The sequence below is a fragment of the Nonlabens sp. genome (assembly GCF_965660805.1).
Taxonomy (GTDB): domain Bacteria; phylum Bacteroidota; class Bacteroidia; order Flavobacteriales; family Flavobacteriaceae; genus Nonlabens.
Genome location: NZ_CBFIBE010000019.1, coordinates 1 through 45,514 on the forward strand (window position 1 = coordinate 1; position 45,514 = coordinate 45,514).

38 protein-coding genes are annotated in these 45,514 nt (G+C 35.4%); 19 read left to right on the forward strand and 19 right to left on the reverse strand.

Translation table 11 applies throughout. From position 1 onward, the window contains the following. Window positions 1-875 precede the first annotated feature (875 nt). Entirely contained in the window at window positions 876-1,277 is a 402-nt protein-coding gene (locus tag ACTF48_RS06355) for a helix-turn-helix domain-containing protein (RefSeq protein WP_438962311.1), read from the forward strand. A 93-nt stretch (window positions 1,278-1,370) separates the two neighbouring features. Here the strand turns inward: ACTF48_RS06355 and ACTF48_RS06360 are convergent, their stop codons facing one another. The 3 genes from ACTF48_RS06360 to ACTF48_RS06370 all read right to left on the reverse strand — a co-directional run bounded on the left by ACTF48_RS06360 (window position 1,371) and on the right by ACTF48_RS06370 (window position 3,252). Next, window positions 1,371-2,633 carry a type II toxin-antitoxin system HipA family toxin gene (locus ACTF48_RS06360; protein WP_438962312.1) on the reverse strand — a complete coding sequence of 421 codons (1,263 nt, stop codon included), beginning with the start codon at window positions 2,631-2,633 and terminating at the stop codon, window positions 1,371-1,373. A 3-nt stretch (window positions 2,634-2,636) separates the two neighbouring features. After that, window positions 2,637-2,900, reverse strand: coding sequence for a helix-turn-helix transcriptional regulator (locus ACTF48_RS06365; protein ID WP_438962313.1), 264 nt, complete (start codon window positions 2,898-2,900; stop codon window positions 2,637-2,639). Between the two features lie 172 nt (window positions 2,901-3,072). After that, entirely contained in the window at window positions 3,073-3,252 is a 180-nt protein-coding gene (locus ACTF48_RS06370) for a hypothetical protein (RefSeq protein ID WP_438962314.1), read from the reverse strand. Between the two features lie 300 nt (window positions 3,253-3,552). Here ACTF48_RS06370 and ACTF48_RS06375 point away from each other — a divergent pair, with 300 nt between their 5' ends. The 7 genes from ACTF48_RS06375 to ACTF48_RS06405 all read left to right on the forward strand — a co-directional run bounded on the left by ACTF48_RS06375 (window position 3,553) and on the right by ACTF48_RS06405 (window position 9,299). Beyond that, window positions 3,553-4,617 (forward strand): hypothetical protein, encoded by a 1,065-nt coding sequence (locus ACTF48_RS06375; protein WP_438962315.1) that lies wholly within the window; start codon window positions 3,553-3,555, stop codon window positions 4,615-4,617. Window positions 4,618-5,009: 392 nt separating this feature from the next. Beyond that, window positions 5,010-5,426, forward strand: a complete 417-nt coding sequence (locus ACTF48_RS06380; RefSeq protein ID WP_438962316.1) for an HYC_CC_PP family protein — start codon at window positions 5,010-5,012, stop codon at window positions 5,424-5,426. A gap of 82 nt (window positions 5,427-5,508) precedes the next feature. Continuing rightward, entirely contained in the window at window positions 5,509-6,273 is a 765-nt protein-coding gene (locus tag ACTF48_RS06385; protein ID WP_438962317.1) for a hypothetical protein, read from the forward strand. Between the two features lie 87 nt (window positions 6,274-6,360). Continuing rightward, window positions 6,361-6,990 (forward strand): heavy-metal-associated domain-containing protein, encoded by a 630-nt coding sequence (locus tag ACTF48_RS06390; protein WP_438962318.1) that lies wholly within the window; start codon window positions 6,361-6,363, stop codon window positions 6,988-6,990. Further along, the gene (locus tag ACTF48_RS06395) at window positions 6,990-7,874 is read left to right on the forward strand and encodes an NHL repeat-containing protein (RefSeq protein WP_438962319.1); all 885 of its coding nucleotides are present in this window, start codon (window positions 6,990-6,992) and stop codon (window positions 7,872-7,874) included. The genes ACTF48_RS06390 and ACTF48_RS06395 overlap by 1 nt, the downstream gene beginning before the upstream one ends. Continuing rightward, window positions 7,861-8,580: an acetolactate decarboxylase gene (locus ACTF48_RS06400; RefSeq protein ID WP_438962320.1), complete on the forward strand. Its 720-nt coding sequence runs from the start codon at window positions 7,861-7,863 to the stop codon at window positions 8,578-8,580. The genes ACTF48_RS06395 and ACTF48_RS06400 overlap by 14 nt, the downstream gene beginning before the upstream one ends. Then, complete coding sequence (locus tag ACTF48_RS06405) at window positions 8,580-9,299, forward strand: heavy-metal-associated domain-containing protein (protein WP_438962321.1); 720 nt, start codon at window positions 8,580-8,582, stop codon at window positions 9,297-9,299. The genes ACTF48_RS06400 and ACTF48_RS06405 overlap by 1 nt, the downstream gene beginning before the upstream one ends. Window positions 9,300-9,375: 76 nt before the next feature. On the opposite strand, the gene hppD is transcribed toward ACTF48_RS06405, so the two are convergent. The 3 genes from hppD to ACTF48_RS06420 form a co-directional block, all read right to left on the reverse strand. Continuing rightward, window positions 9,376-10,539 (reverse strand): 4-hydroxyphenylpyruvate dioxygenase, encoded by a 1,164-nt coding sequence (gene hppD / locus ACTF48_RS06410; RefSeq protein WP_438962322.1) that lies wholly within the window; start codon window positions 10,537-10,539, stop codon window positions 9,376-9,378. 312 nt (window positions 10,540-10,851) lie between these two features. Continuing rightward, a complete protein-coding gene (locus ACTF48_RS06415; protein ID WP_438962323.1) occupies window positions 10,852-11,340 on the reverse strand; it encodes an OmpH family outer membrane protein in 489 nt (162 codons plus the stop codon). Between the two features lie 94 nt (window positions 11,341-11,434). Continuing rightward, complete coding sequence (locus tag ACTF48_RS06420; RefSeq protein WP_438962324.1) at window positions 11,435-14,056, reverse strand: T9SS type B sorting domain-containing protein; 2,622 nt, start codon at window positions 14,054-14,056, stop codon at window positions 11,435-11,437. Window positions 14,057-14,233: 177 nt separating this feature from the next. Between ACTF48_RS06420 and ACTF48_RS06425 the strand changes: the two genes are divergently transcribed. Further along, complete coding sequence (locus ACTF48_RS06425) at window positions 14,234-15,088, forward strand: DUF6263 family protein (RefSeq protein ID WP_438962325.1); 855 nt, start codon at window positions 14,234-14,236, stop codon at window positions 15,086-15,088. A 57-nt stretch (window positions 15,089-15,145) separates the two neighbouring features. Here the strand turns inward: ACTF48_RS06425 and ACTF48_RS06430 are convergent, their stop codons facing one another. Further along, entirely contained in the window at window positions 15,146-16,495 is a 1,350-nt protein-coding gene (locus ACTF48_RS06430; RefSeq protein WP_438962326.1) for a DEAD/DEAH box helicase, read from the reverse strand. Between the two features lie 375 nt (window positions 16,496-16,870). Here ACTF48_RS06430 and rlmF point away from each other — a divergent pair, with 375 nt between their 5' ends. Next, window positions 16,871-17,728: a 23S rRNA (adenine(1618)-N(6))-methyltransferase RlmF gene (gene rlmF, locus ACTF48_RS06435; protein ID WP_438962327.1), complete on the forward strand. Its 858-nt coding sequence runs from the start codon at window positions 16,871-16,873 to the stop codon at window positions 17,726-17,728. 108 nt (window positions 17,729-17,836) lie between these two features. Here the strand turns inward: rlmF and ACTF48_RS06440 are convergent, their stop codons facing one another. Further along, a complete protein-coding gene (locus ACTF48_RS06440) occupies window positions 17,837-19,252 on the reverse strand; it encodes an MBL fold metallo-hydrolase (RefSeq protein WP_438962328.1) in 1,416 nt (471 codons plus the stop codon). Between the two features lie 29 nt (window positions 19,253-19,281). Further along, window positions 19,282-20,601, reverse strand: a complete 1,320-nt coding sequence (locus tag ACTF48_RS06445) for an aminotransferase class I/II-fold pyridoxal phosphate-dependent enzyme (RefSeq protein ID WP_438962329.1) — start codon at window positions 20,599-20,601, stop codon at window positions 19,282-19,284. 409 nt (window positions 20,602-21,010) lie between these two features. Here ACTF48_RS06445 and ACTF48_RS06450 point away from each other — a divergent pair, with 409 nt between their 5' ends. Continuing rightward, window positions 21,011-21,181: a Lacal_2735 family protein gene (locus tag ACTF48_RS06450; RefSeq protein ID WP_438962330.1), complete on the forward strand. Its 171-nt coding sequence runs from the start codon at window positions 21,011-21,013 to the stop codon at window positions 21,179-21,181. Window positions 21,182-21,833: 652 nt separating this feature from the next. Here the strand turns inward: ACTF48_RS06450 and argS are convergent. Continuing rightward, window positions 21,834-23,615: an arginine--tRNA ligase gene (argS, locus tag ACTF48_RS06455; RefSeq protein WP_438962331.1), complete on the reverse strand. Its 1,782-nt coding sequence runs from the start codon at window positions 23,613-23,615 to the stop codon at window positions 21,834-21,836. A gap of 81 nt (window positions 23,616-23,696) precedes the next feature. On the opposite strand from argS, the gene ACTF48_RS06460 reads away from it, so the two are divergent. Further along, entirely contained in the window at window positions 23,697-24,125 is a 429-nt protein-coding gene (locus ACTF48_RS06460) for a hypothetical protein (protein ID WP_438962332.1), read from the forward strand. Between the two features lie 32 nt (window positions 24,126-24,157). Here the strand turns inward: ACTF48_RS06460 and ACTF48_RS06465 are convergent, their stop codons facing one another. Then, window positions 24,158-24,841: a hypothetical protein gene (locus ACTF48_RS06465; protein ID WP_438962333.1), complete on the reverse strand. Its 684-nt coding sequence runs from the start codon at window positions 24,839-24,841 to the stop codon at window positions 24,158-24,160. A gap of 99 nt (window positions 24,842-24,940) precedes the next feature. Beyond that, window positions 24,941-25,717, reverse strand: a complete 777-nt coding sequence (gene mazG / locus ACTF48_RS06470; RefSeq protein WP_438962334.1) for a nucleoside triphosphate pyrophosphohydrolase — start codon at window positions 25,715-25,717, stop codon at window positions 24,941-24,943. Between the two features lie 168 nt (window positions 25,718-25,885). Here mazG and ACTF48_RS06475 point away from each other — a divergent pair, with 168 nt between their 5' ends. Then, a complete protein-coding gene (locus ACTF48_RS06475) occupies window positions 25,886-26,635 on the forward strand; it encodes a thioredoxin domain-containing protein (RefSeq protein ID WP_438962335.1) in 750 nt (249 codons plus the stop codon). 46 nt (window positions 26,636-26,681) lie between these two features. Here ACTF48_RS06475 and ACTF48_RS06480 read toward each other — a convergent pair whose 3' ends face one another. The 3 genes from ACTF48_RS06480 to ACTF48_RS06490 form a co-directional block, all read right to left on the reverse strand. Next, complete coding sequence (locus ACTF48_RS06480; protein ID WP_438962336.1) at window positions 26,682-28,145, reverse strand: AAA family ATPase; 1,464 nt, start codon at window positions 28,143-28,145, stop codon at window positions 26,682-26,684. Window positions 28,146-28,358: 213 nt separating this feature from the next. Further along, window positions 28,359-29,864 (reverse strand): histidine ammonia-lyase, encoded by a 1,506-nt coding sequence (gene hutH / locus ACTF48_RS06485; protein ID WP_438962337.1) that lies wholly within the window; start codon window positions 29,862-29,864, stop codon window positions 28,359-28,361. Window positions 29,865-29,910: 46 nt separating this feature from the next. Next, a complete protein-coding gene (locus tag ACTF48_RS06490; RefSeq protein ID WP_438962338.1) occupies window positions 29,911-31,455 on the reverse strand; it encodes an NAD(P)H-hydrate dehydratase in 1,545 nt (514 codons plus the stop codon). 207 nt (window positions 31,456-31,662) lie between these two features. On the opposite strand from ACTF48_RS06490, the gene gcvT reads away from it, so the two are divergent. The 6 genes from gcvT to ACTF48_RS06520 all read left to right on the forward strand — a co-directional run bounded on the left by gcvT (window position 31,663) and on the right by ACTF48_RS06520 (window position 38,883). Continuing rightward, the gene (gene gcvT, locus ACTF48_RS06495; RefSeq protein WP_438962339.1) at window positions 31,663-32,745 is read left to right on the forward strand and encodes a glycine cleavage system aminomethyltransferase GcvT; all 1,083 of its coding nucleotides are present in this window, start codon (window positions 31,663-31,665) and stop codon (window positions 32,743-32,745) included. A gap of 111 nt (window positions 32,746-32,856) precedes the next feature. Next, entirely contained in the window at window positions 32,857-33,672 is an 816-nt protein-coding gene (locus ACTF48_RS06500; RefSeq protein ID WP_438962340.1) for an NAD-dependent epimerase/dehydratase family protein, read from the forward strand. 117 nt (window positions 33,673-33,789) lie between these two features. Continuing rightward, window positions 33,790-35,484 carry an OstA-like protein gene (locus tag ACTF48_RS06505; RefSeq protein ID WP_438962341.1) on the forward strand — a complete coding sequence of 565 codons (1,695 nt, stop codon included), beginning with the start codon at window positions 33,790-33,792 and terminating at the stop codon, window positions 35,482-35,484. 3 nt (window positions 35,485-35,487) lie between these two features. Then, the gene (locus tag ACTF48_RS06510) at window positions 35,488-36,669 is read left to right on the forward strand and encodes an aspartate aminotransferase family protein (protein WP_438962342.1); all 1,182 of its coding nucleotides are present in this window, start codon (window positions 35,488-35,490) and stop codon (window positions 36,667-36,669) included. Window positions 36,670-36,779: 110 nt separating this feature from the next. Continuing rightward, window positions 36,780-38,159 (forward strand): tetratricopeptide repeat protein, encoded by a 1,380-nt coding sequence (locus ACTF48_RS06515; protein ID WP_438962343.1) that lies wholly within the window; start codon window positions 36,780-36,782, stop codon window positions 38,157-38,159. A 4-nt stretch (window positions 38,160-38,163) separates the two neighbouring features. Further along, a complete protein-coding gene (locus ACTF48_RS06520) occupies window positions 38,164-38,883 on the forward strand; it encodes a tyrosine-protein phosphatase (RefSeq protein ID WP_438962344.1) in 720 nt (239 codons plus the stop codon). On the opposite strand, the gene ACTF48_RS06525 is transcribed toward ACTF48_RS06520, so the two are convergent. The 4 genes from ACTF48_RS06525 to ACTF48_RS06540 all read right to left on the reverse strand — a co-directional run. Then, window positions 38,880-41,264 (reverse strand): GumC family protein, encoded by a 2,385-nt coding sequence (locus tag ACTF48_RS06525; RefSeq protein WP_438962345.1) that lies wholly within the window; start codon window positions 41,262-41,264, stop codon window positions 38,880-38,882. The genes ACTF48_RS06520 and ACTF48_RS06525 overlap by 4 nt on opposite strands. A 3-nt stretch (window positions 41,265-41,267) precedes the next feature. Then, window positions 41,268-42,056, reverse strand: a complete 789-nt coding sequence (locus ACTF48_RS06530; protein WP_438962346.1) for a polysaccharide biosynthesis/export family protein — start codon at window positions 42,054-42,056, stop codon at window positions 41,268-41,270. A 16-nt stretch (window positions 42,057-42,072) separates the two neighbouring features. Continuing rightward, window positions 42,073-43,536, reverse strand: coding sequence for a polysaccharide biosynthesis protein (locus ACTF48_RS06535; protein WP_438962347.1), 1,464 nt, complete (start codon window positions 43,534-43,536; stop codon window positions 42,073-42,075). 708 nt (window positions 43,537-44,244) lie between these two features. After that, the coding region (locus ACTF48_RS06540; RefSeq protein ID WP_438962348.1) for a T9SS type A sorting domain-containing protein at window positions 44,245-45,514 on the reverse strand (1,270 nt) is incomplete at its 5' end.

A 45,514-nucleotide genomic window follows, 5' to 3' on the forward strand; every position in this document is an offset into this window, starting at 1 on the left:
TTCTAAGCTGAAGATGTTAATTGTGGTTATATACATTTATTTTTAACTTTTATACAACCTCATTAAACACATATAGATAACCTAAACGTCTATTTTTGAACTTGTACAAATTAACTAAAACTCAAATGGATTTTATAAAAATAATTTACCTAATAACTTCCATTCTTGGTCTTACCATTGTCTTTATTGTAAGTAACCGATATAAGAAAAATATCCACATAAACCTTTATATAATTTTAATCTTTATTTTAGTTTCCTTTCGATTTCTTGTCTACGGAATATTTGACTATTCTAATTTGCAAGCTTTTGTTAAGCAAATTAATATCTTTATTTTTATTAATGTATCACCACTGATTTATTTGTATTTTAAAAAATTATCTGACCCTAAGCCTTTTAATCTAAAAAATGACGCACCTCATATTTTAATGGCTTTTCTCTTATTTATTTTTATAAATTTTGGTCTACAATATTCTGACAATCCCTTTAGCTTGAGATTACGCTTCATCCTATTAATTTTTTACAATTTATTTTATCTTTTTATTTCTTTAAAACAGTTAAAAAGACATGTATGGCACAAAAAATTTAATATTGTAATTTTAAAAAAGCAAAACTCTTATATTAGAAAATGGACCTATATCCTCGTTCTTTTTTACATAATTGTTTTATTGACTTATATTTTTCAATTTCTTTTTCTTAAATTAAATTTATGGCATAATGAGTATAATCCAAAGTTTTTGTGGATTACAGCATTAATATGGATTATTTTATATTTGAAAATTCTTTATTCACCAGAGTTTTTATTTGGTTACGAATTGTTTTTAACGAAAATAAAATAATACAAAAAACAGTCTATTACATTTGAAAACATTTGGAATATGAATAATAATTCTTATATGATCAATGCTCAGGATGCTACCCTAAAAAAGAAAATTGAGATAGATATTGAAAATTATATCAGTAGAATTGAGGAACTTGCATTGAATAATCCATTTTACTTTAATGAATCATTCAAAATTAAAGATTTAGCATTAAAGATAAACACACCTAAAAGCCATGTTGTGTATGTTTTTAAATACCATTCTAAAATTAGTTTTAATGACTTTAAAAAAATAATTCGAATAAAAAATGCACTAAATTTAATTGCACACGGATATTTAAAAATTAATACCATAGAAGCCCTTGCGTCTGAAGTTGGCTTTCTATCCTATAGTGCTTTTTTCAAAAGTTTTAAATCTACCGTAGGAGTCTCACCAAAAGAATATAACGATAAAACATAAATTCTTTATTGTAAAGCTGTTTAAATGTGTAGCTGCATAAGGAAGCTGTACGCTTTTAATTGTTTATGGTTAAATGATGTTTATTTTACACTCTCATTTTAAAATTTGAAAATCATTATAAATACGACTTTTAATCTCTTGTTCTACAGCTAATTCACTTGCTATCTCCATCCATCTAGGTATTAGTTCTTGAACCTCTTTAATAATCCCTTTAGGGTTTTTAATCGCAAATTGCTCTGCAATGGTCAGGATATCTTTTAAAGTTATCTCTGTACGTTTATTATTAACAGATAGCGCTCTTGAAGCTTTTTTAAAAGTAAATAATGGGTTGAGTGCATAAGTTAAATCATAGGCTGGTGCTAAATTCCAAGAGTCATTTCCTTCATCATAAATAAAACTATGGTTCTTTAAGTGATCATCTACATTTTTAAAGATAATGTTAAACACCATACGCTTAAAAAGTTGCTGTAAATCCTTATGAGGCACTTTTAAGCCTAAAGCGACTTTGAACACATTCTCATAACTAGAATTTTCAGGTTGGCTTTTAAAATCCCATCCTGTTAATCCAGTTACGGTGAGGACATGTTGTTTTTCTCCGTGCTGCCGGTCATAACGCAGTGTAGCAAAATGTTTATCTTCTATTAATTTAGATGGCATCATATTGATACCAGCTTCTTGTGCAAGTAAGTAGTATACATATTCTACTTTTTCTTTATTGTAGCCATCACTATCGTCTAGATGCAGTTTTACGAGGTAGTGGTTATAGTCTTCACTTATTTCTCTATCACCAGCTATAATAACACCAGTCTCTTTGTGTTCTGAAATCAGTATTTTAGGTCTGGCACCACCTGCCGAAGTACCTATTTTAAATACGTTGAGTAGAGACATCTCGTCTAATGAAGCACCTGAAGTATTATCTTTAAGTTTAAGTACTTTTTCAAGAATTGTAATTACTTCATCCATATTGATAGTAGATGTTTCTGGTAACTCTTTTACAGGTTTGTACTCCATAGCTCCCATACCACGATCTGCCACATAAGCTAATTGTTCTAGTGGAGTCACTTTATGAATACCTCTTGCTGTTAACCATTCTTGAAAAATAATGTTTCCAAAGGTGTCTGGCAGTGAATCTGCAATCATAGGTGGTAGACCCTGAAAAGTGTCTTGCTGGTATTCTGTAAATACCTGTACGGGTTTAGTGCGTTTAAAGATAAACGGGAATAGGTTTTTGTATTTATTACTATCTAGATATATTGGGTTGTATTGAAAAAATGATTTCCTTTGATCTATATCATATCCTATCTTACCTATTTCAAGGCCAAACATAATAACATCTATATTCTTATCTCTCGCCATATCTTAGTATAATGAAATATCGTTTTGATCTGTACTTGCATTATCAATCTGTTTTGAAATAGATGATAACAAGCCAAAGTGATTGGCGATTTTTAAAATATTATCTAAGGTCGCATTTTTACCATTTTCAATGTTTTGAATGGTTGCTCTGGAGATATCAAGTATCTCTGCCAGCTCCTCGCGTGATAAATCATTAGATTTACGTAACCGTTTGCAAGCTTCGCCAATTTTCAGTTTCACCTCTTTTATTGTTAAAACATCAATCATAAACAACTATTATATTAGTCAAATATAGTATTTTAACCTATAAAAAACTAATATAACTGACTTTATATTATAGGTATGAGATGACATACTCACCTATTTTAAGAACTAAGGAACATAAACTTTGAGGTTTCTATCAGAATATTTATGATCTACAATCATATAAATATATAACCTAGTTAGTTTTTATCACCTCTAAAACTTCTCTTACTGTGTGCATGCTAACGTAGGATAAATCAAATACATCGGCAAAAGTGATGAGATAGTTTTTTAATTCATCATCTAACTCTTGCTCTAGGTTATAGCCTTCAGAATCATATAATTTATATGCTAATTCCCTACCGAATTCAGACAAGAATGCCTTGTAAGATTGAGGATCATTCTTGAGTTTTTAAAAAATCACCCTATGAACTCTAAAAGTCCGACTTCAGATTCTGGAGCACTATCTCCACTATCATAGCTCAACGCTGCAAGGAGATTAGTTAGGGTTTTAGGTTTTTTAAAAGGTTTTACTTCATCAAACGCAAATTGCCTTAACAGCTTTTTTTTAAGCCATAAATTTAAAGTATCTTCGTCACTATAAATTTTATTTATTAAGCTTTAAATCAAATCTTTAAAAACACCTACTTCTCTAGTAGTCTATTAAAATCAAATAATGAAAACGATACAATCCATTTTTATAGTATTAGGAATAGTAACCTTATTAGTCTCTTGTAATAATGAAGAGGACCTAACTGCGAGCCCTAGTGCTCAAGAAAGAATTACTGCAAACTCAGTAATAGCTGACCTCATGAGTAAAACCGCAAGTAATGATGGATCTTTTGATAACATTATAGATAATGCCAGTTGTCTAAGCATTCAACTACCTGTAACTGTTACGGTAAATGGCACCATACTTACCATTAACAATACTAATGGATACCAAGATATTGAAGATATCATTGATCTTTTTGATGATGATGTAGACTCCGTAATTATTTCCTATCCAGTAACTGTAATTCTTCCAGACTTTTCTACAGTAGTCGTTAATGATCATACAGAACTAGCCGCATTAAGTGCAAATTGCAGCGACGATAATGAATTAGATGACGACATAGAATGTATCGATTTTCAATACCCTATCACTGCATCCATTTTTAATGCAAATAATGATCTTATCAACACGATAACCATTAACAATGATAATGAAATGTATCAATTTATCGATGATATAGACGATTATGCAGCGGTTACTATCAACTTCCCGATTACAATCATTTTAGCCGATGGAACGATGCAAACCGTTAATAATATTCAAGAATTAGAAGACGAAATTGAACTAGCCGAAGATTCTTGTGATGAAGATGATGATAACGACTTTGACGATGATGATTGCGAGAATTGTACCACTTCAGACTTAGAAAACTTATTTGCAGATTGTAATGTATGGATGGTAGATGGTCTAGAAATTAATGATACAGATCTCGAAGACAATTATGACAATTATACATTTACATTTAATAACGATGGCACAATTACAGTGACAGATAATACTAATGTATTTAATGGGACTTGGACAGCTAATGGAACAGGCTCCAACATCATATTTACTATAAACATAACTGGACTTCCTGATTTTAATAACGCTTGGAACTTACATGAATTTGAAAGAGAGTCTGACGAAGCTGAAATAGAGTTTAGACTCGGTGATGACGAGCTTGAATTTGAAAGTGACTGCTAAAATCTAATTACACAAAACTAATTTTAAATAGCGGTCTCATGTTTAAAAGAGAGCTTTTCTACCACAAGTTTACCTGAACAGCTCTCATATTGATCACTTAGCGGTGTCCATAACTATGATTTGGTTTACTAGAGTGACATTCAAATCGTCACTATCGATATAAGTGTAATAATTGAGGAACTCACATGCTCACTTTTGAGAGGAATTAAATCAGTGGATCTAAGCAATTATATGGCCTCTAAGACATAGTTTAATCAAAAGCCAATTACTATAAAGTGATTGGCTTTTTTTTATGATCAGAGTATATAATACCTAATTAAATTTATAAAGTCTTAATAAATAGTATAACTCTCCTATCAACTATTTCAGAACATATTTTGTACCTTTACCACATGATTTTAAAAACGCTTAAAAGCTTTTTTGTGACATTGCTAGCCGCTGTGGTACTTACCTCAACGCTCTCATTTAGTGTTCACAAACATTTTTGTGGGCCGTTTTTAAAAGATGTTTCCATTATACTTCCTTCACATGGTTGTGGTATGGAAACTACTGGCATGGCTGATAATTGCGCTATTTCCCTAGAAAAAAAATGCTGTAACGACATTATAGAAGTCGTTCAAGGACAGGATGACTTAAAAATCACATGGCATAACTTCAGTTTAGAACAGCAGCAGTTTATTACACTTTTCACAAATACGTACTTCTTCACGATTACTGGCGATTATCGTGAAAAACACACTTTTATAGCCTACTCGCCACCTCTGGTCACTCGGGACATACCTGTATTGCACCAGTCTTTTCTTCTCTAGATAAAGTCGTTTTCTCACACTATTTGATTGAACAACATTTTATCTACAGCGCAACCATTGCGCTACTTCTATATTAAACACTATGAAACATATTATTATGGTGGTTTTTGTGGTTTTCGCTTTCGCGAAAGCGTATGCACAAGGTCCACCCATCACAGCAGATAAACCCATCATGCTAGGAGGCAATAGCTTCACCACTAAAACGCTTACAGAAATAAGAAACACAGAACGAGGAACCATAGCCTATATCCCGGTAATGCTGCATTACCTACCTACTAAGAACTCATTAGTAGCACTGCATCTTCCCTACACCACTTATGACTTAAGTGATGTGAGTGGCAGCGGACTTGCAGATGTAAAAATTATGGGAAAGTACCAGTTTTTCCGTAAGGATGGTACCGGTAAAACTTTCCGTATGGTGGCAAAAACACTACAAACCTTACCTACTGGAGATAAAATAGATGTTATGGACATTTCAACAGGTCTGTATTCTGGATATTATGGTGTCGTGGCTGGACTGGAAACACTCAAGTATGGAATATCTGGAGAAATAGGATATAACTCTATGCCTAACGGTACACTAGATGAATTTAGAGCAAAACTAGGTTTTGGGTTGCCCTTATTAAAACCACAATATCCTAATAAACAACTTAATCTTTATTTTGAATACAACAGTGTTTGGTTACATGAACGCGACTGGTATCAACTATTATATTCTCAAGGAGTCCAGTATGCACTCAAGAATATCACCTTTGATCTAGCAGTACAATTACCACTGGTACAAGAAATAGATGCAAATCGTGCTCTGAACTACTCCATATTTCTGGGAACACGATATACTTTTTAACGGTACAAGCATGGCACCGAAACAACACAATAAACCAGTATAAACAAAAATAACAGCGCATTTCCATGCGCTTAAAAACTAAAAACAATGAAACAAATAACTATAATTTTAAGCATAATAGTAGGGCTACTCACTTTTACAACAACATATGCGCAGACTAAAAAAGATAGAGACCAGTATGAAATACAAGTAGATGGACTAGGCTGTCCGTTTTGTGCATACGGATTAGAAAAAAAGTTTAAAGAATTTAAAGGAATTAAAGATATTGCTATAGACATAGAAACGGGAGATTTCTCTTTTACTTATCCAGCAAAACAGCCATTAACTATGGAAACTGTGCTTGCACAAGTAGTTAAGTCTGGTTACACGCCTAATGATTCAAAAATCACACGTTACGACGGCAGTATAGAGACAAATGAAAAAAGTGAAGAAATTGCTCTCCAAGATGTTACCTCAGCAAGACTGTACGTAAACGGTATGTGTGGAATGTGTAAAGCTCGTATAGAAAAAGCAACAACCGCTATAACTGGTGTGGCTAGTGCTGTATGGGATGTAGATACTAAAATGTTAAGCGTGAAATATGACCCTAATAAGACGAGTGAATCAGCTATTGAAAAAGCTGCCGCTCAAGTAGGTCACGATACTAAAGGAACACGTGCAACAGATGAAGCCTATGATAACCTGCACGCTTGCTGTAAATATAAAAGAGCACAATAATGAGAGTTTTAATAGTTATTCTGGCCGTTGCCGCAGCTCTTATTTCTTGTGAAGAAAAAACTGCCGTTCCACAGGAATGGCAGTTTGATAAAACCATAGCACTAGACGGTATCAACCCTATAGGGATTGCTATGGATGGTAATGATATATTTTTAAGTGATGGTGACCATAATCGTGTGGTTAAAGTAAGTGAAATTGGAGACATACTTATTGAAATAGATGGTTTTGAAAGACCTATGCATATCGATTTTGGAGCAGCAAATTTTCAAATAACAGATAAAGTAACTACTTCTATACTTAAAGAACGTGCTCTTTTTGTTCCTGAATATGGACGTGACTCCATTGCAGTGATGCGAGATAACAAAAGAGATTATCTTATAATAAACGACTCACTTGACGCACCTGCAGCAATAAGCGTGTATGAAAATGAAATCGCCATAGCCGATTTTTATAACAATCGTATTCTCTATAATAATGGAAAACAATGGATGAGTATAGGTACTGAAGGTAAAGAACTAGGACAACTCTACTACCCTACTGATGTACAGATCACCGAGGATAAAATATATGTGGCCGATGCTTATAATCATAGAGGGCAAGTGTTTGATAAGACAGGAAATGGTTTAGCTCTTATAGGAACAAATCAAAATATGAATGCTACAACTGGTATATTTGTAACTAAAACCGAAGTCTATCTAACTGATTTTGAAAACGGGAGAATCCTTGTTTTTGATATGAATTATGAGTTAAAACAAATTCTAGAAACCAGTATCGATAAACCTACAGATGTTTTTGTTAATGATAAAACACTTTACATAACAAACTATCGTAAAGGCGAACTGGTAAAATATAGTTTAAAAGAGATTAAAAATGAGAAATCATAACTTATACATACTACTTCTAGCCATCACGCTTATAAGCTGTGGTGAGAAGAACCCTATGAACTCCACCGTTAAACATCGTGGTGCTTTAATGAACCTAATGTCTGGGAATCTAGAGGCTACTGCTTCTCTAGATTCTCTAGAGACTTTACCTCATCTTTATGCACTAGGAGCGCTAGAACATCTAGAAGGAGAAATCCAGATTTTTGATGGAACATCTTATGTGAGTAAAACAGGTGCAGATCAACATGTAAACATAATGAGTGATTTTAACCATAAAGCTGCGCTACTGGTTTATGCACAGGTGGAGCAATGGAATAATGAAATTGCACTAGAATCATTTAACGATCATAAAAACTTAGAAAAGCAAATTAAAGATCATGCTATTCAAAAAGGTGTGGATATAACACAACCTTTTCCATTTTTAATCAAAGGAACCGTTTCCAATCTTAACTGGCACGTGATTCAGTGGCCAGCAGGAGATATGGTGCATAGCCATAAAAAGCATAGAGAATCTGGAGCGCATGGTGTACTTGAAAATGAAGAAGTTGAGATTTTAGGCTTTTATTCTGAAAAGCACAAAGCTGTTTTCACGCACCACACCACCTTTCTACACATGCATTTTAAAACAGAAAACAAGAGTATTATTGCTGGGCATGTAGATGGAGTCACTGGTGAGAATTTAACCCTTTATTTACCTCAATTATAATGCAACAAATTTATTCCATAAAAGGAATGACCTGTAACGGCTGCCGCGCTGACGTTGAGAACAGGCTGAATGATTTACAAGAGGTTCAAAAAGCTGTGGTCACCTTGGATCGTGAAGAAGCTGTTATCGAAGTGAGTTCTGATATAGCCTTAGAAAAGCTCCAGAATGCTCTTCCTGACAAGTACACAATTACGGAACACAAAAATGATTTTAAAAATTCCGCTTTCGCGAAAGCGGACTCTGTACCATCTAAACTTCAACAACTCAAACCTTTATTTTTAATACTGGGATACATCACTGTGACTACTGTTTTACTAAATTACAACAGGGAAAACTGGAACGAAGCAATGCTGGATTTTATGGGTATGTTTTATATCGTTTTTAGCTTTTTCAAGATGCTCGATTTGAAAGGGTTCCCTACTTCTTTTAGAATGTACGATCCCTTAGCTAAAATTCTCCCTGCTTATGGATGGGTATATCCTTTTATAGAAACCGCACTGGGATTACTATTTTTAATGCGATTACAAGTAGATATTGCATTAATAGCAACTTTAGTGATTCTAGGGGTTACCACTATAGGTGTTACTAAGACCTTACTGGATAAAAAATCGATCCAGTGCGCTTGTTTAGGAACTGCCTTAAAACTTCCCATGACCGAAGCGACATTTATAGAAAACGCGATTATGATAGTGATGGCTGTTTTTATGCTATTGAGTTAAATCTTAAAATGGTAGAAATCATAAAGCCCGAAATCATGAATGATTTCGGGCTTTATGATTAGTATTCAACAGGGAACTATAAGGTTCCTCTACGTGATTGCTGTCTTTCTATAGCTTCAAATAAGGCTTTAAAGTTACCTACTCCAAAGGATTGAGCTCCTTTGCGCTGGATCACTTCTATAAACATAGTAGGCCTGTCCAGAACATTATTAGTAAATAACTGCAGTAAATAACCTTCATCATCTCTATCTATGAGAATACCGTGCTTTTTAAGCAATTCAATATCCTCATCAATCTCTCCTACTCGTTCTAAGATATCATCATAATAAGTGTCTGGAACATAAAGGAATTCTACTCCACGTTCTCTCATAGCACTTACCGTGGCAACTATATCATCAGTAGCTACAGCGATATGTTGCACTCCAGGACCATTGTAGAAATCCAGGTATTCTTCAATTTGAGATTTTTTCTTTCCTTCGGCTGGCTCGTTGATAGGGAATTTTACTCTACCGTTACCGTTACTCATTACTTTACTCATGAGTGCGGTGTATTCTGTAGCGATATCATCATCTGCAAAGGAGATAATTTGAGCAAACCCCATAACTTCTCCATAGAACTTACACCATGTATTCATTTCATCCCAGCCCACATTTCCTACCATGTGATCTATAAACTTAAGCCCTACAGGTTCCGGATTATAATGTGATTCCCATTTCTCAAATCCTGGTAAAAAGACACCGTTATAATTTTTACGTTCTACAAAAATGTGAACCGTTTCTCCATAAGTGTAAATTCCAGAGCGCACTACTTCTCCATGCTCATCTTTTTCTACGGTAGGCTCCATATAGGGTTTTGCACCACGCTTAGTGGTTTCTTCAAAGGCACTTCTCGCATCTTCTACCCATAGTGCAACTACCTTTACACCATCTCCATGAACATTAATGTGCTCATTAAGATCGCCATCTTTTTGTAAAGGAGAAGTAAGTACTAGTTTAATTTTTCCTTGTTTCAATACATAAGAAACACGGTCTTTAAGGCCGGTTTCTAGACCTGCATAAGCAAAGGACTGAAATCCAAAAGCACTTTTATAATAGTGAGCAGCTTGCTTAGCATTTCCCACATAAAGTTCTACATAATCAGTTCCTAGTAATGGTAAAAAATCCTCGGCTTCACTAAATAGTTTTTTTAGGGAATACTCTGTATTTGCAAGGTTTTTTAAATCTTTAATTTCTTTAGACATAGTTGTATTAATTTGAATTTATTATAAAATATAAGTAATTGAAAAATCACATAAGGTTACCACATCGCTCTTATGTGAGAAGCTATTTTATAATATATAAATCTCATTGAACTCTTATTTATTACTGTTTAAAAAAGCATTTTAAACATCTTAGGTAAAGATACTGATTTGAATAGAAATGTAATAAAATATGAACTTCTTATGCCAAAAGGAATAATTAATTGTTGTTCTTGGTATAAACTACAATGCCTGAACTAGAAGGTATAAAAAAACCGCTCAAAGAGCGGTTTTAAACATGTATAAAGTGATTCCTTACAGTCCTAAATCTGCCTTTACAGCGTCAGTGATGTTTACAGAATCTTCAGCAAACAGAACAGAAGCTACAGAAACGATAAGTTTATATCCTTTCTCTTTTGCAACTTTAGCTATAGATGCATTAAGTTTATCATAGATAGGTTGCATTAACTCGCTTTGCTTTACTTTAAGCTTTAATTCTGCTCCTTGTTTTTCAGTATTTAAACTTCCTTCCAGTTGTTGCGCTTGTTTTACAAGTTCTTGTTTTTGTTCATCTGTAACACCAGGTGCTTGTGCCTGTGCTTGAAGGTCTTGAAAACGTGCATTTGCGTTATTCTCTGCTTTAGTAATATCTGCTTGAAGGTTTGCAGTATAATTTTTCAATTGGGTTTCAGCAGCGCTTACTTCTGGCATTTTAGATAATAAGAACTCAGCATCTACATATCCTGTCTGTGCAAATGAAAACGATGAGGCTACGATAGCTACTAGTAATAATATTTTTTTCATAATTGTTTTTTTAACGGTTCGCAATATAATTAAAAGGAACCCTATTTATTAATTGTTTAAGAAGTTTTCAATACTTGTGCCACTTTTAATGAAATTACCTTTTTACTGCAAAAAAACCACTCAACTCTTGGGGCGTTCCTTGGTACTGGTAACGCAATACATACCAGTAACTGCTAGATGGTAAAGGATTACCATTATAAGTCGCATCCCAGCCTATTCCATCTGCCGCCAGTTGTTTTAATAGCTTACCATGACGGTCAAAAATAAAAATACCGGTTACTATCACATCTGCACTATTAATCTCAATATTCCAGAAATCATGGAATCCATCGTTATTAGGCGTTACATAATCAGGTATTATAAATAAAGGTTCTTCTGGTTCTGGAACCACTATAATTACTTGTGGATCTATGGTTAATTCAAAGCTGATCTCATCTTCACAACCACTAGTATTATTATCATAAACATATAAGGTTACTGGATAAGAGGTAAAATCTGTAATATCTATGACATCACCAGTCACATAAGAAGTTCCTAGTCCACCAGGTTGAGTATAAAAAGCTTCATTTCCACTGAGATTTGTTCCTGCTATAGTAGGTAACATATAACTGCCTATGGCGTTTTGATTTGCGATAGGGTTTATCTCTGGAGTAGTGATAACGTTAATGGATATCACCTCAGTTGCTGTATTATTAACTGTTGCTCCACTATCTGTTGCTATACATTCATAGACAGTACTGGTTAAAGGAGTTAGAGTAAGAACATCACTTGTTCCTAGTACTACTGTCGTTCCTTGTTCACGCCATTCATAACTATAAGCTCCTTGAGCCATAGCAGGATTTACCGTAGCTGATAGCGTTACAGTCTCTCCAGCACAAAAGTTATCATTGCTAGAACTCAGAGTGAGAACCAGCATAGGAACATCTGTTATACCTAGAATAAAGCTTTCTTGATCGCTACAACTGCCGTTATCATCATAAATGTAGAGCGCAATGGGTAACACCGCAAAATCTGCCGTAGTCACAGTATCTCCAGGATTATACATAGTGCCTAAACCATTAGGTTGCGTGTAATATGCCTCGCCACCAGTTAATCCAGTACCGGTAATTGCAGGAAAAGTAAAACTACCGGTTACGTTTTGATTTCCTATTGCATTGATATCCAATACAGGCAATACATTAATATCAGTCATGTCAAATCCCATTCCTGTTCCATTCTCAACACCAGAATCATTTACGGTTACAGTTACTGTTGTAGTTAGATTTGCAGTAACCGTAATACTCGCCGTATTAGGATAAGAGGTTCCTTGAGAATCTGACCAGTTATAAGTATATGCGCCATAAGCTGTAACTGGAGCAGGTGTTGCTGTTAAAGTTACCATGTCTCCAGCACATACATCTTGAATTCCACCAGGAGTTATGGTTACCTGCGCATCTACAAACTCTATGTCAAACTGCTCTGTTAATTCACATCCATTTACATCTACACCATATACATAAATAGTAGCTGGATTAGTAGCAAACGATGCTGGAGTTAGCACATCACCGGTATTCCATGGCGTTCCCGTATAAGCTGGATTATCATAAAAAGCTGTATTTGCAGGAATGTTAGTTCCTGTAATCCCTGGTAAAGTATAAGTAGAATGAGCTATTACATTTGAAATAGGGTTCCAAACCGGTAGTGGATTTACAGTAACCGTTATCGTAGCCGTAGCAATATTATCAGGCGCTACACGACCACTATCTGTAATCGTACATTCATAAATCGTAGTACTTGAAATGTTGATAGGTAGTATGGCGCTAGTTCCTACTACACCAGCTTGCCCTTGAACACGCCATTCATAACTATAAACTCCTAGTGGAGTTAATGGATCAGCAGTAGTACTGAGAATGGTATTTGCATTTTCACAATACTCTGGTGTCGCGCTACCATTTGAATCTTCTATATCTAGAGAAATAGAACATATCACATCTGATGCCACCTCAGCAGCTCCAAAAATATCTGCATTAACTAAATTAGGACAGTTAGCTGTAGTTTGTGCGGTATTTACATTTACAAATCGGGTATCATTTCCACCTGTAGCAACTAGTTCAAAAGTAGGATTTACAGCACATGGATTAGCTGTGATTACAGTAACTACACCAAAAACATTATTAAATCCAGCTACAGAAGGAATAGTACCTACCAGGTTAGAATTACTAGGATTTGTAACGTCTATTTGCACGAGCTCATTAGAATCTGCGCTTAAGTATAAATTTCCATTAAAGTAAGTAAGATCTCCAGCACTTGGGAAATTAGTATTACCTATAAACGTAGCTGTCATAGCTGCTACATCAAGTCTAAAAAGAGCACCTGGAGCATTTGTATGAACACCTAACAGAATACCTGGACTTTCTTTTACAAGTGAATCTACTCTAAAGTTACCCGCAAAACCTATTACATTTAAGGTTCCTAATGAGTTTACTGAACCATTTACAAGATTAATTAAAAATAACTCATCATTACGTATTCCATATAGCGTATCATTAGTATCTCCTTGGGCGATATCAAATAAAGATGAGGAGTGCGTAGCGACTACTTGCGAGGTACAGTTTCCTAGATCTGCCAGTACTATGTCACCATTTGCTAGACATAAGTAGGATGTGTTTACAGATTGCGCTTTCGCGAAAGCGCATACCAAAAAACAGAACAAGCTTAAAATGAGAGTATTCTTCAAAAATATAGTGCATTAATTATAAGGAACAAAAATACCATCTTCTATACTTATCACTTTTGAGCAACGTTAGATTAACGTTAAATATGCAGAAAAGAAAAATTCCTACACTAAATTCGCTCCTTAAATCAACCATACACGAAAAAAAACATACTTTTTATTGCGGCTTTCATAAGCCTAGTGACTGCGGCACAACATGATATTGTTTACCATCTTGAAAAAGGTGGTGTATATCCACAAAACCAGGTGGTAACCAGTGAACAAGCCCAAGTAATTAATGGAATGCCACAGGATATGACTATGGTCATTTCCACTCAATCAGACTTTTTAGTGACTGATATTAAAGATGGTATTTATTACATAGATATCCAGGTTAAAAAGATGAGCAACGAGACTAAAACTTCTATGGGAAGTGATGTTATGTCATCTGATGGACCAGCATCTAACCCCATGAACGTGATGTTTAAAAACATGATTGAAGATCCTAATAAAATCACCATGGATCGATATGGTAAAATCTTAAGTTTTGATAACAGTGCACAGTTAGAAGGTCTTACTGAGGGAATGGAAATGCCTGAAATGCAATTACTTCAAATAGAAGCTGCCATGAAAAAAGAAATAGATGCTGAAAAACAAATCACAAGCTATGAGCAGTTAACCTCTATACTACCTAAAAAAGCAGTTAAAGAAGGTGATACATGGACACAAAACACCACCATTAACTCTATTGCTTCCTTTGAAACCTCTACAACTTATACTCTAGAAAGTGTAACTGCTGATTCTTATATCATAACAGCAGCGGCAGATATTAAGACTCCTCAAGGATCTACTACAGATTTTAGTGGCGTTCAAGCAGCCTACAACCTGGAAGGTCCTAGCAGTGCTACCTATATTATCAATCGTAATACAGGATGGATTACCAAAGCCACTATAGAACAAGAACTAGAAGGTGACATTACAGTCGCAAAGTCTGAAATGATGCCAGAAGAAATGAAAATGACTTTAAAAACTAAAACCCTTACTGTTATTGAGTAAACACAGTAATTACTCTTTAAAAAAGCCTTTTAAGATGAAGTTCTTAAAAGGCTTTTTTTATTTTTTCCTACGTCGGTTTGCGTTTTTATCTCCACGCGTTTTAGGTTTCTTATACTTTTTGGCAATTTCCCTACGATAACTACCTCCTTGATTTGTTTTTTGGTTCTTTTCTTTTTTCTCGTGAAAAGAAGCTCCACGTTCCTCTTCAATGACCTTATGCGGGTTAAATAACTCGCGCACCACGGGTTTCTCTTCAGGAGTTTTTTGTTTAGAGATTTCCACTTCTTCAGGAAAAGGAATTTCTGGAATTTTATAATCCATTAAAGCCTCAATCGCCTCTTTATCTTTTTGTTCTTTATCAGTATAGAAAAGTATGGTTTTACCTTTTTGCTCTGCACGACCACTACGACCTATGCGGTGCATATAGTTTTCTGGAAAGGATGGAACATCTATATTAATGACATGTGAGATCTTCTCGAGATCTAGTCCACGTGCCATCACATCTGTAGCTATTAAAATGCGGCGTTCTCCACTATCAAATAATTCAATGGAACGCAGTCTGTAGTTTTGTGTTTTATTAGAATGAATCACGGCAATCTCATCTCCATAACGCTCCAGCATGACTTCTTGCAGGCGATCTGCGCTCTTTTTATTACCTACAAAAACAAGTACTTTATGAAATTCCTCCTCATCAGTGAGCAAATCCATGAGTAAATTTGCCTTAGTATAGAAATTCTCAACGGGATAGCAGGTTTGTTGTATATTTTCTAATCGTGTTCCACTTACTGCTATGCTTACTTTTTCAGGATTGTAGAAATAAGATTTGATAAAATCCTCGATCTGATCAGTCATCGTAGCACTGAACATGATATTCTGGCGCTTATTAGGTAAATGGTCAAAGATATTAGTTAACTGAAATCTAAATCCTAAATCCAGCATCACATCTACCTCATCAATCACTACTTTTTTACAGTTTTTAAACCTTACCGTTTGTGCAACGACTAGATCGTATAACCTACCTGGTGTTGCGACCAGGACATCTACACCATCAGCAACTGCTTTCTTTTGAGTATTAATATTAGTTCCACCATACACGCCTAGAACTCTTACATTAATGTAAGCGGCATAAGATTCTATTTGTTCTACAACCTGAACCACCAGCTCACGAGTAGGAACCATGATAAGAATGCGTGGATCTAGCGTTTCAGCATATTTTAATTCATGAAGTAATGGTAACATGTAACCTAATGTTTTACCAGTACCAGTTTGAGCAATTCCTATCATATCTCTACCCGATAAGATTACGGGAAAGGCTTGCTCTTGAATAGGCGTCATGGTGGTAAAACCTAAATCGCTCAATCCATTACGCAATGGTGTCGATAGATTTAGTTCTTCAAAATACTTCATTCCAACTAATTTTTGCAAAGGTAGTCGAATTAAAATCTAATCTTTAACTTAAAGAGTTCCTAGATTGCTGATTTGCTATTTGATGACACAAATAGTTATTACCGATTGTCAATTATTAATTACCATTTCAACTCCTTGCATTGAGAGAAGGCTGGGATGGTTGTTTAACGTCGTTTCTTGAAGATTGCGCAATTTCTAAATCGCAAATTAAAATCACAAATCTTGAATTGCAATTTCCAAATCTGAAAATTGCCAGCTTGTATGTTACTTCTATAACCACCAGCTCACAGCTCATAGTACAAAACTCAAAGTCCCCAGCTCAAATACTCACAAACTCAACAACTAAAAACTAGAATACTACCCTATCTTTGTCCCATGCACGAAAATAATAAACACAAGCACGGTTACGATCTGGAATTACTATCAGAATCCTATCCTGAACTTAAATCTTATTTTATCACTAAGGAAGATGGTCTTATAAGTATAGATTTTACAAATCCGGCTGCTGTTCTCGCTCTCAATACTGCACTTCTTAAGCAACATTATGGAGTAAATAACTGGGAACTGCCAGAGGATTATTTGAGTCCGCCGGTGCCTAGTCGTGTGGACTACATCTTACACCTAGCCGATTTAGTAGGTGAGAAAAATGTTACTGGACTGGATATAGGAACAGGAGCAAATATGATTTATCCTATTCTGGGAACTGCTATTTTTAATTGGAAAATGGTAGGTACTGAGGTGGATGAGGATAGTTACGTTTTTGCAAAAGCGTTACAAGAAAAAATCACATTACCTAAATCCCGTAAAATTTCTAATATCAAACTGCGATTTCAAGATGACAAAGGCTCTATTCTTAAGAACATCATTAAACCGCAAGAGCTGTATGATTTCACGATGTGCAATCCACCATTTTATAGTAGCGAGGAAGAAGCTGTAAAAGCCAATGCTCGCAAGAATAAAAACCTAGGAAACACTGTTAATAAAAGGAATTTTGCTGGAAAATCTAACGAACTATGGTGTAACGGTGGTGAGGCTCTTTTTGTAAAAAGGCTCATTAAAGAAAGTGTCACATATAAATCACAAGTAGGCTGGTTTACTAGCTTGATTTCTCGCAAAGAAAACCTACCTAAACTAGAAAAACAACTCACTAAACTTAAAGCCACTTATCAAATTATCCCTATGAATAGCGGTAATAAGAAAACACGCTTTATCGCTTGGAAGTTTGAGAAGTAGATTCCTCCTGACTTGTTAATAGGGCTTCTTTCTCCTTATTATTTTTAAAGTTGTGACAGCCGGTACACACGCAGCTAGCGCATTTTGAAGTTTTATGATCTGTACTCATTATAATAAAGTATTAGGTTCTTGATATGCTGTAAGTGGTGCAATTGTATTTTGTAGTGCGTTAATTCCACCTACTAAATCTTGAACGTTTTTAATGTTGTTATTTTTTAAAATACTAGCAGCAATCATACTGCGGTAACCGCCTACACAGTAAAGTAAGTACTTGCCATTTTTATCTAAAGTCACAACGTCATCTTGTAATTTGTTCAACGGCATGTGAATGGCTCCTTGAATATACTGAGATTCAAACTCACTTTTTTTGCGTACATCTATGAGCTGTATGTCTTGTTCTTGTAATAGTTCTAAAAAAGATACTGGTTCTAGTCTTGTAGTTGTTCTTAAAGGCTTACCACTTTCTATCCAGGATTGAATGCCACCTTTTAAGAACCCTAAACAATTATCAAAACCTACTCGAGCTAAACGTGTTACTGCTTCTTCTTCAGTTCCTTTATTACAAACTAGGATAATAGCCTGATCTACTCTAGGAATCACTGTACCTACCCAACTTGCAAACGCTCCATCAAGACCTATGTTAAGACTACCTGGAATAGCGGCTGTTGCATAATCACTTGCGTTACGTGTGTCTAGAATCACGGCTTTATTCATTACCGCTGCAATTACAAATTCTCTTATTTCTAGCTCTGTAAGTGCTTTTTCCATAATCTTATGTAAATGAGCATAACCTTGCATGTTTAACATCACATTTTGTGGAAAGTAAGCAGGTGGCGGCGCCAGTCCCATAAGTACTTCTTTGATAAATTCCTCTTTGGACATGTCAGCCCTTAAGGCATAATTGTGCTCTTTTTGATTCCCTAAAGTATCTGTAGTTTGATGACTCATTTTTTTACCACAGGCACTACCAGCACCATGATTAGGGTAAATTATTAAATCATCAGAAAGCGGCATGATTTTATCTCGCAAGGAGTCATATAACATTCCTGCTAGTTTTTCTTGGGTTAAATCTGCTTGAACGTGTTGAGCTAGATCTGGTCGCCCTACATCTCCTATAAATAGTGTATCTCCTGTGATTAAACCTTGCTCCTTTCCATTTTCATCTATTAATAAAAAGCAAGTGCTTTCCATGGTATGTCCTGGAGTGTGTATCACTTTAATACGTGCATTTCCTAACTTAAAAACCTGTCCATCAGTAGCCGTAAGTGCATCAAAATAAGGTGCTGCAGTAGGTCCATAAATAATAGTCGCACCTGTTTTGAGTTTTAAATCTAGATGTCCACTCACAAAATCTGCATGGAAATGTGTCTCAAAAACGTATTTTATTTGAGCATTTGCAGCACTAGCCATATCTAAATAAGACTGTACTTCCCGCAATGGATCAAAAATCGCAACTTCTCCATCACTCTCTACATAATAAGCCGCATGTGCGAGACAATTTGTGTAAATCTGTTTAATTTCCATAGCTGTTAATGTTTGAGTGGTTGTGTTTGTTACGCTTTCGCGAAAGCGTTATTATTTATCTTTTCTAGCTCTTGAACCTTATCATGACTTAATAAACTCTGTTTAAAATCTGTAAGAAACTGCATGATTTTATCGCCTTTTACATGATCCATTACCACAATTTTGAACCATTCTGGCTGGTGATGATTGTCAGGGACAAGTCCATATTTTATTGCAATCTCTGAGGATACATAATCTTTATGAATGGCTATAATATTGCTGCCTTGAAAGTGAATCAACCGCACATGCCAAAGAGCCAATTGGTTTTTAAGTCTTTCTGTTCTTTGTGCGAGTGCCAGCATGCGCTCTGCCCAGTCATAAGGACCGTAATTCATCAATATTTTATAGATACTGATCGCATTTGCACCGCTGCGACTGCCTACCAGTGTGCAATCCATTCCTGCGACATACTGAGCACTGTCAGTAAGACTATACTTCAGCAAGCCTTTTCTGATTGCAAAAATTCCAGTTCCATAAGGTGCTTGGAGCATTTTATGTGCGTCTAGTGTAAAAGAGTCTATACGATTATCTTGAAAAGTAAGTGGCTGGTCTGGATGCGTGAATGGCAAGAAGAAACCACCATATGCACCATCTACATGCACTTTTACTTTCATGGATGGAAATTGCTTGATCACATTCATGTAATCATCTAGGGCATCTACGGAGCCATACATGGTCGTCATCATATTACATACTAAGATCAACTTATCTACACCTTGCTGTTGTAATTTTTCTAACTGTTCTTTAAGGTGGTCAGTTTTAATGGCTCGTGTATCTTTATTTACAGCAACTTTGGCTAGTTTTATATTCAGTAAATTAGACGCTTTATCCATGCTGTAATGAGCATCTTCACTGCAGATTACGGCTATAGAGTTGTAATCTTTATTCAAGTGAAGTGTCTCATTATAAAAATTACGATATACCCAAATGGCTTGTATATTACCTTCAGTACCACCAGAAGAAACGTAGCCGTCTATAGTATCGGGCTGAGCTTTTAAGATATCATCACTTATAATTTTAATGACCTGAGCCTCTAGCTTTTGGGTTCCAGAGAAATAAGGTTCAGAAAGGTCTGTGTCTGTATGAACACCTATATGGTTAGGGTTATTGATAAGTGTTTTCAAAAATGTAGAACCATCTAGTATTTGAGAATCTGGTGCAAATTCTTGTTTATCGAGATGGGATGCAGGCACACCCATTTTTAAACTATCATAATAGTTAATATTTTGGGCGAGTGCCTCTAGAATATGAGCATCTATAGCATCTTTAGAAAGACGCTTCCAGTTTTTATAGGTTTGATTATAAGTCACTTAAAATAGTATTAGCTAACAGGTTGCTAAAGTATTTGAAGTACAAGCCTTATTTCATGACATTTATCAGTTTTGTGGAACAAATCATTGTTATTAATTGATATTATAAAACAAACTAATGTTTAAGAATGAGGTGACGATGGTTTTGAGTTGTGAGGTTTTAAGCAGAATTATTCTTACAAAGTTCTAAGTTTTTAAATTAAGTTGTATTTGTAAAGCCTTCATTAATCAAATGGGTAAAATTCTGGTAGGTAATAAGTATCTTTTAAGAGTTGCATGCGTTTTTATAACCAGTAGATTATTTCTCTAGGCTGCACTGGGATCGCCACGACGTTTATAAAGTCAACTTGTTTTTGATTTTAAAAAGTAATGAACGCTATATTTAACGACTCCTTTAAAAACAACCATTATGTTCGGATTATTTAAAAAGAAAAGTGAGTTAGAAAAACTACAAGAAGAGTATCAAAAACTCATGGGCGATTTCCACAAATTATCTAAGTCAGACCGCGCTGCTGCCGATGCAGCTTTTGCCAAAGCAGAAGAGATCGGGAAAAAAATGGATAGTTTGAAGAAATCATAATTTTTATATTCCTAAGTCATTAGTCTTATTTTTCAAAATCTGTCATGCTGAACTAGATTCAACATCTCATCTTACAGCGACGTGAACTTATCGTTTATCAAAATCTCTGGTTTTCATCACTAGCACAATGCTTTCTTTCGGCCATGACGAAATCGCAATGACAGGTGTTACTTTTTATATAATACCCGAAAACTTTTCCCTGACGCTAAAGGGTAGGTTTTCTTGCATTAAAATTTAAAACTGAAATCTCTGTTAAGCTATAAATTTCCGCACCCTTTAGGGTTGGGGAAACGGAAATTGAACCATGATTTATTTGGTCGGACTGATGCTTTCATCACTAGCAGATTGCTTTCTCTCGGCGCTGCCGAAATCACAATGACAGGTGTTACTTTTTATATAATACCCGAAAACTTTTCCCTGACACTAAAGGGTAGGTTTTCTTGTATTAAAATTTAAAACTGAAATCTCTGTTAAGCTATAAATTACCGCACCCTTTAGGGTTGGGGAAACGGAAATTGAACCGTTATTTGTTGAGTCTACCTGATGTTTTTAAAACAATCAATCAAGTTATGATATTCAAAAAGCTCTCAGCTCAGAACTCAAAAACTCACAGACTCAAAGACTCAAAGACTCAAAGACTCAAAGACTAAATTTACATTTGCTCAGGAACTTCTATTCCTAGTAATACACAGGCAGAGTTGATAACCGCAGCTGTTTTATAACATAGTGCTAAACGGAATTGCTTCATGTCTGCATTTGTTTCTTCTACGATTTTTGGAACATTCTGATAGAAAGAATTGAATTCTTTCACGAGTTCATAGACATAGTTTGCCACAAGTGCTGGACTATAATTTCTTGCCGCCGCATCTATGGTATCTGGGTATTGCTGTAGTAATTTGATCACCGCCGCGTCTTTTTCAGTAAGTTTAAGATCTGTAGCTACTTTCAATTGATCAGCATTAAAACCAGACTTCTTTAAAATAGACTTGATCCTTGCGTGCGTGTACTGGATAAACGGTCCTGTGTTTCCTTGAAAATCTACAGATTCTTTAGGATCAAACATCATGCTTTTTTTAGGATCTACTTTAAGCATAAAGTATTTTAAAGCTCCTAAGCCTATCATTTTATACAGGTGTTCTTTCTCAGAATCACTCATTCCGTCTAGTTTGCCTTGTTCTTGAGCAATTTCTCTAGCAGTATCAGTCATCTCTTCCATAAGCTCGTCTGCATCTACTACGGTTCCTTCACGAGATTTCATTTTACCCGATGGTAATTCTACCATACCATAACTTAAATGATACAGGTTTGCTGCCCAATCGTAGCCTAATTTCTTAAGGATTAAAAACAATACTTTAAAGTGATAGTCTTGCTCGTTACCTACGGTATATACCATAGAGTTGATATCGTGATCTTTTACACGTTGTATCGCTGTTCCTATGTCTTGAGTCATGTAAACGGCAGTACCATCAGATCGTAAAACTATTTTACGATCTAATCCTTCATCAGTTAAATCGATCCAAACAGAACCATCTGGATCGCGTTCAAAAACACCTTTATCCAGTCCTGTTTGAACTACATCTTTACCGAGCAAATAAGTATTACTCTCATAATACAAACTATCAAAATCAACTCCTAGGTTTTTATAAGTCGTATCAAAACCATCATAAACCCAACCGTTCATTTTCTTCCAAAGCCCTACAACAGCAGCGTCACCTTGTTCCCACTTGCGGAGCATTTCTTGTGCTGCGAGTAATGATGGTGCTTGTTTTTTAGCTTCTTCTTCTGTTTTTCCTGACTCGATTAAACTCGCTATTTCTTTTTTATACTCTTGGTCAAATTTTACATAGTAATTCCCTACCAGCTTATCACCTTTCAAACCGGTAGATTCTGGAGTTTCTCCATTTCCATATTTTTCCCATGCCAGCATGGACTTACAAATATGAATTCCGCGATCGTTAATGATTTGGGTTTTATTCACCTTGCGACCTGTTGCCTCTATGATTTGAGCAACTGAATAGCCTAATAAATTATTACGCACGTGGCCCAAATGCAGTGGCTTATTAGTATTAGGCGAGCTATACTCTACCATCACACCAGGTTGAGCATGGTCCACCCCAGTTTTTCCATAATCAGCAGTGCCTAGAATGTTGTTGAAATCACTAAGGTAAATGGCGTGAGAAACGGTTATATTTAAAAATCCTTTAATCACTTCATAGGAAGAAATAAGGTCTGTTTTAAGCAGCTCTGCTCCTATTTGTTCTCCGATCACCGCAGGATTTCCTTTGATATGTCTCAACATAGGAAATACCATTACCGTGAGATCTCCGTTTTGATCTTTTCGCGTAAGCGTAATCTCAACAGATTCTAAACTCACAGAAAATAAGTCCTTTACAGCATTTTTTACCGCAATTTCTAGTTGTTGATGAAGTGTCATGAGTACAAATTTAAGCCTGCAAAGATAAGGATTATGAAAGGCTTAACGAACTCCTCAGACTAAGAAACTAACATTACCATTATGCTTTATAACGTCTCTTATAACGACCCAGAAACTCGACGACTCATTGAAAATGATGTAGGTCGAGTTCTCAGCTTACGCGAAAGGTGGAAACTAAAAGGCAGCGGCTCTCCTAAGTTACATATTACCAGCAGCAGCATACAGATTCACAACCTGCTGGTGGTGGATAACAGTCTCAACGTGTGCAATATAGAATTAAGAGAAAAAGGAATTATTGTGCGATTCCGCTCTAGGTTACAGACCTTTGCACTACCTATTCCCTATTTTAAACTTAATATTTACAAAGGTCGCGCCGAAGAATATAGTATTTACAGAGATAACTACTGGGTAAAGGTAAAAGCAGACCGCAAACCTATTCATGACTTTTTTAAAAAGATAAACCAGCAAAAAGGAGATAGCGGATTTGAATATGTGGATGACCTCTGTTAATATCAAAAATAATGAGGCCTTTTAAATCGTTCCTAGTTCAAGTATTTAATCACCTTAACTCCTTTATGGCTTTCTAACCTAAGAAGAAACAATTGATCTTTAGGTAAAAAGGAAAGATCAGTAATTGCGTCTTTTATAGATGTAGTATGAATTAAGGCTCCTGAAAGTCCATAAACATGAAGTGTTATAACATCACTACCGCTATAAATTAATTTTTGGTTCATGATCTTAAATAATTCTAGTTCTTCAAGGACATCATTTGAAAGAGTTGCTTGTTGCCATCCATAATCGCTTCCTTTTAAATCTGCGCTTTGTCTAGAAAGATCTGTCGTGGCAATAAGGAAATACCAGTCATTTACTTGAGTTCCAGCGGGAATAGTAGTAATGTTTAAATTAGGTTCTTCTACATAAGTTCTACCTGCAACATCTATCTGAGCGATATAATATCCTAGTGTATTATCATAGTTAAATGGTACCAAAGTAGAAATATCTGCAAAATCATCATGAAAATCCCAAGTAGCTGTAACACCATCTGTTTCCAGTCCTGTATATAATAATAAGTTAGGATCACTCATAGGGTCAAACAGTGTGTAATCGCCTTGCGCGCCATAAGTAATGGTCATAATACCAGAGTTAATGGTAGCAGGATTAGGGTTAATTTCAATTTGAGAAAAAACCAGCAATGGCAATAAAAGAAAAACAGCAAATGTTCTCATAATAAGATATTTATCACAAACTTAAATAATTCAAAAACAAAACCAATTTTTATTTAACATTTAACAACTAAAACGATTTCGTTAGAACTGTTTTCTACTTTATCTTATTTTTTTAGCCTCATTCCAGTAGACATCCATCTCTGCCAGTGTCATGTCACTAAGTTGCTTCCCTAGCTCTTTAGCTTTAGTTTCTAGATATTGAAAACGCTTGATAAACTTTTTATTAGTACGTTCTAAAGCATCTTCAGGATTTACTCCTAAGTGTTTTCCATAATTTACAAGTGAGAATAATACATCACCAAACTCTGCCTCTATTTTATCACTATCATTTTTATCTACCTCAACTTGTAACTCAGCCAGTTCCTCTTCCAGTTTTTCTTTTACCTGTTCTGGTCGTTCCCAGTCAAAGCCTACTCCAGCTACTTTATCTTGAATACGAGAGCTCTTTACGAGTGCTGGTAAGGACTTAGGCACTCCTTCTAGCACACTTTTTTTTCCTTCTTTGAGTTTGAGCGCTTCCCAGTTTTGTTTCACCTCTTCCTCATTTGCCACCTCTACATCTCCATATATATGTGGATGTCGCGATATCAATTTATCACAAATACCATTTGCCACACTAGCGATATCCCATTCCCCAGTTTCAGATCCTATTTTTGAATAAAAAACGATATGTAAAAGTAAATCTCCTAGCTCTTTAGGAATCTCCTCACGGTCATTATCCAGTATCGCATCACCTAACTCATAGGTTTCTTCAATAGTAAGATGTCGCAGGGATTCCAGTGTCTGTTTGCGATCCCATGGGCAACCTTCTCGCAGTTCATCCATTATGGTTAGTAGTCTGTCCAGTGCGGCTAGTTGTTCTTTTCTATTGTTCATTTTAGAGCATTATTAGGCAAGAGTATTAGTCTTGTGATTTATTTATGAATAGCTGTAAGTATATTTGTGAGGTTAAGAATTACGCTTTCGCGAAAGCGTCATCACAAAAACCTACTGCCATAATAATTACGGCATAAAATTAATTCCTATTATTCCAAACCTACCCTAATGAAGCCTATTCTTTTTAGCTTTTTTGCACTAGTTATAACCATTCCCGTGTTTGCACAAAACTGGGTAACTGATCAGACCATGGAAGAAACCGTCATGCTGGAAGATGATCAACTTAAAGTGCTTTATTTTACAGCATCCTGGTGTGGTCCATGCCGTTACATGAAACCGATCATGAAGGATATAGATAGCGATAAAACGATAGATACTACGGTTTACTTTATGGATACTGATAAGAATATAACCGATGATATTCTAAAAGTAAACTCCATACCGGCTTACTTTTTTATAAAAAACGGTCGCGTGTTAGGTCGCACAGGAAGTGCCATGTTAAGAGAAGAAATGGTTAAAATGATCAAACGACATGATCTCATGACTCTAAAAGGTGATCGACTAGCTTATCGTGGTAAACCATCTCAATATGAACTAGTCGCTGGAGCAAATCCTAAACTGACCGTTAAAAACCTAAAAACCATCTGGTACGACGCACAGCAACTAAATACCTTATCATGGAATATTTATCAAAAACTGGACGACTCTAAGGACATAGCCTGTGCGTTAATTCTAGTACAACGATCCATAGAACTGGAAGAATTCTCATCTAACCTTAAGACTTATGCCCATCTACTTTTTAAGAATGGTGACAAAAAGAAAGCTCTCAAAATTGCTAAAAAAGCAAAAAGGAGAGCCAAAAAGAATAAGGAGTTTACAGGTATTATGGATAAGTTGATTAGTGAATTAAATGAGTAATACCAATTTGAATTTATAAAGTCTTAATAAATTCAATTAGATATAACTATATTCCCTTAATAAAATTACTGTACAAATCATTGAACTGATAGCCTTCAGTAAAGCGCTTTTTACTGAGTTTATCAAACTCTACTAGAGACCATAGGATAAACTCTTTTAAGAAGTAGCGATCCTGAATAGGTAATTCTGGTTGGTATTTTTCAACTAGATCTGTTAAAGGTGATACTTGATCTAGTAGTGCCTTATAATCAGCATCATTAAGTTCATCTAGTAATTCTAAACCATCGTTATTAAAGAACCATTCTAGCAACTTGTCATAAGGTGTTTCTTCATCAGGTTTTACAAGTTTTTTAATTTCTGGGAAATACTGAGGAAACAGTTTCTTTATGGCATCTCCTATCAATTCACGAGCTACAAAGGCAGCGCCTTCTTGCTCACCTTCATAAACCAGTTCTATTTTACCCGTTATGGCAGGAATGACTCCTGAAAAGTCAGAGAAACGCAAGGTGGTCGTATCATCTCCATTCATTAAGGCGCGACGTTCTGCGGTGCTGAGCAGGTTCTCATAAGCCGTAATGCTCATACGAGCACTTACACCACTTTTTTCATCTACATATTCACTTTCTCTAGCAGAAAAACTGATTTGTTCTAGAACATCTTTGGCCAGTTCTGGAACACTAACAGCACTTTCAGTGCGCTCATCTTTGCGAGCCTCTTGTTGTGTTATGGTTTTGGCAATTTCTATATTTTCTGGGTAGTGCGTTAAGATTTGTGAACCTATACGGTCTTTTAATGGCGTTACAATACTACCACGATTAGTATAATCCTCAGGATTTGCAGTAAAGATAAACTGCATATCTAGTGCTAGTCTTAATTTAAAACCACGTATTTGTATATCACCTTCTTGTAAGATGTTGAATAAGGCTACCTGAATACGAGCTTGTAGATCAGGCAACTCGTTAATTACAAAAATGCAACGGTTAGCACGTGGTATCATTCCATAATGAATCACTCGATCATCTGCATAGCTTAGTTTAAGATTTGCTGCTTTTATAGGGTCTATATCTCCTATTAAATCGGCCACGGTAACATCTGGTGTGGCAAGTTTTTCAAAGAAACGGTCGTCTCTATGCAACCAGGAGATAGGTGTTTTATCTCCATGCTCTTCAATAAGCTCACGCGCTGTTCTGGATAATGGTTCCATGGGATCATCATGGATCTCACTATCTGTGACATAAGGAATATATTCATCCAGTAAACCAGTCATTAATCTTGCAAGTCTCGTTTTTGCCTGACCGCGCAACCCTAGTAAATTAATATTATGTCTGGACAAAATGGCACGTTCTAGTTCTGGAATCACCGTATTTTCATAACCGTGAATTCCCGTAAAAGAGTCGATACCGTTTTTTATATTTTCTTTTAGGTTATCTCTAAGCTCATCTTTAATGGATTTAGAGTTCCATCCTGCCTTTTTAAGATCGCCTAGTGTCTTTATTTTTTTTATGTTCATGATATTAGTTTGTGAGTCTTTAACTTATAAGCTGTGAGCGGTGGTGGTGTCTTATACCAAAAACAAAAAAGTTTAACCTTAATATGAATTTTTGAGCCTGAACTATCCCATCACTTACATGGAAAGGTAAGATTAGTACTAATTTATCTCCTATTAATAAATCGTAACTTTTCTAAAGACATTACAAACACAACATGATATTCTAGGAATAATTTAAAATATCAAGTCTGAATCAAATCTTGTTGACTCCATATATTTTAAAGAGTTCATAATATCATTGTGTAAAACACGATCAGTGTCCAGTGAAGGTACATCTACTCTCAGACCTTTTATAATTTCTGTTAAAAAAGAAGAGGTTTGTTGTGGTAAACGTTCCTCTACAGCCTGAGTAGCTGCAAGAAGCTCTATAGCAAGCACTCGATCCACATTTTTTACGATCCGGAACATTTTAGTTGCAGCATTAGATCCCATACTCACATGATCTTCCTGACCATTTGAAGACACGATACTATCTACACTGGCTGGAGTGGACAGTTGTTTATTCTGACTTACTATACTAGCTGCGGTATATTGAAGAATCATCATTCCACTATTTAATCCTGGATTGTTAACTAAAAACGCTGGTAAACCACGAGTTCCACTCATGAGTTGAAAAGTTCTGCGTTCACTTATACTTGCGATTTCTGACATAGCTATACCTAGATAATCTAGTGCAAGCGCTAGTGGCTGTCCATGAAAATTACCTCCAGAAATAATAGCTCCAGACTCTGGAAAAATATTAGGGTTATCTGTAACAGAATTCACTTCGGTCATGAAGGTCTTTTTTACAAACTCTAAGGTATCCCAGGTTGCTCCATGTACTTGAGGAATACATCTAAAACTATACGGATCTTGAACGTTTACTTTTTCGCCTTGAGCTATATCACTATCATCTAGTAACGACTTAATTAATGCTGCACTACGCAACTGACCTGCATGAGGTCTTATCATATGGATACGTTCATCAAATGGTGATAAGTTACAGTCAAAAGCGTCTATAGACATAGCACCACAAATATGAGCCCAGTGCCATGCTTTATAACTATGAATTAAACTATACACTCCATAAGCCAGCATGAATTGAGTTCCATTTATAAGTGCTAGTCCTTCTTTAGACTTAAGCTGGAGAGGTTCTATTCCTAGTTGAGTGTTTAACTCTTGAGAACTCATTTTCATACCTTTATAAAACACTTCACCTTCACCTATTAAGGGTAAGGCAAGATGTGCCAGCGGTGCTAGATCTCCACTAGCACCTAGTGATCCTTGCTCATAAACCACAGGATAAACCTCATTATTAAAGAATGTAATCAATCGCTCCACCACTGCTCTACTTATACCACTGTGACCATAGCTTAAACTTTGAATTTTAAGAAACAGCATTAATCTTACCACTTGATGTGGCACCTCATCACCTGTTCCACAGGCGTGAGAAACTAATAAATTATACTGTAGTTGCTGTAACTCACCAGAGCTGATGTGCGTGTTGCACAAAGAACCAAAACCTGTGTTAATTCCATAGGTAGCTGCGGCATCTTTATGATCAAACCTATCGTTCAAATATGAGCGGCATTTTTCTATACGTTCTACAGCTTCTTCAGATAAAGATAATGTTACAGGTTGCTCTAGCATGTCCTGTAATTGCTGGATGGTTAATCTTTTTGATGATATATAATGTTTCATTTCTGGCTATTTAATTGACGCAATAATAAGCAAACATAGTAAAAAACTACTGTGATTGTTTGGGCTGTTGTTGTGATGGTTCTGGTCTGAACAAATCTAGAATTGCTGCTCCCATAAAGTTTGAAATGATACTAGCTTTTAAGCCTTCATGAGCATAGGATTGACTCGCTATATCACCAGCTGCACCGTGTAAAAAGACTGCAAATACCGCTGCTGTTACAGGTTCATAACCTTGTGTCAGTAATCCTGCTATAGCACCAGAGAGAACGTCTCCACTACCTGCGGTTGCCATTCCTGGATTACCGGTATCATTTACGTATAACTTTTCTCCAGAAACAACAATAGTGTGCGCTCCTTTTAAAACTATAATCACATCTTTTTCAGTGGAGAGTTTTTTAGCCTTTTCTAGTCGGTCATAATCATCCTTCCAGTTGCCCATCAATCGTGCTAACTCACCATCATGAGGTGTTACAATGGAATTATTAGGAACCATTTTCCAGTACTCAGGATGCTGTGATAAGATATTTAAACCATCTGCATCTATGACGATAGGGTTAGATTGTTGTGTTAACGCTTTCGCGAAAGCGTTTTTAACAGCTGTTCCAGTACTCAAACCAGGTCCTACACAAAGAGTAACATCCTTAAGGTCGTGTTCAAAGTCTGTAATAAAATCTTCTCCAGCACTTGTAATAGTCATTACTTCAGGCAAACTAGATTGTAAAATATCATTTGCATCTTCTGGTAAATAAGCGGTTACTTTTCCTGCTCCTATATTCATCGCAGCACCTGCGGTAAGTATGGCTGCTCCTATCTTTCCTTTGCTGCCAGCCATAGTGAGAACATGACCATAATCACCTTTATGACTGTATTTATCTCGTGGTTTATACATACTACGTGCCGTGTCTGGAGTAATGATTTGAGCCAGTGGTGCAGCTTCCATCATATAATGTGCATCTAAACCTATGGGAATGACTTCAAATGTTCCAGTATATTTACCCGTTTGAGGCAGGAAAAAACTCAATTTAGGAGTTTCAAATGAAAAGGTATGTTGTGCTTTAATAATGGGGGATTCTATAGGCTGTGGTGTATTTGCATATAAACCGCTAGGCATGTCTATTGCGATTTTAAACGCAGGTGTGTTATTTAGATGATGAATTAAAGCTGCCATCCAGCCATCAATGGATCTATTAATTCCAGTTCCAAAAATGGCGTCTATGATAATATCTTGTGGATGTAACTCTGGAAAATCATCTTTACAAGACAATAAAATAGGCCAGTCTTTTGTGACTTCTTTTATTTTATCATAGTGAAATAAAAATTCTGGTGCTCTTTTCTTACTGCAATTAGTCACATAAACGGTTACATGATAACCATGCTGGATCATGTGACGTGCCAGTGCTAGACCATTACCACCATTTTTACCTATCCCACAAAAAACTTTAATAGATACTGGAGAACCTTGCAGCCTGCTATGCAGGCGCTCAAAAATGAGCTGAGCTATATGCTCCATGAGGTCGTTACTGGTGATTTTATTTTTGCTTATCGTAGCATGATCAGCTTCAGCGAGCTGTTGTGCGCTTAGTATTTTCAATGTGTAGGTTTTTACGATTGCAATTTAAGGAATGTGTTTAATTTAGAATTAAGAATAAGATATTATGAATAGAATAATTGAGTCTGTATAAATTGAGATAGCAACTTAGGTTAAAGACTTGAAGTTTAAAGAACTCTTAATTCTTAAAAGCTGATATTAAATAAAAGGTATAATCCATACCTTTGTAACGTTTATAAAAAACCTTAAATGAAAAACACAGCTCTTACAGCAGTACACGAGGCGCTAGGCGCAAAAATGGTTCCTTTTGCAGGCTTTAACATGCCTGTTCAATATGAAGGAGTGAATATAGAACACCAAACGGTGCGTGAAGATGTAGGCGTTTTTGATGTTTCTCACATGGGTGAGTTTTTAATCTCTGGTCCAGAAGCCTTAAACCTAGTTCAAAAAGTATCTTCTAATGATGCTTCAAAACTTACCGTAGGAAAAGCACAATATGCTTACTTACCTAATGAAACTGGCGGAATTGTAGACGACATGATCGTTTATAAAATGAAAGAAGATCAATATCTACTAGTGGTTAACGCCTCTAATATCGATAAGGATTGGGCTCATATCACCAAGCACAACACTATGGGTGCAGCTATGAAAAACCTGTCTGATGATTATTCTTTACTGGCTATTCAAGGTCCTAAAGCTGTGGAAGCGATGCAGTCGCTTACTTCTGTAGATTTGAGTGCTATAAAATTTTATCATTTTGAAGTAGCAGATTTTGCTGGAATAGAGCATGTCATCATTAGCGCAACTGGTTACACGGGTTCTGGTGGTTTTGAGATATACTGTAAGAATACTGAAGTGGCTCAGATTTGGGAAAAAGTTTTTGAAGCTGGAGCAGCTTTTAATATAAAACCTATAGGTCTTGCCGCACGTGATACTTTACGATTAGAAATGGGATACTGTCTTTATGGTAATGATATAGATGATACGACTTCACCTTATGAGGCTGGTCTAGGATGGGTCACTAAATTCACTAAAGAATTTGTAAACCATGAGCAGCTTTTAGAGCACAAAGAAAAAGGTGTGGATCGCAAACTTGTCGCGTTTGAGATGGATGAACGTGCCATTCCTCGTGGCGGTTATGAAATTAAAGATAGTAACCAGAAAAATCTTGGTATAGTTACCAGTGGAACGATGTCTCCTTCCATGGGAATAGGTATAGGAATGGGTTATGTACCGCCTATTTTTTCCACTCCAGGCAGTAAGATTCATATCCAAATACGCAAGAAACTAGTTCCTGCTACGGTTATCAAGTTGCCTTTTTATAAAAAGTAAGCCTAGCCCTTTCCAAAGAAAAAGGAACTGTTTCAATACTTTTCTCTAAGAGAAAAGCATTAATAACTCCTGAATGAGGCTTTTAAGAATAAAGAACAATTAATTATTTTTTTGAATCGAATATTAATTTTAGGCGGTAGTGGCTTTATAGGCAACGCAATCTATAAGGAGCTTGCACCCTATTATGATGTTCATGCCACCTATCGCACAGATCATAAAGAGTTTGATAAAAACCAGCATTTCCACCAGCTGGATATGGAGCTAGAAGATATTCATGGATTACTCGACTTATTAAAACCTCAGTTCATTATTAGTGCAGTGCGTGGTAATGTAAATTCGCAAGTTCATTTACATCAGCGGTTGATTGATTGGGTCGTGAAAAATGACTCTCGTATTATTTTTATGTCCAGTGCAAATGTTTTTGACCGTTTTACAAACTTTCCCAGTTATGAATATGACAAGACATTTTCTGAAAGTATTTATGGTCGCTTTAAAATAAAGGTTGAAAACGCCTTATTAAGGCTGCATCCTTCTAAGTACGTGATTTGTAGAATCCCTATGATCTTTGGGAATAATACACCACGTGTAGAAGAGTTAAGACAGCAACTGGTAAATCAAGAAGCCATAGAAGTGTTTCCTAATGTAGTGATTAACGCGACACATATTCAGAAATTAACGCAGCAAATTCATTACCTTATCAATAAACGCCGTCGTGGAGTGTTTCATTTAGGCAGTATGGACTTAATACATCACATTGATTTAATTCGTGAGATTAGTCAGATTATGGGTTATCCGCATCCTTTATTGAAACAAGTTTTTGATAGTAATGAAGACCGCCAGTTATCAGTATTACCTAAGGATAATATGCTACCTAAACACCTGCAACTTACTATTGAAGAAGTTGTGGAGCGCTGTGTAGTAATTTAACAATCTATCCACTAACTTATACCAACTCATCATTTAGATGATGAATTGACATTATAATTCAAGTATAGATTTAAAGCTATGATCATTTTAGTAAATTTGTTCTTTAATAGATTCCATTTGAAAAATTATATTTCTTTATCACTGCTAGGTTTATTTTCATTTTTAAGCATAGCACAAAATGCAGAAACTGAAGGCGATTCCATTATTAATGTAATTGCAGGATATCAAAGGATTATAGAAGATAAATATCCAGGAGCCATTATCTATGCCAGCTCTGATAGCCAAGAAGTCTATGTAGAGCACAATGGAATAAAAATGTGGTGTGATCAGGCTATTTTTTATAAAAAAGATAATTTCTTAAGAGCCTTAGGAAAAGTGCGCATGAATCAAGGTGATAGTGTATTCATGAACTCAAAATATGCAGAGTATAATGGAAATACTAAACTGGCTTTTGCCTCTGGAAAGGTAAAAATGCGCAGTCCTGATACTCATTTAGAAACAGATACTCTTTACTTTGATCGCACTAAACAACAGGCCTACTACAGAAGCGGTGGGAAAGTAACAGATACCGCAAGTGTTCTCACGAGCCGTGTTGGTCGTTTTTTTATGCAAGAAAAAAAGTATCAATTTTTAGATCATGTAATTATCACACATCCTGATTATACTATCAACTCTGCACAGGTTAATTTTTATACAGAAACAGGACACGCTTACCTATATGGACCATCTACGATAAAAGGAGAAACTAGTACAGTCTACTGTGAACGTGGCTTTTATGACACCAGAAAAGATTATGGCCATTTTGTAAAGAATTCGCGTATTGATTATAATAATAGAACAGTTACTGGTGATAGTTTATTTTTTAACCGTGTAACTAACTTTGCCAGCGCTACGAATCATATAATCGTTACAGATACCATTAATAAATCCATCATAAAAGGTCACTATGCCGAAGTGTATCGAGACAAAGACTCTGTATTTATTACAAAAAGAGCAGTAGCCATATCTGTACAAGAACAAGATTCTGTTTATATACATGCAGACACGCTTATGGTTACTGGTCCTGAAGATAACCGTATCATTAGAGGTTTTAAAGATGTAAGGCTCTTTAAAAGTGATTTAAGTGGTCGCTGTGATTCCATTTATACCAGACAATCTACAGGTCTTACTAAAATGATTAAAAAACCAGTGCTGTGGAGTGGTAAAAGTCAGATCACCGGAGACTCCATCCATTTACAAAGCAATGTAGAAACAGAACGACTAGATTCTCTACGCGTTTTTTATAATGCCTTTGTTATCAACAAAGACACGATCCTAGATAATGCTTATGATCAAATAAAAGGAAAAGAACTCAAAGGTTACTTTAAAGATAACGAGCTCCATAAAGTTAAAATGGATAAAAATGTAGAAAACGTATTATATGTGAAAGATGAGGATAAGGAGCTGATAGGAATTAATAAAGGAACTAGTAGTAAACTAGAAGTTACGTTTAGAAATGGTGATGTGGCCATCATTAAACCTATTATGAGCTCTAAAGATGAAACCATACCACCAGAAGAATTTCCAGAAAACGCCCGTAGATTAAGAGGCTTCAACTGGCGGGAAGAAGAAAAGCTCTACAGTATAGATGATCTATTTAAAGGCAAACCTATACCTCAACTGACTAAAATAGAAGGATTACCGTTACCTAAAATTGAAGATGCCTTTTTTGATGAGAATAACTCATCAGAAATTAATGAGAACTCTAGACTCGATAAAGAACTCCTCATTAACAAAAAAGAAGATCAACAAGTTATAGGTAAAAAATCTTAACCAGTGAAAAAAGATTTCTTTGCATATCAAGCGCCCACTACTCCATTTGCTCCAGGTTTAGAGATATCTCATGCAAAGGGGAATTATATCTATGACATTCACGGGAAAAGCTATCTAGATTGTGTAGCTGGAGTGAGCGCTTTACCGCTAGGTCACTGTCATCCAGCGGTAACTACTGCTATTAAAAACCAGGTAGATCAGTACATGCACGTAATGGTTTATGGAGAATATGCTCAAAAACCTGCTATAGAGCTGTGTAAAAAACTTGCCAGTCACATGCCAGAACCACTGGAGATGACTTATCTCGTAAATAGCGGCACAGAAGCAATAGAAGCAGCGATTAAACTAGCCCGTAGAGTTACTAATAGATCAGAGATCATAGCCATGAAAAAAGCTTATCATGGAAACACTATGGGATCTTTAAGCCTCATGGATTATGAGGAACGTAAAGCTCCATTCAGACCATTAATACCTCAAATTAAACATATAAAATTTAATTGCTTTGCACAATTAAACCTTATTACTGAGCAAACCGCAGCCGTTATCATAGAAACTATTCAAGGTGGTGCTGGCTTTATAATGCCCCATAAATCATGGATTACAGCTTTAAGAGAAAAATGTACGCAAAAAGGAGCCTTACTCATACTGGATGAAATACAGCCAGGAATAGGGCGCACCGGTAGTATGTTTTACTTTACACAACTAGGTATCGTTCCAGATTTAGTCGTAACAGGTAAAGGTCTTGCAGGTGGTTTACCTATAGGTGCGCTTACAGGCAGTGTACATCACATGAATCAGTTTAAGGAATCTCCCATGCTTGGACATATTACTACTTTTGGTGGTCATCCAGTGATTGCTGCGGCTGCACATGCTACCCTAAGTGAATTAGAGCAAAATGGACTTATAGAAACTGTTAAGGATAAGGAATTACGCTTTCGCGAAAGCTTAAAAAACAAGCATATTCTAGAAGTAAGAGGTACCGGTTTAATGCTAGCAGCCATAGTGTCATCCGAAATCGACACCGCTGCCATAGTTGACGAATGTAGAAAAAGAGGTGTAATTTTCTTCTTATTACTTTACGAAAAGAAAGCAATACGCATCACTCCACCACTCACCATTACTAGAGAAGAGATCCATACCGCCTGTAAAATCCTGATAGATGTTATAGAAGAATTCCAGGCATAAATGAGCCTTTAAAAGCTGTTTATAAATTGTTTATAAGAGATGTTAAGGCATGATGAAAAGAATGACAAATATTTTGAACTTAGTGAAAGTAGAAATCTTAAAAATCATTTATGCAATTTGAACTTAATGGCGATGGCTTTATGAGTATTAAAAAGTTTGAGTTAATGCTTAAATCTAATGCCGTAGGTTTTTTTGATAGTGAAGAATTTGAACAAATTGTAGAACACTATTTAGAATCTGGCAAAATGAACATGGCGCGTAAAGCGGCACATCTAGGATTATCACAACATCCAAGCTCTGTAACTATTAAGCTACTACAAGCAGAGATACTTGTATTTGATAACGAATTTGATAAGGCGCATGAAATCCTTAATCAATTATATGAATTACAACCTCATAATTCAGAAATCTATATTCAAAAGGCAAACATATTTTCTAAAACTGATGAGCACGAAAAAGCGGTAGAGCTTTTAAAAAAAGCCCTAGAACTCACAGAAGACCAGGCCGATGTTTATAACCTTATAGGAATGGAATACCTATTCATAGAAGATTATAAACAAGCCAAAGAGAATTTTATCTCCTGTTTAGAGCTAGATGATACGGACTACTCAGCACTCTATAATATTATTTACTGTTTTGATTTTCTCAAAGAACATAAAGGTGCTATAGATTTTTTAAACCAATTTTTAAACAATAATCCATATAGTGAGGTGGCGTGGCATCAAGTCGGGAAACAAAATTTTGACCTAAAAATGTATGATAAGGCGCTTTCTGCTTTTGACTTTGCCATTATATCAGATGAATTATTTGTAGGCGCTTATCTTGAAAAAGGAAAGGTGTTAGAAAAATTAGGAAAGTATAATGAGGCTATTGAAAATTATCAAATCACCTTAAAACTAGATGACCCTACCTCTTTTGCCTATTTAAGACTGGGAAAATGTTATGAGAAACTCGGTGCTCATGAGCTCGCTATAAAGTTTTTTAAGAAAACAGTTAAAGAAGATCCTTTACTAGATAAAGGATGGATTGCCCTTGTAGATTATTATTCTACGCAATTAAATTATCAAAAAGCCTTGAGCTATATAGAAAAGGCTACTGAAATCGATGAAGAAAATGCCTTATACTGGATCAGATATGCTAAACTTAATAAGAAACTCAACTTTTTTGAAGAGTCAGAGCATGGCTATAGACGAGCGATTGAACTAGGGAACTATGAATTAGACACCTGGCTCGAGCGATCAGATATCTTATTACAATTAGGGGAAATAGAAGCCGTAGTGTCCAACTTAGAACATGGACTAGAATTCTATCCTGAAGATGCTGAAATTGAATATCGATTAGCTGGAGCTTATTTTAAAACCAATGATTTAATTAAAGCTCGTTTTCATTTACAAAATGCATTCAAGAATGATCCTGAGTGTATTGTCCTTCTGGAAAATCTATATCCTCAAGTGTGGAAGAGCAATGAAGTACAATCAATTATAAAGTAGTTCCATGTTTTTTTTTACTAAAAAAGAATTTCTAGCAGACCATCTTGAAGGTTTAATTGATATACATAACCACATTTTACCAGGAATAGATGATGGATCTAAAGATGTAGAGATGTCACTTCAAATGATACAGCTTTACAAAGAACTAGGCTTTAAAGGATGTATAGCTACACCACACACCATGGAAGATTATTATGGTAACGATATACGTTCCATAGAACAAGCCTTTACTGATTTTAAAACAAAAAACACTGGCTTCATTACAAATGCTGCATCAGAATACATGATGGATGGTAATTTTAAACATTTAATTGATTCAGATCAAATTCTATTCTTAAAAGAAAAGATGCTACTCACTGAATTTTCATATTTTCAAAAGCCCGCTTATGTGAACGAAATCATATTCCACATGATTCAGAAAAACATAGCTCCTATTCTCGCCCATCCTGAACGTTATGCATATATTAAAGATATTGAAGAATATAGAGACCTTAAAGATCGTGGTTTTACACTTCAATTAAACCTGCTATCACTATCAGGTCATTATGGTAAGGACGCCTTCACAAAGTCTACACTTTTACTGAAAAACCGATTTTATGAATTCATAGCTACCGATGCTCATAAACCAGAGCACTTAAAAGCTATTAAAGAAATGAAAATAACTCCTAAAATCTCAGAAGATCTTAGACCAGTAATAGAACATACTAAAAGTATATTTAACTAGAAGCCTAGCTTAGATTTTAATCGTGATAAGGTAGATTGTTTGTCTGCACTATACGTGTAACCATACTTATTACCATAACCAAAGTTTGCCAACTTAACGCTGTTAATTACCATAGCTATGTTAGACAATTTTTCAGCTTTTAAGGTGTCTGAAATATAATCCAGAAGACTTAAATCGGTATAGTTTGCTCTGGATACATAAACCGTTACATCTGCATATTTGTTGATAAGGAAAGTATCTGTTACTAAGATGGTAGGTGCCGTATCCACAATAATCATATCATATTGTGATTTTGCTTCATCAAAAAGTTGCATGATACGATCTTGCATGAGTAATTCTGCAGGATTAGGAGGAATAGTTCCAGATTGTAGTATAGAAAGCTTAGGGTTATCATCAACATTAAAAACTAAATCATTCAGATCAAAATCATTAGTAACGAGATAATCAGTTAATCCTTTTTTATGTTTCAATTTTCTATTAAAAAAGCGATGTAATTGAGGGTTTCTAATATCTCCTCCTATCAGTAACACTTTCTTACCGCTATAAGCAAAAGTACTCGCTAGGTTAAAAGCAGTGAGTGTTTTACCTTCACCTTTAACAGTAGATGTCACTAGAACAACTGGTGTTTCTTTATGCGCTAAGGTGTTTAATTTATATTGAATATTAGTTCTAATGATTCTAAAAGACTCTGCTAGAACACTTCGATCATTAGGTACGATTCTATTATCAGCACCACTTTCTAGTTTAGGTATTTCGCCCAATATGGTAACTTCTGGTAGTGCTCTTTCTAAATCCTTACGTGACTCTATTTTATTATAAAATAATTGTTTAAGATAAACTATACCTATAGGTATCATCACTCCTAATATAAAACCGGCTAACAATATTATTTTAGGTTTTGGAGAAATAGGGTTTTCAGATGCATATCCAGAGTCTACTATCTTTGCCTTAGGAGCTGTAACGGCTAGTGAAATAGCTGTGGTCTCTTGTTTCTCTCTTAAAATCAAATAGATTGCCTCTACAACCTCTCTATTCCTTTTAATATTTCTACTCGTTTTCTCATTACTCGGCACACGTGAAATAGTTGCATTAATCTGGTTAGACTTTTGAGCGAGACTATTCCTTTCTAACTTTAAATTGTTAATGTAATTATCAAGAGTTGTAAAAATATTTCTTTTCAGAGCCGTTAACTCACTGGTTAACTGAATCATAACCGGACTTTCACTTGTTGAGGTCTGGCTTACTCTTTGAAAAGTTGTTAATATTTCATTATACTTTCCTATCAACTGATTTAATTGAATATCATTAATGCCTAAACCAGCAGTGGTAACTGTTTTTTCTAAATCTCTCACCATAAACTCCTTTAGGGAGCGACCAATGGATAACTGTGTCTCCACCTTCAATAATTCAGCTTCAATTTGATTTGCTTTCTCCAAATCTATAGCCGTTTCTACTTCAATATCCACCACTTGAACCGAAGTCTTAAAATCTTTAATACCTGTTTCAACACTATCCAGATCCTTAGTGATTTCTTTAAGACGTTCTTCAATAAACGCTGCTGTATTTTTTGCTACTATATTCTTATCATTAATTGCATCCTTATTATACTCTTCAATTAATTGATCAAGGACATCAGCAGCTCTATCGCCTACCACATCAGTAATGGATAGGTTAACGACACTACCTCTCTTACCAGAACTTACTACATTTAATCGAGAATGGTAATCTTGTAACAACTTTGATTTAGGATGAATAACAACATGTAGAATATCTTCATCATTGTTCTCTTTTGAATCGGCAAGATTATTAACGTTTTTCGGCGTTACTAAAAAATTACGATTATCGATTGTTATAATTTCACCATACTTCTTGTTTACCCAATTACCTTCCTCAGTTGATTTGAAACCGAACAAAGAATCATTATTTTTTTTAACAAAGAAAGATATGTTCTCTCTTAAAGGAAGTAAAGAATCATTCTTTAATTGTGTGATGTCCAGAAATCTAGATTCATATACATCACTTGACTTGACATTTCCCTTTCTGTAATAGTTGATATCTAATTTAAAATGGTCTATGACCTTAGATAGCAAACGCTTAGAGTTTAAAATTTCAATTTCATTTTCTACACTATTGAAATTACTACCGAATAAGCCAATATCACCCAATACACCAGTCTCTGACAAGCCACCTCCGAACTGTGTATCTTTTATAATTATAGAAGCGGTTGCTTCATACTTTTTTGTGGTGTACCTTAAATACATTCCAGAAAGAAAAAGACACATAATAACAGATAACAAGACCCAAGGCCAAACTGATAAAAATGGCCTTATTTGATCTCTCAAGGAGACTTCATTAGATTTTGAGTCGGTAGTACTATTCATTAATTATCTATTCAGGTTAGAAAATACAACAATGGTGGTAAGTAATAAAGAGGCGATGGAAACGTATATAGAAACATTTCTGTTAAATCCTGAAGCTTGAACTTGAGCTCCATTAGGCTCTACTATCACCGTATCATTTTGATTGAGATAATAATAAGGCGAGTAAATAAATTCAGAACTGGTCAAGTCTACTCGAGCTGATTTTTGAACACCATTCACATCACGGATAACAATGATGTTGTCTCTCTTCCCGTACACCGTAAGGTCACCTGCAAGACCTAGTGCTTGTAATAATGTAATTCTATTATGCTCTATAGTAAAAGTACCTGGTCGGGTAACCTCACCTAAAATGGTGATTTTATAGTTAAGAATTCTCACGTCAACTGAAACATCCTTAACGTATTTTAAAAGTTGGTTTTGCAACTGTTGCTCTAATGCTTCTCGAGTTAAACCACTTACCTCTATAGATCCGAGAACGGGAAACTTTATTGTTCCGTTTTTATCTACAAGATAACTTTGAAGCGCTTCTTGAGAACGCACCCTTAAATCTTGATTAGAAACAGACCCTACGACCTGATTAAAAGGAAGTACACTTTCCATATTAGCACTCGATACAATGATACGTAACACATCATCTTTTGCAATAGTCGTTTCATACAAAGACTTTTCTTTAGATAAAGTATCATCTATATCTTGAACATAAATAATATCTTTTTTAGATACGCAAGAAGACAATAAAAGAACGGGTAAGACAAGAATTACTATCAACCGTTTAAACAAAAATATTTTCATCTGGCAAATATAGTGATTAGCTGGTTACTTTTACCTCGTGATCAAGCACTTCATACACACTATTTTCACTCAAAAACTCTGGAATTAATTTCTTTAAAATCGTAACTACTTCAACGTTATTATGAGCTTGAGCAGCAGCAGATATATCGATAATAAAGTCTTCCATAACTGCCATAGATTTTTCTTCATCTTTGGCTCTCTTAATTTTCTTATGATGCGTCGGTAAAACAGTAGCCGTGTCGTTCAATAGCTCTTCAAAAAGCTTTTCTCCAGGCCTTAACCCAATTACTTTAATATCTATTTGTGAATAAGGCTCAAATCCAGACAATCGTATCATTTTTTCTGCCAGATCCATAATACGAACAGGTTTCCCCATATCAAATACAAAAACTTCTCCACCTTGCCCCATAGTTCCTGCTTGTAGTACTAGTTGACAAGCTTCAGGAATAGTCATGAAATAACGTATAATATCTTGATGAGTAACCGTAACAGGTCCACCTGCTGCGATCTGCTTTTTAAAATAGGGAATTACAGAACCATTTGAACCTAATACATTTCCAAATCTGGTCGTAATAAAACATGTTTGAGTTTTAGTAGCTTGCAAGGCCTGCACATAAATTTCGGCTGCTCTTTTAGAAGCACCCATAACATTTGTTGGGTTAACCGCTTTATCTGTAGAAACCATTACAAAACGATCCACATTAAATTCAGCACTTAAATTTGCTATATTCATGGTCCCCATAATATTCACAAAAACCGCCTCAGAAGGGTTGTTTTCTATTAATGGTACATGTTTATAAGCTGCTGCATGATAGACTATAGATATATCTTCCGTTTGAAACAAATTAGTTAATCGATTCATGTTCCTGATATCAGCGAGAACAAATTCAAAATTCAGATCAGGGAAGTTACTTCTTAATTCTAATTCTAATTCATGTAATGGAGATTCTGCCTGGTCTAATACAATTAACTTTTTAGGATTGTACCTAGAAACTTGTCTTACGATTTCACTACCTATGGAACCTGCTCCACCAGTAACTAAAATAATTCTATCATTTAGAAAATCATTAATCAAGGTATCATCTAAAACGATAGTATTTCGTTCTAACAAGTCTTCGATTTGGATTTCCTTAATATTTCCATGAACACTTTGTGATTCACTCCATTCTTTGATTACCGGAGCGTTAAAAATTTGAACTCCATGATTCAAACATTCCTCTACAATCTTTAATTTATCTTTTTGGGAAATAGTATTCCCTACTAGAACGACACCATCTATGTCACAGGTTTTAAGTTTAGCGCACCATCCACTAGAGCATTTAAAAATAGGTTTACCGAGTATTTTCATTTTGGAATAGGACTTGGTAAGGGAAATAAAACCAGCGAGGATAAAATCTTGATCCCTGGAATTTGTCAAAGCCTCAGCAACAGAGATCGTATCATCATTAACACCTAAAAGAACAACTCTCTTTTTATTCATGGAATTAAGATTGATCACAAATTGATAAACAGACTTAATAGCCACTCTAAATGAAAGTAATAAACCAAAAGTAACCGCGGTATAAATAATCAAAAACGGCACCAAAAAAAGTTTCTCTTCAAAGAATCCCTTATACAGATAACTTATGAATATTAAAGACATACCAGCTGAAATAGAAGCTAATGCAATTTTTAAAGTATCTACTGTGGTACTATGCCTAATCAAACCAGCATAAGTACTAAAAACAAAGAAAAAGGAAAATTGAACCAAGCAAACTACCACCGCTTGCTGAAAAATAGTCAAAGTAGGATAAAAAGTTACCGAAAGGTTTTTTACCATTAAATAACTCAAGAAAAAGGAAAAGCAAACCAAAGCACTATCTATGATAACAACAACCCATCTAGGCAAATAAGCTATATTCCTAAATTTCAAATCATTATCTCCATTTAGCAGCACATGCGATAGTTTATTTTTAAAGTAATCCCAAGTCATTATTATATACTTTTAGTTCCCAAAAGAGACCTAATTAAGAGCCTCTAAGAATATCACAAGTCAAACGGAGCTCGTCGAAATACTATTGAAATACAATAGGTAAAACCTCGACGAGCTCTATTTGATAAGTAAGAAGCTTTTTTAAGACAGCCTCTTTATAAAAATTAATTAGTTCTAAATCACTACTTATAACAAGCAGAGCATTGAAAGAACAGCTTATTCAATAATCAATTGTTTTACAACCTGTTGTCCTTCCTGTTGCAATGTAAGCAAATATACACCCATATTCAAACTTTCCAAGTCAGAAAGTACGACTTCATTATTACTCACTTCATAACTCTTATTTACTAATAACTGTCCCGATAGATTATAAAGCTGTACTGAAACAGGCTGTGTATTAATTAATCCCGAAATCTTAACTAGACCATTGCTCACTGGATTAGGATACACTGAAACCTGACTACTTAAATTAAAGTCGTTACCAGATAATGTCGTGTTTGAGAATTCAATTAAAAATCTATCTGTCGCAATGCTTGATGGGTCTGATTCATCAAATGATAAGGTTACGATCGTTTGATTGTTATTTTGAATGAAGTGATACTGCCCTGATTGATGATCCAGCAAGTAAGCATCTACACCATTCAATCCTGAAAGCTGGAATTTAAAATCATAAGAACCAGTTGAAAAACGATTTATTTTTAGAGGCAATATAGTACCATCTATAGGTAAACTGCGATTCTCTATAGCTAGATCTATGGCTCCATGAACAAGAGCTATATTTTCATCTAGATTATTAAGCTTATTCAAATCAAATGAATCTATACCATCATTTCCTTGAGATGAAAAGTTCACTTTAAAACCATCCAGATTGGAACCTCCATTAGACAAATCCATAGAAAGTGTTGCTTCTGGTATACTATAAGTAGCTGTAAGATTTGATCCTGCAGATTTAAAAGACTCTTTAAAAGTGACACTAGGGTCATTACCATCACCATCGTTATCTACTAATAAGAACATAGACTGACCTGGTTGCAATATTCCATTTACTTCACTATCTGATGGTGAAGATGTCGAGTTTGAAAAATCAAAAGCTCTATAGGCACCACGAGCACCAGCCTGCGGATTCCAAACATACATAAAGTTAGGATTCACATCTTCTCGAGCCGTAGCATCATTCATTAAAAGACTGATATCTACTTTAGACTGATATGGGTTACCCGTAAAAACAAAATCTCCAGTAGCTAGTGTACTTGAAAAAGGTTGTACAACATCATCCGTTATTAATGTACCTGTGGTGACTAATTTAGTATCGCTTGGGGCACTGGTATTACTAGTCAAGTCTATACTACGATTACCTCTTATAAATAAACGGTAGGCCTCTCCAGCAATAAGTGAGGTACTATTAGTATTTGCAACAGCGGTCCATGATTGATTATCATCGTTACTGAAATTAAAAAGTGAAGGATTATTGGTACTCGTCTGATCA

Excerpts from the sequence above, each read along its gene's own strand:
- ACTF48_RS06355 (WP_438962311.1), top strand. The coding sequence starts at position 876 with ATGAATAATAATTCTTATATGATCAATGCTCAGGATGCTACCCTAAAA.
- ACTF48_RS06360 (WP_438962312.1), bottom strand. The coding sequence starts at position 2,633 with ATGGCGAGAGATAAGAATATAGATGTTATTATGTTTGGCCTTGAAATA.
- ACTF48_RS06365 (WP_438962313.1), bottom strand. The coding sequence starts at position 2,900 with ATGATTGATGTTTTAACAATAAAAGAGGTGAAACTGAAAATTGGCGAA.
- ACTF48_RS06375 (WP_438962315.1), top strand. The coding sequence starts at position 3,553 with ATGAAAACGATACAATCCATTTTTATAGTATTAGGAATAGTAACCTTA.
- ACTF48_RS06380 (WP_438962316.1), top strand. The coding sequence starts at position 5,010 with ATGATTTTAAAAACGCTTAAAAGCTTTTTTGTGACATTGCTAGCCGCT.
- ACTF48_RS06385 (WP_438962317.1), top strand. The coding sequence starts at position 5,509 with ATGAAACATATTATTATGGTGGTTTTTGTGGTTTTCGCTTTCGCGAAA.
- ACTF48_RS06390 (WP_438962318.1), top strand. The coding sequence starts at position 6,361 with ATGAAACAAATAACTATAATTTTAAGCATAATAGTAGGGCTACTCACT.
- ACTF48_RS06395 (WP_438962319.1), top strand. The coding sequence starts at position 6,990 with ATGAGAGTTTTAATAGTTATTCTGGCCGTTGCCGCAGCTCTTATTTCT.
- ACTF48_RS06400 (WP_438962320.1), top strand. The coding sequence starts at position 7,861 with ATGAGAAATCATAACTTATACATACTACTTCTAGCCATCACGCTTATA.
- ACTF48_RS06405 (WP_438962321.1), top strand. The coding sequence starts at position 8,580 with ATGCAACAAATTTATTCCATAAAAGGAATGACCTGTAACGGCTGCCGC.
- hppD (WP_438962322.1), bottom strand. The coding sequence starts at position 10,539 with ATGTCTAAAGAAATTAAAGATTTAAAAAACCTTGCAAATACAGAGTAT.
- ACTF48_RS06415 (WP_438962323.1), bottom strand. The coding sequence starts at position 11,340 with ATGAAAAAAATATTATTACTAGTAGCTATCGTAGCCTCATCGTTTTCA.
- ACTF48_RS06430 (WP_438962326.1), bottom strand. The coding sequence starts at position 16,495 with ATGAAGTATTTTGAAGAACTAAATCTATCGACACCATTGCGTAATGGA.
- rlmF (WP_438962327.1), top strand. The coding sequence starts at position 16,871 with ATGCACGAAAATAATAAACACAAGCACGGTTACGATCTGGAATTACTA.
- ACTF48_RS06440 (WP_438962328.1), bottom strand. The coding sequence starts at position 19,252 with ATGGAAATTAAACAGATTTACACAAATTGTCTCGCACATGCGGCTTAT.
- ACTF48_RS06450 (WP_438962330.1), top strand. The coding sequence starts at position 21,011 with ATGTTCGGATTATTTAAAAAGAAAAGTGAGTTAGAAAAACTACAAGAA.
- argS (WP_438962331.1), bottom strand. The coding sequence starts at position 23,615 with ATGACACTTCATCAACAACTAGAAATTGCGGTAAAAAATGCTGTAAAG.
- ACTF48_RS06460 (WP_438962332.1), top strand. The coding sequence starts at position 23,697 with ATGCTTTATAACGTCTCTTATAACGACCCAGAAACTCGACGACTCATT.
- ACTF48_RS06465 (WP_438962333.1), bottom strand. The coding sequence starts at position 24,841 with ATGAGAACATTTGCTGTTTTTCTTTTATTGCCATTGCTGGTTTTTTCT.
- mazG (WP_438962334.1), bottom strand. The coding sequence starts at position 25,717 with ATGAACAATAGAAAAGAACAACTAGCCGCACTGGACAGACTACTAACC.
- ACTF48_RS06475 (WP_438962335.1), top strand. The coding sequence starts at position 25,886 with ATGAAGCCTATTCTTTTTAGCTTTTTTGCACTAGTTATAACCATTCCC.
- ACTF48_RS06480 (WP_438962336.1), bottom strand. The coding sequence starts at position 28,145 with ATGAACATAAAAAAAATAAAGACACTAGGCGATCTTAAAAAGGCAGGA.
- hutH (WP_438962337.1), bottom strand. The coding sequence starts at position 29,864 with ATGAAACATTATATATCATCAAAAAGATTAACCATCCAGCAATTACAG.
- gcvT (WP_438962339.1), top strand. The coding sequence starts at position 31,663 with ATGAAAAACACAGCTCTTACAGCAGTACACGAGGCGCTAGGCGCAAAA.
- ACTF48_RS06515 (WP_438962343.1), top strand. The coding sequence starts at position 36,780 with ATGCAATTTGAACTTAATGGCGATGGCTTTATGAGTATTAAAAAGTTT.
- ACTF48_RS06520 (WP_438962344.1), top strand. The coding sequence starts at position 38,164 with ATGTTTTTTTTTACTAAAAAAGAATTTCTAGCAGACCATCTTGAAGGT.
- ACTF48_RS06525 (WP_438962345.1), bottom strand. The coding sequence starts at position 41,264 with ATGAATAGTACTACCGACTCAAAATCTAATGAAGTCTCCTTGAGAGAT.
- ACTF48_RS06530 (WP_438962346.1), bottom strand. The coding sequence starts at position 42,056 with ATGAAAATATTTTTGTTTAAACGGTTGATAGTAATTCTTGTCTTACCC.
- ACTF48_RS06535 (WP_438962347.1), bottom strand. The coding sequence starts at position 43,536 with ATGAATAAAAAGAGAGTTGTTCTTTTAGGTGTTAATGATGATACGATC.